Below are 56,745 nucleotides of genomic sequence, written 5' to 3'. Positions count from 1 at the left end.
GAGTCACCACTTCCTGCAAATACGGGGGGTACGAGCCTACATCGGCAGGCCGTACTCGACAGCCTTCTCGATGGCGAGATTGTGGCAGCGATGCTCGGTGGTAGGGAAGCGCCTCTTGACTTCCTCCACGGTGAACACCGCCCGGTCGCCATCCCGGAACTGCACGCTTCGCTGGAAATCGAGCATCAGCTTGCGGCACTGCTGGTCCAGCTCGGCGCCCGTCTGCATGAGCGCATGGCGGACGTCCTGGTACAGCTCCGGCTTCTCGTCCAGCGCCTCCAGGGTGAGCCACGCCGAACGGTAGGCCTTCCAGGCCTTGAAGAGGTTGTCCGAGCCCACATCCCTCAGCTCCCGGAAGCGCCGCCCCTGGCCCTCCTCTTTACGGGCCTTGGCCAGGAGCTGCTCGGGGGGCAGCTCGGGCACGGGGATGACCTCCACATACACGTTCCAGATGCGCCAGCCCTCGCGGCCCGGGGGGTTGAGCACGTTGTCGAAGACGATCTGGTTGCGCTCGCTGCGCTTGAGCAGCGGAATGGCGAGGAGCTGCTCGATCTCCCGCTCGGCGGCGGTGGCGGTATCGGGGGGCACCCAGCCCTGCTGAACACCGTTGAGGCTGATGCTCACCTCCTCCTCGGAGATGAAGTTGGCCTGGTAGTGCAGCACCACCACCGCCCGGGTGGGCGAGACGAACTCGAACTCGAACGCCTTGAGGTCCGGGCGTGTCCACACCACCCCTTCGCCCAGCCCGAAGGACTCGGTCAGGGGCCGGAGGCTCAGCACCGAGGGCTCTGGCCCCAGCGGCCGGGAGCCCCCCTCGGGCCGGAACACCGCCGCGAGCATGAAGGCAATCGTCCCCACGAGCAGCGCCGCGGCCCCGCCCGCGAGCACCTTGCCGCGGGGGGAGAGCTGGCCCCAGGCCAGCCGGAGCTGCCCGCCCAGCGTCTTGCCCAGCTGCCGGCGGAGGCGGGCCCGCTCCGCGGCGGACATCGCCCCAGGCACCGGCTTCGCGGCCGGGCGCGCGGGCACCGGCACGGGGGGCCGCGCGGTGCGCAGCGGCAGGGGCATCTCGATGAGCGTGGGGGCATTGCCCGGGAGCCGGCGGGCGGGCTCGGGCTCCTCCGGAACCAGCACCTCCTCGGTGACGGTGCGGTGCGGCCCCGTGTCCTCCGCCTCGATGACGCGCATCTCCTGCTCGGTCTGGGCGCGGGTCAGCCGGGCCGTGGGGCGCGCCGGCGGGGCCTTTGGGGCCTCGGGCGGGGGCACCACCACGGGCCGCTCGGGGGCCAGCGGGGTGAAGACGAACTCCACCGGCCCCACGACGAGCCGGTCCCCGCCCCGCAGCTCCTGCTCCTTCTGCTGGGGCAGCGGCTTGCCGTTGAGCAGGGTGCCGTTGGCGCTGCCCAGCTCCACCACGAAGTACTTGCCGCCCCGCGCGAGGATGCGCAGGTGGCGGCGGGACACACCGTGCTCGTGCAGGACGATCTCGTTCTCGGCGGCGCGGCCGATCCGCACCTCGTCCTCGTCGAAGGAGATCTCCTGCCCTTCCTGGGGCCCTCTCGCGATGAGCAGCCGGACCCCCAGGGCCTATCCTCCGACGTTGCCGAACATGAACTGGAAGACGATGGGCCCGAAGAGCACCATGAACACCGTGGGGAAGATGCAGGCGATGAGCGGGAAGAGCATCTTCACCGGCGCCTCGCCCGCCAGCTTCTCGGCGCGCTGCGTGCGGTCGATGCGCATCTGCGTGGACTGGATGCGCAGCACCTTGCCCAGGCTGGTGCCCATCTTGTCCGCCTGGATGAGCGCGGTGACGAAGGTGGTGAGCGGCGGCAGGTCCACCCGGAGGATCATCGCCTTGAGGGCCTCCTCGCGCGTCTTGCCCATCTTCAGCTGCTTGAGGACGATCGCCATCTCCTCCTTGAGCGGGCCCGCCTTGCCCTTCTCCACCACCTTGGAGAGTGCCGCGGTGAAGTCCAACCCCGCCTCCACCGACAGCGTCAGCAGGTCCAGGTTGTAGGGCAGCGCCCGGGAGATGGCCAGATGGCGCTTCTTCACCTGATCGTTCACCCAGATCATCGGGTAGTACAGGCCGAACAGGGCGGCCGTGAGCGACCACGTCAGGTTCTGGGACAGGGCGCTGGCGGCGAACAGGCCGATGAGCAGCCCGATGACGAGGCCAATCTCCTGCAGGGCCATGATGTCCTCGGGCTTGTAGCCCTGAGGGTCGCCGGCCTTGATGAGGTTGCGGCGCATCTTGGACTCGTAGCCCGGCCACATGATGCGCCGGTTCATCGCGCCCATCTTGCGGATGGCCACCGAGCCCGCGCCGCGCATGCCGCCCGCGGACTCCTCGGCGACCTCGGAGACGAAGCCCTGGAAGAAGTTGTTGTAGATGCCGATACCGAGAAAGCCCGCTGCCGCGGCGGCGAACATCGCCGCGCCGGCCAGCAGGATGGAAGTGAAGATGTCCTGCACGGCCGCCTCCTTAGATGTCGATGTTGACGATGCGGCGGATGATCAAGATGCCGAGGATTTCCATGATGGCGATGACGGTCACCAGCACGTAGCCGAACATGTGGTCCATCATCGGCTCCATCAGGTCGGGCCGCATCGAGTTGAGCACCAGGCCCAGGATCGCGGGCATGGACGCGACGATCCACCCCTGCAGCTTGCCCTGGGAGGTGAGCGCGTCGATCTTCCCCTCCAGGCGGAAGCGCTCGCGGATCACCATGGAGATGGTCTCGAACATCTCCGCCATGTTGCCGCCCAGCTGGCGCGAGATGTTGGTGGACACCACGACCAGCTCCAGGTCGTCACTGCCCACGCGCTTGCCCATGTTGATGAGCCCCTCTTCCAGGGGCACGCCCAGCTTCACTTCCTTCACGAACAGGCCGAACTCCTGCGACAGCGGCGGCAGCGCCTCGCGCGCCACGTGCTCGATGGCCTGCGGGAACGTGAGGCCCGCCTTGAAGGCGTTGGCCATGGCCTGCAGCGCGTCCACCAACTGCACGTTGAACTTCTTGATGCGGCGCTTGCGGTAGTACTTCACCAGCAGCATCGGCAGGAAGAAGCCGAAGATGGTGGCCCCCACGCACAGGATGGGGTTGAAGACGATGTAGGCCAGAATGCCCAGAAGGCACATCGACGCGACGTTGAGGATCAACATCTGCCGCGGATCGATGAACAGGAACATGTCGCTCAAGTCGTTCATCGACTTGGCGACGTAGCGCTCCTGGTATTGCTCGTAGGCCTTCGCGAGCACGGTGAAGATCACCAGGCTGAAGAAGAAGACCGAGCCGGTGACGAGGAGGAGGACGATTCCTGGCAGCATGCGCGAACGTTCCCTCTAGCGGGCTGGACGCAAGGTGGTGGACCTGGTCATCACGGCTGGGCGGTCGCGCTCTTCTCGCCCGCGCCCTTGATGATCTGGATGATTTCCCGGCGCTTCTGCTCCAGCACGCGGGTGCGCTCGCCGGACAGCAGCGTGCTGATGGTGGCGCGGCCGCGCTCCTCGATGAGGTCCACGTCGTCCTCGTTGCGCAAGGACAGCGTCAGGTTGCCCAGCTCCGAGGCCAGCACCAGGATTTCCGCCTCCTCCGGGATGACCAGCAGCGAGATGTTCGTGTAGTCGCGCTGGTTCTCCGGGATGAGGTTCACGTTGGTGGTACCGGTAATCTTCCCGGTGGCCAGCACGATGACGTTCTGCAGCAGCGTCACCGCCACGTTCTCGTCCGTCTGCGGATCGCGGAAGGTGCCGATGACGTCCACGTGATCGTTGGGCCGGATCCAGCCGCCCACGGAGGTGGTGGACTTGGCCTCGATGGTGACCGCGCGGCCCTTCTTCTGCACCTTGGTGGACAGGCGCTCGGCGGCCTTGGTCGTCTCGAACTGGCTCCAGAGCAGCGGATCTCCCGCCTGCAGCGGCACGAGCACCTTCTGGTTCACCACGTAGTTGGCCGAGTCCGGCTTCACCACGGAGGAGGTGACGAACTGCTCGGGCACCGAGCGCTGGGAGATCATCTCGAAGGAGATGACCGTGCCTTCGGGAATGTCCTGGGCGGCCACCACCACGGGGACCAGGTTCCAGCCGCGGCGCACGTCGGATTCCTTCTTCTTGATGGCCGAGTAGGCAACGATACCGGCCAGCAGGCCCAGCACGAGTGCGACAACAAGCGGGGTCTTTCCCTTCAGCATTGCTCGGAACCTCTGACTGGCGAGGGAGTCGGATGACGGGGACGCGGAGAGCGTCCAAACCGGGTGGGATGCTACCCGCCTGCTCTACTGAGTGTCAAAACTGTCGCACTGGACGCCCGCGTAACTCCTCGACATTCGAGGCATCGACACCTCGTCTGCCCGCCTGGAGGGTCTGCTCCGTTGTCTGCTTGGCCGCCTACTCAGGGAGGAGGCTCCACGGGGGCTGCGGGCAGATCGGGATTGTAGAGGCCCCGTAAGACGAGGGCCGCCCCGGTGTCGTCCCGGAGCACGGTGGGCTGTCCCCGCTCGAGCCCCACGAGCCGCAGCTCGAAGGCGGCGCCATCCGGGGAGACGTAGACGAGCATCGACCCCGGAACGAGGGGCTCCGGCCGCGCCTCCGGCGAGGCGGTCCGCAGGGCCTGGGGGGGAACCTGCCGGAAGCCCTGGCTCCGCACCGGAATCCTTGCCGTCCCAGCGTGCTCGAGCGCGGCGTGCCACGGCGCCTCGGCGGTGGGGACCTCCCCCCGTGTCTGGAGCTCCCCCACCATGGCCCGCTGCACGCGCTGGCCCCACTGGATCAGCGCGATGTTGAAGGCCGGTTCGGACGGAGGCTCCGGCGGGGGGCTTCCCGCGGCGCCGAGCACGGCGCTGACGCCTCCCCCGAGGATGAGCCAGGAGGCCATCAGGGGCGCGGAGCGGCCCCGGACGAGGGCCCACGCCAGCCGCGCCCCCCCTGCCCCCGCCAGGACCGAGCCGAGCAGCAGCACCGGCCGGGGCGGCGTCCCCAGGTGGTAGGGCACCCGCAGCGCGGAGAAGAGGTGCCGCCAGTCCGGATGGGCGGCGGCCACGGCCCCCGCGGCGAACCCGAAGAAGACGAGGGCGTGGAGCCACCGCAGCGCGGCGGAGGAACGCCCGGAAGCCGCCGGAGGCCCGGTCACGGGAACGGCAGGTTCAGCACGAAGTAATAGGAGTCGTAATAGATCTGGTACGAGCGGAGGAACAGGTCGATGACGTTCATCTGCTGGTCCTCGCTCCACTTGATCTTGACCGAGGCGCCGATGACGAGCGCCACGAGCAGGACCCAGTTGAGCATGGAGTACTCGAGCATGGCCTGGCCCCGCGCGCGGTGGCGGCGCAAGGAACGGCGCGGCGGCGTGGGGGACTTCATGGGGCCTCCTCTTCCAGCCAGGGGAGCTGCGGGAACGCCTTGTCCACATACTCCAGACGCACCTGTGGTGTCTTCGCGTCCGGCAAGAGCATGCGCGGCTTGGCATCCACGCCGTACTCCACGGCCTCCAGGGCGTGGGCGATGCGGGGAATCTCGATCTTGACCAGCTGGAGGATGGGAATCTCCCGGCTCAGCCAGGTGCGCTTGACGACCGTGCTCCGGTAGACGACCTCGATGGGAACGGCCGTCACCGTCCCCGCGGGCGTCATCAGGCGCGTCTCCGCCCCCGAGCGCACCACCGTCGCGGAAGGCCCGCCCGGGGCCGGCGCGGCCGGGGGACGCGGCGGGCGCTTGGCGAGCACCTGCTCAAGCGCCTCGGGGGAATACTCCTGCGGCCGGTCGAAGCCCATCGCGGCGATGAGGCGGGTCACCCCTCCGGCATCGAAGGCCCCCCCCTGCCCGCGCGCCACCAGCATGCGGATCTGCGACAGGGGGGCGCGCATCGCCGGGTGGGTGCCCATCTCCATCTCGACCCAGAGCGCATCGCGCCCGAGCCGGTCCTTCTCCTCGCCCACCACCGCCAGGCGCCAGTAATGCACCCGGGCGCCCCCGCCATCGAGCCGGTACGTCACCCAGTCTCCCACCTGGGTGGTGCGCAGCCCCTTGGCCATGTGGTCCAGCAAGGACTTGCCGGGCATCGCGGCCGAGGCGGATGCCGCGCCGAGCAGAAACCCCATCAGCACCCAGGCCTTCATGGCGCACCCCCCGGGCGGGCCTGTGCCGCCTTCTGTTGCTGCTCCCAAGCCTGCCGGCTCTGGCGCACGGCCTCATCGTTGGGCACGGCATCCGGGCGGTCCGAGCCCAGCCACATCTGCAGCAGCGCGGTCGTCTCGCCCTCCACCCGGCTGAGGGTGGTGACCACCTGCTCCCCGTTCCGGGCATGCTCCAGGGTGAAGCGCTCCTCACCGCCCAGCTTGCTGCCCGTCTGGCGCACCAGCGCGAAGCCCTGCTGCGTCAACCCCTCGGACACCTGCCGGCGCACCTCGTCCAGCGCGCCCTTCACGAGCGAGGAGCGGCTGCGCGAGCCGCCTGGGTCATCCCGCGTGGTGATGTCCTGGCTGAACAGCGTGCCCTCCAGCTTCACCAGGCCGGGGGTCTCCTTGCGCGGGGCGCGGACCCACAGGTCTCTCAGCGCCGAGAAGCCCACCGTCTTGCCCAGGTGCCTGCGCAGCACCACGCCGCGCTGCAGCCCCTCGCGCGTGTAGAGCGCGGACACCACGGCCTCCTCGCGCAGATCCCCTTCCACCACCGTGGGGTAGCCCAGGCCGCGCCAGTGCTTCTCGAAGTAGGTGGCCACCTTCTCCATCGAGTCGTCCGTGGTGAAGTAGGCCAGCCGGTAGTACTCGCCGGCGATGACGAGATCCTTGCCGATGCGGGTGTGCACGGCCCCCGGGTAGACGGGCAGCTCCTGCTCGGCACCCGCGGTGAGCGCCACCAGCAACACCCCGAGGAGCCCCAGCCGGTGGAGCGCGCTACTCGCAGTTGACCACATTGAGGTTCTCATCCCCCCGGTGGGACACCCGGGGCGCGGAAGGGTCATCGGACTGCGCGTTCTTGCAGCCCATGAAGTAGTCCCCGCGGGCCTGGAAGATCTTGATGTACTGCGAGCGCTCGTAGGGCTGATCCCGGAAGGGCGCGGTGTCGAAGCACTTGGGCCGGGGCCAGTCGAGCTGGGAGAACTTGTCCAGGTTGTTGAGCCCGCCCTCGGCATTGGCCGGGTAGGCCTCCACGCCCGTCTGGGGACCGATGCAGTCACGGCTCCACTCCTCGTCCTCCCCGGAGGGGGTGGGGCCATAGTTGTGCGAGACGACGAAGGTGCCCAGGAACGCCGGGGCCACCTGGCGGATGAACTTCTCGACCTGGGCGAGGATCCCCACATGCTCGGTGAGCTTGTCGTGGACGCCCAGGAACACCATGCGGCTGACCTGCTGGTAGAGGCCATGGGGCATGTCCTCGCTGCCGCCCCGGTGCGCGCCCGCGCGCCGTCCCCGGATGACCGCGTCGCCGCCGTCCTCCATCGTCCAGGCATCCGCATACAGGGAGTAGCGGCTCCGGAGCGCCAGGCTGTCGAGCTGCTGGCCTCCGAACATGTCCGCCTGGAAGAAGCCGTTCGGCGTGCCCTCGTCCAGGTAGTTCTTGGGCAGGAGCACGTTGTTGAAGCGCATGCTCACGTCCGAGGTCACCCAGCCCTTGGTGTTGAAGTCCCACTCCCCCAGCATCCCATTGCCGGCGCGGTTCAGCGCGCCCACCACGTCGCTCGCCAACCCCTCGTCCGAGTTACCGAGCACCAGCCCCTTCTCGAAGAAGCCAATCTCCTCGTTGGCGAGCGTCCCCTGCACGTCGGCGTACCGGGCGACGAAGTTGCCTGGCAGGGCGTTGGGCTCCACGGAGTCCATGTCCTTGTAGCGCTCGAGCGCCTCGGCCATGGCCTCGCGCTGGGCCACCTCGAAGGCCTCGGCGTGCTTGGCCTTGGCGAAGTCGCTCAGGGTGTAGCTCGTCATCTCCCAGGCCGCGTAGCGCGCCAGTTCCTGGAGCTTGAGCTTCGCCCGCACCAGCTCGGTAAGGTACATGCTGAACATCAGGATCGCCACCAGCACCGGGACGATGAGGGCGAACTCGACCGTGGCCGCGCCGCGGCGGGCGGATGGGCGCAGGGGGCTCAATGGGTGATGACCTTCTGCGGCATGTCCCTCAAGACACCGGGCAGCCTGTCCACCATCTGCCCCACGAACGGCAGGGTGTGCCGCCCCTGGTAGACAGACGCGAGACGCGGGCGCCAGTACGGGTTGAAGAAGTTGGGATGCTCGGCCCAGTTGCCGGGGCGGTGGTAGTACGTCTGCCCGCGGGCGACGACATTGAGCCCCTCGATGACGGACAGGAACTTCATCCGCTTGTTCTGCATCTCCAGTGTGGGCGTGGTGGCGCTGAAGCGCCACTGCACCTTGCCCTCGTCATTCAGGAGCGCGGGCGCATTGGAGCCCGTGCCCGCGTAATCGGCGCCGCCCGCGTTCGTCACCTGCTCGGGCGTCTTGTGGAGCAGCACCCAGGTGGAGGGCTGGTTGAAGTCGTGCTTGTAGCGCTCGGCGGCATTCTCGGAGTCGGGCGCCCCGCCGCACGTGTCCCCGTACTGGCCGGGCTCGAAGTGCATGAACGGCACGAGCCCCTTCCAGGGGTGGTTGCCATCCTCGGCGGGCATCACGTTGGCGGTGAAGACGTCCATTTTCGGGGCGAGCGGCGGGCAGATTCCCGCCACCTCAATCGCGCACACCTCCTCCCGGTGCACGCCCACCTCGGACTCGGGGCCACTCGGCCGGTACACCCGCTTCCAGGAATCCCCCGTGGGCTGCATGGTGTGGTGGACACGCCAGTGCACGCCACCGTTCTCGTGGGAGCCCTCGGACTCGTTCATCGCCCAGATGCTGGTCTTCGTCGGGTGCTTGAACGGCAGGTAGTCGCTCTTGCCCTCCTTGTAGCCCTCGCGCGGATCGCCCCAGCACTCGCGGGGGTTGTCGCTGTCCCGGCAGGCCAGGGGGTTGCGCAGCCCCGGGAAGTTCGCCGGACCGAATTTGATCCAGTAGAGGTCATCGGAACCCAGGTTGTCGCCCTGGGCCAGCGCGCCGAGCGTGGGATCGATGCCGTCGTTCCAATCCCGGATCGTGTTGCGCGGATCGTAGGGCTTGGAGGTCTTGCGGATCTTCGCGGCGTTGGGGTTGTTGTAGGTGAGGAACCGGGTCTGCCCGTACTTGCCGAAGCTGAAGATGGGGGTGTCGATGTCCGAGTTGAGCAGGTCGCGGATGACGCCCAGGCCATCGGGCAGGGGGATGAGGTCCCCGAGCTTGCGGGAGGTGATGAAGCCCTCGGGGCAGGCGCCGCCGTTCGCGTCACAGCCGTAGCGCGTGCCATTGGTGATGGTGGCCATGGCGCGCTTGGCCCGCGCCTCTTTCTCCGAGTGCCGCCACTTGGTGGGATCGATGGGGGTGAAGGGATTGCGCCCCACCCCGCCCTTGTCCACGTCGAGGGGGCGGGTGCCCGCCTCGCGGAAGTGGGCCTGGTCGAACAGGCACAGGCTCATCGCGCCCGCGGCGAGCTGGCCCAGCTTGGGGTCCACGTTCTTGTCGTTGGCGTAGATGACCGTGTCGGTGGTCTGCGCCACGTGCGTGAGGGTGGAGGCCATCACGGACTGGGAGGCGAAGAACATCACCCCGTTGAGCACCCGGTGGGTCGGTATCACGATGCGCCCGATGAGCTTGTCAGGGTTCAACGTGCGCAGCACCGTCTGGAAGCCCTGGATGAGCGTCTTGAAGACGCCCATGAACTTGTCGATCACCTCGAGGACCATGCCCACGTAGGGCAGCTTCTTGAGGATAGGACAGGCCACCTTCCAGAAGAGCCCATCGGCATCCCCTGAGCAGGGGTTGAGGGTCCGCATGAACCCGTAGATGTCGGTGATGAAGGCCTCGGCGAAGTAGATGAGGGACAGCAGCGACTGCCACATCATGGCCGAGACGTAGTGGGAGACCTGGGTGCGGTTGGCGTAGGCGTAGAAGTTGAACGCGCGCGCCTCCATGGCCGCCATGGAGTAGGCGGCCGCGTCGGCCGTGTTCTGCAGCCGGACGCGCTCGTGCACGGTGTGGCCGATGTTCACGGTGGTGGCCACCGCGATGGCCAGCACCAGCACCATCAACGCGGCCATCACGAGGGCCTGGCCCTCCTGGCGCTGCATGCTCTGACGAAGAACCCGGGTGAACATGGTCTACAGGCCCCAATCCGGGTTGAGGTGGAGGATCCACTTGCGGTGGAAGTTGGATTGCATGCGCAGGGTGTACGTGGCCGTGAGCGGCAGGAAGTAGCGCTTGCCCACCACGTTGGAGACGAGGGGAATGCTGCCGTTGGCCAGCCCCCAGAGGACCCACATCTCCGGGGGGTAGACGCTGTTGTAGCCCCGCTCGTGGGAGATCCCCCGGGCCATGCCCTTGAGGGCCTCGATGTCCGCGTTGGGGTTGAGCATGTTGGTCTTGGCCAGCGTGGGCCGGTCGATGGCGCCCGACAGGGCCACCCGGGCGTTGGAGGCGTACCAGGCGGTGAAGATGACCCAGTTGGCGAACGGCACGCGCAGCTCGTACCAGTAGCGCAGGCGGATCGTCAGCCGGGTGGCCTTGCGGTAGACCGTCTCGGCGTCATCCGGCTCGGGCAGGTTGAAGAACTTGCGGAGGTTGTCCTCCAGCGCCGGGACTTCCGGGTAGCTGGCGGCCCCGTCGAAGTCCAGCTCCTTCCAGTTGTACCCCTCGCGCAGCTTCCAGATGGTGTCGATGGGGGTGAAGTACGCCGGGTTGATGGTGTCCACCCGGATCATCCCGAAGAGGTTCGAGCCGTTGAAGGACGCGGGCGGCTGCACCCCCGAGGCCCCCCACGCGAGCCTGCGCAGGGCCTCGTCGTAGAGCTGGTGCATGCCCCAGGTGGTGGCCAGCGTGGCCAGCGAGTCCGTGCGCCCCATCGTCGGCAGCAGGGCGACAATGGCCGCGTCGTGCATCCGCTCGTTGTTGCCGTTCCACACGCTGCCCGCGCGCGCCGCCTGATACGCGGCGTACTCCGTCATCAGCTTCGCATGCTGGATCATCGTGAGCTGCACGATGCCCAAGGTCATGAAGACCATGAGCGGCATGATCAGCGCAGCTTCCACCGCGGCCTGCCCCGACTCCCGACGCGACACCCCTGAAGACATAAGCCCCATTATCCCGGGACCGGAACGGGAGTTGCATCGGTCATTTGGCCTGGACTCATGGAGCGGGGACAGGGGGCGAGGCCTTGTCCGTGCCCGGCTGGGCGGGAGCCTCTTGAAGCAGGCGGCGGCGGGCCTGCAAACCGGCCGGGGAGCCAGGCGCCTCCTTCACGACGAGGGAGCACGCCTCGATGGCGGCCTCGCGGCGGCCCAGGGCGAACTCCGCGTCACAGAGGCGGGCCAGCAAGTTCCAGCGCTCCTCCCCCGTGGCCCCATCGGCCAGGGCCTCGCGCAGCAAGGAAGCATCGAGGACGCGCTTACCGTCCTGGCGGGCCACGATGGCCTGCTGGGACATCTCGGTCTCGGCGGGGGCCCGCTTGGCGGGCGAGGGAGCCCCCGCGGAAGCCGGGGCCTTGGACGCGGAGGGCTTGGACTTGGACTGACGGGCCCGCCCCTCGCTCAAGCGCAGCGACGAGGACGCAGGGGCACCATACGCCCCGTCATCATACGCCCCGTCCTTGTCGTAGGGAGCAGGCTCGGGCGCAGCGGCGGCGACAGGGGCAGGAGGCGGAGGAAGGGGCCCATTGTCATCCGCGGCCATCCCGAACGATTCACTCTCGGCGTTTTCCTCGGCCACGAGTTGCTTGGCCTTGGAGGCCGTGCCTCCCTTGCCCCCCCGCGCCCAGTCGGCCTTCTCCATCTTCTTCTTCAGCTCGGGGACGTCCTGGGCCATCTCCCGCCGGGCGCCGCGGGAGATCTGTGGCATCTGCGGCTCCGCGGGGGCCCCGGGCGCGGGCGCGGGCGCGGCACTGGGCATGAGCAGGTCCGCGGGCGGCGGAGCGTCCTCGGCCATGGGGGCGGCCACCGTCTTCTGAGCCTGGGCGAACTCGGGCTGGAGGTTCACCTGCTCGCTCACCCGGAGCGTGATGACGCCAAAGACGCACACCGAGGCAATGCCCATGACCGGGACCGTCAACCGCCGCCACAGGCTCTGCTTGGGCGAAGGGCCCTGGGCCATGCCGCGGGCGGACTGCTGGGCGTAGGCCAGCAGCGAGTCCAGGCCCGCCTCGGGCGCGGGCTCCATGCCGAGCTGTGAGAAGGCCGAGCGGACGCCCCGGATGCTGGCCAGGGCCTCGCTGCACCGGGGACACCCGTCCAGGTGGGACTGCACCGCGCGGGTCTCCTGGGGGGAGAGCTCGCCATAGGCGAAGTCGAGGAGCCGGTCCTCGTGGGCATGGGGGTTCTGGGGCTTCATCCCGCCACCGTCTTTCCATCGTCGGCCAGGTCCCCGTCCACCCCCAGCTCCGTCAGCCGCCGGCGCAACCCCTCCAGGGCGTAGCGCATCCGGCTCTTCACCGTGTTCTCGGAGACGCCCGTCACCTCCGCGATGTCCTTGAAGGCAATGCCGCTGTACTCACGCAAGACGAAGACCTCGCGCTGCTCTTCCGGGAGGCTGGCCAAGGCCTGGGACAGCAAGGGCCGGACGCGCGCGTTGTAGGCGCCCCGCTCCGGGCCCATGCCCGTGTCCGGCAGGGCCTCGCCCAGGGTGCGGCCCTCCTCGGCGCCCGCCCCACTGCCCGCGGGAGCCTCCAGCGAGGCGGCTTGCCGGTAACTCTCTTTGCGAGCGCTGTCCACGCAGAGGTTCCTCGCGATCGTGTAGAGCCAGGTCGTGAACTTGGCCCGCGGCTTGTAGTCCCGGGCGTTGCGAACCACCTTCAACCACGTCTCTTGCAACACATCCTCGGCCCGGGCGGGATGCCCGGTGAACCGGAGGATGAAGTTGAAAACCGGCATCCGGTGCCTGCGCACCAGTGCCTCGAACGCACGGGCGTCTCCCGCCTGGAACGCGAGCATCAGCCCCTCGTCTGAGGTTTCCGGTCCCAAGACTCCCTCGCAAGCCACCGGCTCCTTCCCTTCCCTGCCACCGCTGTCTTCAACGGTTCAGGGGAGCGTTGGGTCTAGCCGGGCCGTGGCCTTCGGTAAGTAGCGAGAATGACAGGCAGCGCGACCGCTGTCACCAGCGCTGCTTGCGCCCATAACACGGTGGGCAGCGGGCGCTGCACATGAACGTAGAGAGACCGGCCGAGCGCCACGCCCAGGAGCACCCCCGTCAGGGTGCGCACCGCGTTGTGGCCCCCGGCGGGCCGGAAGCGCCCCACGGCCCAGTCCACCAGGGCCGGCAGCGTGAGGCCGAGCACCACCGGCACGTCCCACCGCCAGTCCAGGGGCGCCCGGAGCCCGAAGAGCCCCACCAGGACGGCGAGCAGGACGGGATAGGTGCCCAGACAGCGGGCGCACAGGCGGACCCCTCCCACCACGTAGGTGCGGTTGTACTCGTCTTCGCGGTGGTGGCTGAGCCAGAACACCTCAAGGACCTCCTTCGGGGCGGGCTTCGGGCTCGGCCAGGAAACACGCCGCCGTGTGTCCCCCTTCCAACCGGTAGAGCGGAGGCGTCTCGCGGCGGCAGCGCTCGAAGGCATGGGGGCAGCGCGGGTGGAACGCACACCCGGGGGGCGGCGCCAACGGTGAGGGCACATCGCCCTGGAGCAAGATGCGCTTTCGCGGGCGCTCGGGGTCAGGCACCGGCACGGCGGACAGCAAGGCCTGGGTGTACGGGTGGCGGGGGCGGCGGTACAGGTCCTCGGCGCGGGCCAGCTCGACGATCTTGCCCAGGTACATCACCGCCACGCGCGTGGAGATGTACTCCACGATCTTCAAGTCATGCGCGATGAAGACGTAGGTGAGCTTCAGCTCGCGCTGCAGGTCCACCAGCAGGTTGATGATCTGCGCCTGGATGGACACGTCGAGCGCGCTGATGGGCTCGTCGGCGATGACCAGGTCCGGCCGCAGGGCGATGGAGCGCGCGATGCCAATGCGCTGACGCTGGCCGCCGGAGAACGCGTGGGGGTAGCGGTCCATCGCATCGCGCGGCAGCCCCATCAGATCCACCAGCGCGAGCACCTTCTCCTCGCGCTCCCGGCCCTGGGCCAGCCCGTGGATGGCGAACGGCTCGCCGATGAGCTCCCGCACCGTCAGGCGCGGGTTCAGCGAGGCATACGGGTCCTGGAAGATGAGCTGCATGCGCCGGCGCAAGGCGCGCATCCGCCCCGGCGGCAGGCCCGTCAGCTCCTCGCCCTCGAAGCGGATGGAGCCCGAGGTGGGCTCGATGAGCCGCAGCAGGCTCCGGCCCAGGGTGCTCTTGCCACAGCCGCTCTCCCCCACCAGCCCGAGCGTCTCGCCGCGCTCCACGTCGAAGCTCACGCCGTCCACGGCCTTCACCGTGCCCTGCACGCGGCCCAGCAACCCTCCGCGCACCGGGAAGTGCGTCTTCACCTCGCGCACCTGAAGCAGGGGGCCGCTCATGGCGCGGGCACCGGGTTGTGGCAGGCGGCCGACTGGTCCTCCCGCTTGGGTTCCAGGGGCGGGTCCACCTGGGCGCAGAGGGGGAGCGCCCGGTCACAGCGCTCCCGGAAGCGGCAGCCCCCCGGCAGGCGGCGCAGGCTGGGTACCATTCCGGGAATGGCCCTCAGGCGCCTGCGCTCCCCTCCCCCCTCCACGTCCTGAAAGGACGGGATGGAGCGCAGCAGGCCCGCCGTGTACGGGTGGGCGGGCCGGGCAAAGAGCGCCTTCACCGGGGCCTGCTCCACCACGCGGCCGGCGTACATCACCACCACCGCGTCACAGCTCTCCGCCACCACGCCGAGATCATGGGTGATGAGCATCACCGCCATCCCGCGCTCGGCCTGCAGGCGCTTGAGCAGCTCGAGAATCTGCGCCTGGATCGTCACATCCAGCGCCGTGGTGGGCTCGTCCGCGATGAGCAGCTCCGGGCCGCACGCCAGGGCCATGGCGATCATCACCCGCTGGCGCATGCCCCCCGAGAGCTGGTGAGGGTAGGCCTCCACGCGCTGCTCCGGCGCGGGGATGCCCACCTGGCGCAGCAGCTCCACGGCGCGCGCCCGCGCCTGCTTCCGGTCCAGCCCCTGGTGCAGCCGCAGGGGCTCGGCGATCTGCTCGCCCACCCGGTACACGGGGTTGAGCGACGTCATCGGCTCCTGGAAGACCATGGCCAGGCGGTTGCCCCGGACGCGGCGCATCTCCTCCTCGGAGAGGGCCAGCAGGTTCTGTCCCCGGAAGCGGATCTCCCCGCCCACCACCTGGCCCGGCGGGTCCGGCACCAGCCGCATCACGGACAGGGCGGTGACGCTCTTGCCGCAGCCGCTCTCCCCCACCACCCCCAGGGTGCCCCCGGCGGGAATGGAGAAGGACACCGTGTCCACGGCCATCACCGGGCCCCCCTCCACGGAGAACCGGGTCTGCAGGCCTCGGACGTCGAGAAGGGGCTCGGGCATGGGCAGGGCTCGGAGCGGAAGAACAGCCCGGCGGCCCGCTTACTTCCGGACCAGCTCGTCCAGGAACTCCTGCTCCTGGATGACGCCCTTTTGGATGAGCAGGCGGATGAGGGCCGCCACCATCTGGGCCGGCATCACCTTCTGGGTGACGGTAAGCGGCTCCTCGCCCTTGGACAGGCGCTCGAGGTTGTCGAGCACCTGCAAGTCCTCCTCGGAGAAGTTCGGCGGGCGGTTGGGCTCCGGGGGTTTGACGTTCTTGGCGGCCCCTCCAAACACCACCACCGGCACCCGGGGCAGGCCCGGATCCTCCGGGGGGGGCGGGGGCGGCCGGTCCTTCGCGCGGGGCCCGGTGCCGAGCAGATCATCGATGAAGTCCGCGCTGGTCTCCTTGGGAGGATGCGGCGGCCTGGCGGGAGCGGGCGACAGGACGGGCGGCGCGGCCCGGGGCGCGGGAGGACGGCCCTCGCCGGCCCACGCGCCCTGAACCGCGTCGGCGCCCCGCTCGATGCGCATGGGCCCGTCGCCATCCTCTTCCAGGGAGGTGGCCTGGATGATGTCCAGCCGCTCCCCCCGGGCCAGCACGAGCGCGTTGTCGATGTCGTCCGAGGCGGCGACGTACACGCGCAGCGGCTTGCGGACCTGGAAGCGCAGCTCATCCACCAGCGCCACGTCCCGGGGGTCCTCCACGGCCACGTGCAGCCGCTCGGTCTTGCCTTCCCCCTCCAGGCGGAACGGGACGATGCGGTGCTCGGACTGGAAGTCCACCGACAGCAGCGCCGTCACCTGCGGGGAAATCTCCGGCAGCTCCACGAAGGGCATGTCGAACTGGGTGGCCAAGCACCGCGCGAGCTGCGCGGGCGTGATGAGGCCCATCGACACCATCACCGAGCCCAACCGCTGGCCCTTGCCGTAGTTCCGCTTCTGGGCCATGGCGGTGCGCACCTGCGCCTCCGTCACAGCCCCGGACTCGACGAGCAGTTCGCCGATCTTCTTGCGCATGGGCAGAGCCTACCGCTTGACCTTGGCGATGTACTCCTCACGCGTGAAGATGCCCTTCTCGATGAGCAGCTCCACCATGGCCTTGAGCGCGGCGACCTCCTTGCGCTGCACCTCTTCCACCGTCTTCAGCAGCTCGACGGGGCTGCCCGAGCTGGGGCGGACCGCCGGGGTCTCCGTCGAGGGCCGGGAGGGGGGCGCGGGCCGGGCCGCGGGCGCCGCCTGAGCCGCCGCGGCCGCGCCGTCCACGTCCTTCATGTTCTTCACCAGGGTGCGGCCCTGGGCGTCCATGACCTTGAAGTTGGTGTCCGCCTCCCCCAGCTCCCCGCCATCCTCGTACAGCCGGGCGAAGGCGCGCGCGATGGACGTGCGGCCCGCCACGTTGGGCACGATGCGGCAACGGGCGATGGCGCGCAGCTCGTCCAGGTGGCGCACGTTGAGCGGATCGGCCACCGCCACCACCAGCGTCTTGCCGTCATCCCGGAGCTGCAACGGCAGCACCGCGAAGTCGCGCGCCGTCTGCGCCGGAATCTTGGCGCGCACGTGCGGAGGAATCATCTGCACCGCGTCCAGGTTCACCGCGGGGATGTTCAGCTGCTTGGACAGGGCCCGGACCAGGATGTCCTCGGACACCAGGCTCATGCGCACCAGGATCTCTCCCAGCTTGCCGCCCCACTTCGCCTGCTCCGCCAGCGCGGCCTTGAGCTGGCTCTCCTGGAGCACGTTCGCTTTGATCAGCAGTTCGCCAAGCTTGATCTGTGCCATGTCACATCCGGGGGGGAAGTCCTGGGTCCCCGTCAAGTCTCCATGTTAAACCCAGTTCGGGCTTTGCCGCGCATTTCCGGCCGCGGCGGGCGTCACGCGCCGGGCGGTCCCCCCTCCGGGGAGGGAGACGCGGGAGCCACCTCCCGGCCCCGCGCGTCCACCTCTACCACGCGCGCTCCCTCGGGCGGAGCCAGTTCGAAGAGGGTGAGATCCGGCGGCGCGTTGAGCGTCACATCGCTGTAGTTCAGCCGCAGCTCCGTGCGGGCCATCTCCGCCTTCAGCTCCACCTGGGTGGGGAAGACCTGATTTCCCTTCTGCTTGAAGTCCTCGAAGAACAAGTCGTAGCCCCGCCCGCCCCGCACCTCGCTGCGCACCACGCGGCGGTGCTTCGGGTGGATGTAGAGCGTCTGCGTCACCTCGCCCCGGTAGAGCGTGAGCACGTAGAGGCGCTGGTCCGCATCCAGCGCCAGCGTCTTGCGCTCGGCGGGGATGAACGGCACCTGTCCAAGCATCAAGGCCACCAGTTCCTCGCTCGGCAGCACCACCGGGAGGAACCGCGAGACGTTCTCGGGGCTCGCGGGCCCCTGGTAGAACACGTTGCCCTCCGTCTGGTAGAGCCCGAAGCGTTGGCCATCCGACACGAGCGCCGCCACCGGCCGGTTGAAGAAATCAGCACTCTCCAGGTGAACCAGGCTCGGCCGGGAGATGGCCACGAACAGGGACAGGGTGCCGTTGCCCTGGGGAGAGGCCACCCGGATTTTCGCGTCCCCCTGGAGCGTCACCACGTTGGCCTGCGCCTGGGACGTCACCTGGAAGAGGGCCTCGGGATCCTCGATGCGCCCCTCGGGACCAAACTCGATGCGCTTGGGGCACCCCGAACAAACGGCCACCAGGAAGATTGCTGCGGCTGCGCGGTTCATGGCTTAAGTCTCGGTCCTGGCCGAGCCTCCTGGCCACTTTTCCATGAGCCTGACCGAACTTCTCCACTATCTGCGCCTTGGCGGCGTCACCATGGCCATCCTCCTGCTCGCCTCCGTCGTGGCGCTGGGGGTCGCCATCGAGCGCATCATCGCCCTCTGGGGGGTGAGCGAGAACTCCCGCGTTCTCGGAGAAACCGTTCACAAGCACCTGCTCCGGGGAGACCTGGCCGCGGCGCGCACCGCCGCCGAGCGCTCGAAGGCCGCCGTGGCGGACATCTTCCTGGCCGGGTTCGACCGGCTGGAGCGCGCCCGGCTCACCGGGGGCGGCGTGGAGTCGGCCGTGGAGCGGGAGCGGGCCCAGGTGGGCTTGAGGCTGCGGCGCAACCTGTGGCTGCTGGCCACCATCGGCTCGCTCGCCCCCTTCGTGGGCCTGTTCGGCACCGTGGCCGGCATCATGCGATCCTTCAAGGACCTGGGGCTGGACGTGGACGCCGGGGGCACCGGCGGCACCGCCACGGTGATGACGGGCATCTCCGAGGCGCTGATCGCCACCGCCGTGGGCATCCTCGTGGCCGTGATGGCGATGGTCTTCTACAACTACTTCCAGGCGCGCCTGGCCCGGGTGCTCGTGGAGCTGCGCCTGCTGGGCGACGAGTTCGTGGAGCTGCTGCACGAGCGTCCCACCCTGCCCGCCGCCCCAGTCCTGCCCGAGCCCACCGCCCGGGGCGATGCCACCCCCGTCTGAGCCGAGGAACCCCGCATGGCGATGGGAAAAATACCGGGAAACGATGACGAGGGCAGCGAGGGGGTCTTCGCGGAGATCAACATCACCCCGCTCACGGATCTCTTCCTGGTGCTGCTCATCATCTTCATGGTGACCAGCACCGTCATCGTGCAGCAGGGGCCCGGGGGCGGCGCCAAGGCGGGCCTCAAGGTGAACCTGCCCAAGGGCGGCGCCGCGGATGTCACCGCGCGCTCCACGGACCTGTCGGTGGCCGTGCTCGCCAACGGGCAGTACGTGCTGGGCGGCAACACCGTCACCGAGGACGAGCTGCGCGGGGCGTTCGACAAGGCCAAGGCCGACAACCCGGACACCGTCGTCATCGTCCAGGCGGACGAGGGCGTGTCCCACGGCACCGTCGTGCAGGTGATGGAGCTCGCCAAGCGGGCCGGCCTGGCCCAGCTCGCCATCGGCGTGCGCGAGGGCGAGTAAGCGCCTCGCACCGGGTACGCCACGACCCACGGGGCCAGGATTCCAGTGTTTACAGTGAAACACTGCAAATCCTTGGAATTCAGCCCGCTCTCTCGGCAAAGATGGGGGGGACCGCCTATGACCGCTCGCACAGAAAATTTGAATGTCGTTGGTTTCGACCACATGCCGTCCCCCGCCGAGATCAAGGAGCGGGTGCCGCTGACCGAGCGCGCCGCCGAGGCCGTACTGGCCGGGCGCCGCTCGCTGATGGACATCCTGAACCGCAAGGATCCGCGGGTGTTCGTCATCGTGGGCCCCTGCTCCATTCATGATCCGGAGGCAGGCCTCGACTACGCGCGCCGGCTGAAGCGGCTCGCCGACGATGTCCGGGAGTCGATCCAGGTGGTGATGCGCGTCTACTTCGAGAAGCCGCGCACCTCCACGGGCTGGAAGGGCTTCATCAATGATCCGCGGATGGATGACTCCTTCCACATCGAGGAGGGCATGGAGCGGGGCCGCCGCTTCCTGAGGGACGTGGCCGAGCTGGGCCTGCCCGCGGCGACCGAGGCGTTGGATCCCATCGCGCCGCAGTACTACGGCGATTTGATCTCCTGGACGGCGATCGGCGCGCGCACCGCGGAGTCGCAGACGCACCGCGAGATGGCCTCGGGGCTGTCGACGCCCGTGGGCTTCAAGAACGGGACGGACGGCGCGCTGGACGCGGCCATCAACGGCATCCTCTCCGCCTCGCACCCCCACAGCTTCCTGGGACTCAACGAGAAGGGCGAGGCGGCCATCATCCGCACGGGCGGCAACGCCTACAGCCACCTGGTGCTGCGCGGCGGCGGCGGGCGTCCCAACTACGACACGGTGTCCATCGCCCTGGCTGAGCAGGCCCTCACCAAGGCCAAGCTGCCCTGCAACGTCGTGGTGGACTGCTCCCACGCCAACTCCTGGAAGAAGCCGGAGCTGCAGCCGCTGGTGATGCGCGATGTGGTGCATCAGATCCGCGACGGCAACCGCTCCGTGGTGGGCCTGATGGTCGAGAGCTTCCTGGAGGCCGGCAACCAGCCCATCCCCGCGGACCTGTCGAAGCTGCGCTACGGCTGCTCGGTGACCGATGCGTGCGTGGACTGGGCCACCACCGAGGAGGCGCTGCGCGGCGCACACAAGGTGTTGCGCGAGGCCTTGTCCTCACGGCGCACGGACTGCCGGTAGCGAGGCGTTCTCACGGGGCCGCGGGGCCCTGGAACGCCCTGGCGCGGAAGGTCAGCACCAGCGTGTCCCGGTGGCCCCGCTCCGCCAGCGGCTGGATGGGGGTGCTCTCGTGGATGACCCGCTCGTCATCCAGCAGCAGCGCGGACCATGGCTCGGTCAGCGTGAAGCGGATACCACGCGGGCCCTCGGCCTCGAACACGCGCGTCTCGCCGCCCTTGATGCCCTCGCGCCCCACCAGCAGCACGGCGACGAAGTCCACGCCATCCCGGTGGGCGCCCTCCGGCGTCGGCCGGCCGATGCCGTCCGCCGTGTCGATGCGGAACTGGTGCGCCTCGACGTACCAGGGCTGCGCGCCCTTCAGCTCCGAGCAGCACGCGGCGAGCCCCCGCAGCAGTTGCCGCCAGGGCTCCTGGGTGACGACCGCGGAGAGCATCGGCTCGAACCAGCGCTCCAGGCCGCCGTGCAGCGCGTTGTATTCGACGGGCTGCCAGTGCGCCCGGGGCGGCACGGCGGTGACGGCCTCTCCCTCCACGATGAAGCACGCGTGGCGGCGCGAGCGGTAGCGGCCCCCATCGCGCAGGTAGGTGTCGGCGGGCAGCGCGTCCCACGTGGGCCTCAGCGCATCGAGCGCGGCGGCCGGGGTTCCCACCCGTTCACACAGGCCCTCGCGGCTGAGCACGGCGTAGCCGAGTTCCCGCAGGACCCGGATGAGCTGGGAGGGGGGCGTGACGGGCGGGGAGAGGTTCATGGGCGCGACGGGCACCTTAGCGCCCGGCTCCCCCCCTGGAAACGGCCGAGCCCCGCCTCCCTCAAGGGACGCGGGGCCCGTTCAGGAACACGCCCGGACTAGGCCGCCGAGAAGGCGGCGTCCGGGATGTCCATCGGCGAGGCATCCTCGAGCGCCATCAGCCGCGCGGACTGCTCCACGGTGGGAAGCACGTTGCGCGCGTACCACAGGGCGCTCCACTTCTTGCCCTCGTAGAAGGCCCGGTCCGGGTTGCTCTCGGAGAGGCCCGCCATGGACTTCTCCGCCAGCACCGCCGCGTCCAGCAGCAGCCAGCCCACGGCCACCTCGGACATCATCTGCAGGAAGCGGTTGGCCGACAGGGGGATGAGCTGCGTCTTGGCCGGGTCCTGCGACCAGCCCAGCAGCGCCATCGCGCTCGACATCAGCCCCTCCTGGGCCGCCGCCAGCGCCTTCACCTCGGTGCCGAACGTCTTGTGGTCGCGGTTGGCCTCGATGAAGCCGCCCACGTCCTCCATGAACTGCTGGAAGTACGAGCCGCCGGCCTGGCCCAGCTTGCGGCCCACCAGGTCCATGGCCTGGATGTGGTTGGTGCCCTCGTAGATGGAGAAGATCTTCGAGTCGCGGCAGTACTGCTCCACCGGGTAGTCCTTGCAGAAGCCCGCGCCGCCGTAGATCTGAATGGCCTGGGCACACAGGCGGAAGGCCTGGTCCGAGCCATACGACTTCACCAGCGGGGTGAGCACCTCCACCTGGCCGCGGTGGTAGGCCGCCTTGTCATCGTCCTTGCCCGCGAGCTGCCGCGCCTTGTCCGTGTGCATCGCCAGCTTGAAGATGAGCGCGCGGATGCCCTCCACGTGCGACTTCATCTCCAGCAGCATGCGGCGCACGTCCGGGTGCTCGATGATGGGCACGCGGGGCGAGGAGGGGTCCTTCCACTTGGTGAAGTTGCCGCCCTGCTTGCGCTCCTTCGCGTAGTCGAGCGCGTTGTAGTAGGCGGCCGAGGCCAGCGCCACGCCCTGGGTGCCCACGGCGATGCGCGCCCCGTTCATCAGCTTGAACATCTGGCTCATGCCGACGTGCTCGACACTGCCCACGAGCTCGCCCACGCACGCGTCGTTCTCGCCGAAGTTGAGCACACACGTGGCCGAGCCGTTGATGCCCATCTTGTGCTCGATGGAGCCCAGCGTCACGTCGTTGGGCTGACCCGCGGAGCCATCCGCGTTGAGGCGCAGCTTGGGGACGATGAACAGCGACAGGCCCTTGGTGCCCACCGAGGCCCCATCCACGCGCGCCAGCACCAAGTGGATGATGTTCTCGGTGAGATCATGGTCTCCCGCGGAGATGAAGATCTTGGTTCCGCGGATGTTGTAGGTGCCGTCCGCGTTGCGGCGGGCCGTCGACTTGGCCGCGCCCACGTCCGAGCCCGCCTGCGGCTCGGTGAGGCACATGGTGCCGCCCCAGGTGCCATTCTGCATCTTCTCCACGTACTTGTGCTTCTGCTCGGGGGTGCCGCACTCGGCCACCACCTCCGCCGCGCCGTAGGCCAGCCCCGGGTACATGTTGAAGGCGGTGTTGGCCCCGCAGAGCATCTCCTCCACGGCCATCTGCAGCATCATCGGCCCGCCCTGGCCGCCGTGCTCCGTGCTCACACCGACCGTCTTGAAGCCCTGCTCATAGAGCTGCTTCCAGGCGTCCTTGAAGCCCTTGGGCGTGACGACCGAGCCGTTCTCCACCCGGCAGCCTTCCCGGTCCGCCGAGGCGTTCAGAGGCCCCAGCACATCCTTGGCGAAGCGGTAGGTGGCCTCGAGCACCGCCTTCGCCTCATCCGGGCCCCAGGCCTCGAAGGGCGCCTGGCCCAGGAGCTGGCCAACGCCAAACTGCTCGAAAAGGGTGAAGAAGATCTCTCGAAGGTCGGTCTTGTAGTGGTTGATTCCGGCGGACATGGCTTCTCCCCGTCATGAAGGGGCTCGCTGCCTGGCCATGCACACACATGTGTCAGCGGCGCCCTGAGACACCGGAAACTTTACGTCGATTGATTCGAGAGTCAACCGGAAGTGACGCCTCGCGTTGAGGGGCGGTCAAACCGCCCCTGGCCGCCTGGCGAGGACTGTCACTTCTTGTGCTTCTTGGTCCCCTCGGCGTCCGGGTGGGAGGCCTCGGTGGCCGTCTTCGCGGACTTCTTGGAGCCGGGCGCCTTCTTGGCCCCCGTCTCCTCGGCCGGTGCCGCCGGAGCGCTGTCCGGGGTGGCGCCGGGGGCGAGGATGCTCTCGCGCGGCACCTCCACCACGATGGGGCTCTGGCCGGAGCGCTGCCGGTTCTCATCCTCCAGCGAGTAGAAGAGCTGGATGGCCGCCTGCCCCTTCATGAGCAGCTCGCCGCGCTGGTTCTCCGCCCACAGGTCGATCTCGACGAAGTAGCGGCCGCCCGAGCCGTGCCGGTCGCTCACCCGGCCCTTGCAGACGACGGTGTCGCCCGGCCACACCATCTTGATGAAGCGCACGCCGTAGCGGCGCAGCTGGCCGCCGCGGGCCCAGTCGCTGATGAGCTGGCCCAGCATGCCCATGATGAGCATGCCGGGCGCGTACACGGAGGGCATGCCCACGCTCTTGGCGTACACCTCGTCCACGTGCACGGGGTTGTAGTCGCCGCTGGCGCCCGCGTAGCGGGACAGCTGGACGCGGTCCACCGGCGCCTTGGCGAGCGCCGGCAGCTCGTCGCCGACGCGGATGGCTTCGAAGTAGAGCTTGCGCGCGGGCATCAGGCGTTCTCCTTGGCTGCGCGGACGATGAGGGTGCGGCGGGCGCGGAAGACGAGGTTTCCTTCCTCGTCCCGGCCCTCGTCCTCGATGACCGCGACGTCCATCTTGCCCGCGGGCCCCGAGCGCTCGAGCACGTCGGCCACCTTGGTGGCCACGTAGATGCGGTCCCCGGCGAAGATGGGCCGCTCGTACTCGAAGCCCTGCTCGGCATGCAGCAGGCTCTTGATGCCCACCCCGAGCAGCTCGCGCAGGTCCGCCGCGGAGTGGAACGACGCGGGGAACGTGGGTGGCGCCACGATGGTGGGATACCCCGATGCCCGGGCATACTCCTCGTCGTAGTAGATGGGGTTGTAATCGCCGAGCGCCTCGGCGAACCGCCGGATGGCACCCTTCTCGACCTCATTGAGCGTCGGCGGCGACAGACGGCCGATCGCATTCTTGTCCAACATTGCCCCTCCGTTGACTCTCAGCGGCCAGCTGGAAGTTCGAGCACGGTCAGCAGCCCGGCCTCCGCGGCCGTCAATCGTGGCGCGGCGTTCACCAGCGTATGCGCGGTGGCCCGGTCCCCCGCCACTCCCCCCGGGATCTCCACAACCAGCCGTGGCTCCGCGTCGATCTCGATGCGGTCCTTGGGCTCCTCGGCCCCCACGGCGATGGTCAGCTCCAACCTGACCCGCTCCTGTCCTTCCTCGAAGCCCACCACGGACTGGTACATGCCCGCCACGCGCCCCTGGCGCACGGCAAACGCCCCGCCGGAGATGTCCTCCTCGGCGAACACCGGGGCGACCTCCTCCTCGTAGTCGTCACAGTCCAGCCCCAGCCCCAGCGCGCAGAGCGCCGCCGACTCGAGCAGGCCCACGTGGCCAAGCTGCTCCTTGTCCACCAGCTCGAAGAACTCCTCCTCCGACAGCCCCGCGCCCACCTTGCGCTGCAGCGCCTCGCGGCGCGTGCGCGCATCCACCACCCGCGTCACGGTGACGCGCCGGACCGGGCCACACGCCTGCCCCACCGTCGCCACCAGCCGGTCCATCAGGAAGCCAGGGTTGACGCCCGTGCCCAGCACCGCCACGCCCGCCTCCTGCGCGGCCTGGTCGAGCTGCTCGGCCAGCTCCGGGTGCTTGAGGAAGGGAAACGCCAGCTCCTCGCAGGTGGACACCACCGGCAGGCCCAGCTTCAGCGCCTCCAGCAGCTGCGGCATGATGACCGGCAGCCGGGAGCCCGTCGCGTGCAACAGCACCGTGCCCTTGCGCCGCCCCACGGCCTTCTCCAGCGACTCGGAGATCTTCAGCTTGCCGGCCGGCTGGCCGAGCACCTCCGAGAGAGGCCGGCCCACGAGCTGGGGATGGGTATCCACCGCGCCAATGAGCTCGACCTCCGAGGAGGCAAGCGCCGCCCGGGCGATCTCCTGCCCGATGAAGCCAAGCCCCATGATCACCACCGGGACAGGCCCTGTGGGCACTTTCGCCATCGGAGAACTCTCCAGAATTCAAGGGGTTAGGCTCAAAAAACGCGCCTTGGCGCACCATAAACCACCCCACTGGGGCAGGCAAGCGCCAGTTGGTTGATACGGACCTCCGGACAAAGGAGCCCTCCAATGATTTCCACGGATTGAAGGCTGGGAGGACGCGGCAAATCCCACGGCCTGGGGGGTCTGTCTGAGGCTGAGTGAAGACGTGTATAAAGACGGCTCCAGGCACCCCCTCTCCCCTCGGAGCCCGTGAACAATGGACCGCATCCTCGTGGTGGATGACGACGTGCGCATCCTCGCCGCGCTCTCCCGCATCTTCGTGGCAGAGGGGTATCAGGTCGTCACCCACAGCGATCCCGTCCAAGCGGCACGGGAAGAGGGTTTTCAGGTCGTCCTCACGGACTTCATGATGCCCTACCTCAATGGCATCGAGCTGCTGAGCGCGCTCCGGGAGAAGAACCCGCGCGCGGTGCGGCTGATGCTCACGGCCGCCGCCGATTTCCGCACCGCCTCGGAGGCCGTCAACCGCGGGGAAGTCTACCGGCTGCTGGGCAAGCCGTGGACGTTGCCGGACCTGACGAGCAGCGTGCGCCAGGCGTTCGAGCACTACCGGCTGGTGGAGACCAACGCCCGGCTCACGCGCGAGGTGGCCGAGAAGAACGAGGAGCTGACCGTCATCAACCAGAGCCTGGAGCGCCACGTGGTGGAGCGCACCACGGGGCTGCTCGATGGGCTCATCAGCGCCCTGGACTACCGCGACACGGAGACCCAGTGGCACTCGCGGCGCGTCTCGCTCTATGCCCGGCGGCTGGCGCAGGAGAGCGGCCTCACCGGGGTGGCGCTGGACATCGTCGAGCAGGGCGCGCTGCTGCATGACATCGGCAAGATTGGCGTGCGCGACTCCATCCTCCTCAAGCCGGGGCCGCTGACGCCCGAGGAATGGGAGGAGATGCGCAAGCACCCGGAGTTCGGCTACCGGATGCTGGCGAAGATTCCCTACCTGCACGACGCCTCGCTCATCGTCCTGCAGCACCAGGAGCGCTGGGACGGCAAGGGCTATCCCGAGAAGCTCTCCGGCAAGTCCATCGTCATCGGCGCGCGCATCTTCGCCATCGTGGACACCCTGGATGCCATCACCTCGGACCGGCCCTACCGCAAGGGCCGGCCGCTGCAGGTGGCCAAGGACGAGATTCAGCGCTGCGCGGGCACGCAGTTCGATCCGGTGCTCGCCGAGGCGTTCCTCCGGGTTCCCGACGAGGAGTGGCTGCGCATCCGCTCCGAAGTGGAAGCCATGGAGGCCAGTGAGCAGCGGCGCTTTGGCACCCCGCTCCAGGTGCCCGCGCTCGCCACCGGCTCCTGAGCCCGCGCTCAGGGTTCCGCCCGCACCTCCAGGATGACGTCGCCTTCGAGCAAGGCATCCACCACCTCCATGCCCGCCGTCACCTCGCCGAAGGCGGTGTACCGGCCGTCCAGGTGCGGCTGCGGCGCGTGGGTGAAGAAGAATTGGCTGCCCCCGGTGTCCTTGCCCGCCAGCGCCATGCCGATGACGCCCCGCCGGTAGGCCCGGCGCGTCATCTCGCAGCGGATGGAATAGCCGGGCCCGCCCTCCCCGTCCCCTCGTGGATCGCCCCCCTGCGCGACGAAGTCGGGCACCACGCGGTGGAAGCTGATTCCCCGGAAGTACCCCTGTCGGGCCAGCGCATGGAGGTTGCCCGAGGTGAGGGGCGCCTGGGCAGCATCCAGCGCGACGGTGATGTCCCCCTTGCGCGTGCGGAAGATCAACGTGGCGCCCGGGGGTGCGGCGGGCGGCCTGCGGGTCCCCGGCGGCGACTCCACACGCGCGGAACGGACCGGCTGGCCCGTCAGCCCCGTGAGGGCCTCCGCCGCCACGCGGCGCACGTTGGCGTGGGGATGCACCAGCCACCCGCGCAGCACGGGCTCGGCGGCCTTGCCCTCCAGCGCCACGAGCGCTCCCGCCACGGGCTCCGCCAGGTCCGGCTCCTGGGGCACCCGCGCCGCCAGCGCATGGACCTCCGGCAGAGCGTCGAGGACCTTCATCTTCCCCACCGTGGCCGCCGCCATGCCCGCCACCACCGAGTCCTCTCCCTTCAAGAGGGCCCGCACGGGCGCCACGGCCTCGGGGACCGGGCGGGCGGCCACCGCGTCCAGGGCGGCCAGCCGCACCCTCGCGTCCGCATGGCTCAAGCCCGGCACCGCGCTCTGGGCGCCCTCGGGGACCTGAGTCTGGGCCAGCTCGCGCAGGCCCAGCGCCCACCGCCGCGCCTCGGGAATCCGTCCGCCCCCGCAGGACAGCACCTGCGCGAGGGTCCCGGTTTGCCGGTCCATCGCCGCGGCGAGCCGGCAGTCGAGCCACGCCACATCCTCGGCCGCGGTCTCCGAGGCGGGCGGTCCTGCCTCCGCCAGCGCGCGGCGCAAGGCCTCCAGCACGGGCCGCCCTGCCCGGGGTAGCCCCTGCTGGGCCACCGCCAGGATCGCATGTGCGGACGCGGAGGTGCCCGAGGCCACGCGCCGGGCCTCCTGGCGCAAGGCCCCCAGCGCCTCCAGGGGCGGACACGCGGTGCTGCACGCCGAGGCCCACCGGCTCAGCGTCCGCGCCGCTTCGGCCGCCACGCGGGGCGTGGGGTCCTCCAGCAGACGCGCCAGGGCCGTCACCTCCTCCGGCCCCGCCCCCTCCCCGAAGCCCTTCGCACACAGGGCCCGGACGTCGGGATCCGCGTCCGACAGGCAGTGCCGCAGCGGCGCCAGCGCCTCGGGCCGCTTCACGTAAACCAGCAGGTAGGCCGCCCCGTAGCGCGTCTCCACGGGCTGATCCGCCCCGAGCAACGCCTTCACGGGCTCCAGTGGCACCTCCGTGAGCGAAGCGCCCCGGCGCCCCGACACGCCCAGCGCGAGCGCGGCCCGCCCCGCACGGCCGTGCGCCTCCTTCAGCCGCTCGATGAGCCGGTGAATCGCTCCCGGCGTCCCCAGCTTGCTGAAGGCCTCCAGCAGGGCCCGCTGGACTCCCTCTTCCGGTTCCTTCGCCTCGGCCTCGCGCAGCGCCTCCGTCATCCGGGCCTTCTGCTCCTCTGGCAAAGGCTCCCAGGAGAGGGCCAGCTCGCCCGCGGCGAAGGCGGCCTCCTCCCGGACGGACGGCTCGGCGGTGGCAAGCCCCGCGAGGATGACCTCCAGCGTGGAGGCATCCTGAATGCGCGCCAGGGCCCGCAGCGCACGGATCCGCACGGCGGTGCCGCGCGCCCCCCCGGCCCAGGCCACGAGCTGCCCGTCCCCCAGCGAGCGGCGATCCTCCCAGTCCTCCACCTGGGCCAGCGCCTCGCGGTCCCCTGCCCCCGGCGGCGCCACCGCACGGACACACGCCACGGGAAGGAGCAGCGCCACGACGCAAGCGCACAGCCGCGAGAGCAAGGGGAGCATCCGCTGGACGTAGGCCAAAAGCCCGCTGAAATCCAGGGGTTAGGCCGCAAGCCGTTTGACTTGAGCGAGGCGTCCCCCGAAGATGGGCGACCGTCTTCCTGGCAAGGAGCGCTGGCCCTGAATTGCCCTGGTTGTGGCACCCAGGTCGCGGATGGCACGTCCATCTGCCCCAAGTGCGACTACATCATCGACGCATCCTTCCTGTCCTCGGAGCCCCCACCAGGAAGCAATGACGACGACGAAGTCACGGGAGCCGGAGAGGACCCGCGACAGTCCGCGCCCCCACCGCGCCCAGCCCGGCGTTCGACCGCTGCGGGCACCTCGAGCAAGGTCTCCACGAACGCGCGGGGCGGTGCAGGCACCGCCGCGGGAAGAACCGGCGCGCGGCCCGCGGCGAACCGGTCAGGTCCCCGTGCCGCGGTCCCGCCCCGGGAGGCCGCCCCACCGGAGGACGCGACCCAGATCAAGAGCGTGAAGGACATCGCCCCGAGCCGCGCCCCGTCCCGCCCCCCGCCGTCCCGGCCCGCTTCCCGCGCCGCGCCCACCGCCCGGCGGGCCCCTGAGCCGGAACCCGAAGCCGAGCTGGACGACGCGGATCCGCGCAAGCCGCTCCTGCCGCCCCCTTCCTCGAGCGCCGGCGCCTACCACCACACCGGGAAGATCGTCGCCCCCGAGGAGGTCATCAGCGATGCGCGCGCGTTCGTGGGCGGGCTGACGCGCTCGGACAAGATCACCTTCGCGGGCGCCGCGGCCATCATCATCTCCTGCTTCCTGCCCTGGAAGGAGACGGCCGAGGACGGAGAAATCCTGGGGCTGCTGAGCATCGGCGCGGTGGCGCTGGTGGGAGGCGCCGCCATCATCGCCGCCATCGCCGTGCGGGTGCGCCGGACCCTGCCGAGCCTCCACCCGCTGGCCCCGTGGGTGATTCAGCTCGGGGTGTCGGTCTTCTGCATCTTCTTCACCCTCATCTCCATCCGGCTCGCCAGCGACTCCACCGTGGTGGCCTCCCCCATCGGCAACCAGATGGTGGAGAACTCCTCGGCCAGCTTCGGCGTGTTCCTGGCCCTGCTGGGCGCCATCGGGGCGCTGACAGGCTCGCTGATGGGGCTCAAGGAGCGCTCGTAAGATGTCCAGCGGCACGCCCCTCTCCCGCCTCACCGCGGCGCTCGAAGCCACGGTGCTTGGCCAGCCCCACGTCATCGCGGACCTGGTGACCGCCTTCCTGGCGCGAGGCCACGTGCTGCTGGAGGGCGTGCCCGGCGTGGCCAAGACGCTCACCGCGCGCAGCATGGCCTCCGCGCTGGGCCTGGCCTTCACCCGCGTCCAGTTCACCCCGGACCTGATGCCGAGCGACATCCTCGGCACGAACGTCTTCCACCCCGCCGACAACGCCTTCCGGCTGATGCGCGGCCCCGTCTTCACCGAGGTGCTGGTCGCGGATGAAATCAACCGCACCCCGCCGAAGACCCAGGCCGCGCTCCTGGAGGCCATGGAGGAGCGCCAGGTCACCATCGACGGCGTCACCCACCCGCTTCCGCCGCCCTTCTTCGTGGTGGCCACCCAGAACCCGCTGGAGTTGGAGGGCACCTACCCGCTGCCGGAGGCCCAGCTCGACCGCTTCCTCATGCGCGTGCGCGTGGGCTACCCGGAGGCGGTCTCCGAGATGGCCATGCTGCGGGGCTTCCACCAGCGCGAGGGAAAGCCCGCCACGGTGGACCGCGTGCTGGAGGCTCCCACCCTCGCGGAGCTGCAGCTCCGGGCGGCCCGCGTCACCTGCGACGAGTCCATCCTCTCGTATGTGGTGACGCTCATCCGCCAGACGCGCGCCCACCCCCGCATCCGCCTGGGCGCCTCGCCCCGCTCGGCGCAGGCGGTGCTGGCGGCGGCCAAGGCGCGCGCGGCCCTGAGGGGCACGGACTTCGTCACCCCGGATGACGTGAAGGACGTGGTGCCCAGCGTCCTCAACCACCGCCTCCTGCTCAAGGCCGAGGCCGAAGTCGAGGGCGTCACCGCCGACGAGGTGCTGAAGCAGACGCTGGAGCAGGTACAGGTCCCCCGGTGAGCCCAGGCCGTCCCGTTCCCACCGGGCTTGCCGTGGCGCTGCTGGCGGTGGCCCTCGTGCCCGCGGCCCTCGCCGTCGCCAGCCCCGTGTTCGCCTGGCTGGCGCTCGCGCTCGATGTGGCGGTCCTCGTGCTGTGCGCGGTGGACTTCTTTCTCGCCCCCCAGGCCTCCGAGGTGGACGCCCGGCGCGTGCTGGAGCCCATCCTCCGCTCCGGCGTGGACAACCCTGTCCACCTGGAGCTCACGGGCCACCGCAAGGGCCCCCTCCAAGGCGAGGTGAGGGACGAAGCCCCGGCGGACGTGGAGGCGCGGGGACACCGGCTCCCCTTCGCCCTGTCCCCGGAGGCGGGCCCCCTCCGGCTCACCTATGCCGTGCACCCGCTCACCCGGGGAGACCTCCGCTTCGGAGACCTGCACCTGCGGCTCGCCGGGCCCCTGGGGTTGTGCGCCCGCCAGGTGCGCGTGCCCGCGGCCCAGACGGTGAAGGTGTACCCGGACCTCACCGCGCTCACCCAGGAGGCACTGGCGCTGGCGCTCGCCTCGGAGGCTTCCTCCGAGCGCTCCCAGCGCCGTCCCGGCGAGGGCCGCGAGTTCGAGAGCCTGCGCGAGTACCACCTGGGAGACGACTACCGCACCATCGACTGGAAGGCCTCCGCGCGGCGCTCCCGCACCATGGTGCGCGTGTACCAGCCCGAGCGGAACCAGCCCGTGCTGCTGCTGCTCGACTGCGGGCGCCACATGGCGGGCCAGGTGGACGGCCGCCGCAAGCTGGACCACGCGGTGGACGCGGCGCTGCGCGTGGCCAAGGTGGGGCTGGATGCGGGCGACCTGGTGGGCGTGCTGGCCTTCGCCAGCGAGGTGCGCACCTACCTGCCCCCGCGCAAAGGCCACGAGCACCTGCGCCTGCTCACCGAGGCGCTCTACCGCGCCGAGGCCTCCTTCGAGGAGAGCGACTACGGCCGGGCCTACGACTTCGCCTTCGCGCGCACCTCGCGCCGCACCCTGGTGGTGCTCTTCACGGACCTGTTGGACCCGGGCGCCTCGGGCACGCTCGTCACCCGCACCCTCATGCTGCGCCCGCGCCACCTGCCCGTGGTGGCCTCGCTGCGGGACGAAGACTTGCGGGCCGCCGCCACCCAGGTGCCCCACTCTCCCCAGGAGGCCTACACCCGGCAAGCCGCCGCGCGCCTGGAGGAAGACTCCCGGCGCACCACGCTCACACTGCGGGACGCAGGCGTGCTCGTGGTGCGTGCGCCGGCCCAGGGCTTCGGCGCCGCGGCCATCAACACCTACCTGCACGTCAAGGCGCGCGGCCTGCTCTGATCTCCATTGCCTTTCGAAGCGGAAGTCCTCCCGGATTCCGTTGTCCTTCCGGACACGCGAAGCGCCGCGAGACACCCGAATCTCCCCGTCAAGTCCGTTGTGCGGACGGCGCTGAAAAGATGTTCCGGCCGCGTTTCCGATGAAGAAACGTGCCAATCGCTCCGGAGCCGATTTTCCGGCCTCGGAGAAGACCCCCTTTACACACGATCGGCGTCCATAGAATGTGCGCCGCTTCAAACGCCCGCCACTGGAGGCGGTGCGTCCGCGAACGGATGGAGATCGCATCTTGGGTGCGGAGGTTGCACGGGGTTTGAAGGTCGAAGTCGAGGTCTCGGCGGCGGCGGCGGCGGTGGTGCAGGGCGCGGTGGAGCCAGAACGGTCCCTCACCCCCTTCCACGAGCAACTGCTCGCGGAGGAACTCACCGCGCGCAGCGGAGACTCGCACCAGCGGCTGGCGGGTGCGCTCTCCGAGGCCAAGGTGGACCTCAATCCACATCAGGTCGAGGCGGCCATGTTCGCCCTCGACTCGCTGTCGCGCGGCGGATGCATGCTCGCCGACGAGGTGGGCCTGGGGAAGACCATCGAGGCAGGGCTCGTCATCGGCCAGCTCATGGCCGAGGGCAAGACGCGCATCCTCATCCTGGCGCCGGCCACGCTGCGCGCACAGTGGAACAGCGAGCTGCGGGAGAAGTTCGACCTGGACTCCGTGATGGTGGACGGCCGCACCGTGCGCGCCACCGGCAACTGCTTTGATCAGCCCTTCCCCGTCATCTGCTCGCACCCGTTCGCCGCCAACCGGGCCGCCCTGGTGGCGGAGATTCCCTGGGACGTGGTCGTCATCGACGAGGCGCACCGGCTGCGCAACGTCTACAAGGCGGGCCACAAGACGGGGCAGGCCCTGCGCGCCGCGCTCGGCGGGCGCCCCAAGCTGCTGCTCACCGCCACCCCGCTCCAGAATGACCTGATGGAGCTGTTCGGGCTGATGTCCCTGCTGGACGAGCAGATCCTCGGGCCCGAGCACGCCTTCCGCAGCCGCTACCAGGTGGACCCGGAGGCAGGCGGGCTCAAGGAGGACGCCGTCACCGAGCTGAAGGAGCGGCTGGCCCCCATGGTGCAGCGCACGCTGCGGCGGCAGGTGCGCGAGTACGTGCGCTACACCAACCGGCGCAGCATCGTGGAGGACTTCGCCCCCTCGCCCGAGGAGCAGGACCTCTACGAGAAGGTGAGCGAGTACCTGCGCCGCTCGGAGGCGGCGGCCATCGAGCCGGGCAAGAAGACGCTGCTCACGCTGTGCTACCGCAAGCTCCTGGCCTCCTCCACCTACGCCATCGCGCCCACCCTGCGAAAGCTCGCGGAGAACCTGGAGAAGCGCCTGGAGTCCGCGAAGCTGGGCGCCCAGGCCCTGGCCCTGTTCGAGCCCGACGAGGTGAAGCAGTACGCCGAGGAGGGCGAGGAGTGGTCGGACGACCCGGCCCGGCCCGCCAACATCCGCACGCTCCAGAACGAGATGTGGGAGCTGAAGCAGTACGCGGACCTCGCGGACTCCATCAAGGTGAACGCCAAGGGCGAGGCGCTGCGGCGCGCGCTCGACCGGACCTTCACGGTGATGCGCGCCCACCAGTGGCCCGAGAAGGCGCTCATCTTCACCGAGTCCAAGCGCACGCAGCAGTACCTGTTCAACCTGCTGTCGGACAACGGCTACCGGGGAAAGATCTCCCTGCTGTCCGGAGACGTGGCCTCCACGCCCGAGGAGCGCCGCGCGCTGGTGGAGGACTTCCGCCACCGCATGCAGATCCTCATCTGCACCGAGGCGGGCGCCGAGGGGCTCAACCTCCAGTTCTGCAACCTGGTGGTGAACTACGACTTGCCGTGGAACCCGCAGCGCGTGGAGCAGCGCATCGGCCGGTGCCACCGCTATGGCCAGCAGCGGGACGTGCTCGTCATCAACTTCCTCAACCGGCAGAACGCGGCGGATGCGCGCCTGTTCGAGCTGCTGGAGAAGAAGCTCAACCTCTTCGACGGGGTGTTCGGCGCGTCGGATGAAATCCTCGGCGCGCTGGAGAGCGGCGTGGACTTCGAGCGGCGGGTGCTGGACATCTACCAGTCCTGCCGCCACCCGGACGACATCAACGCCGCCTTCGACAAGCTGCGCTCGGACATGGAGCAGCGCATCAGCACGCGCATGACGGAGATGCGCTCGGTGGTGCTGGAGCGCTTCGACGGGGATGTGCGGCGGCGGCTCCGGGTGGCCGGGGACCAGACCAAGGAAGTGCTCGCCAAAAGGCAGCAGGAGGCCCGCGCCCTCACCAACTCCGTGCTGGGCAGCCGCGCCTCGGGCCGGCTCCAGGTGGCCAAGGCCGCCTACGCCGTCCGCGACCGGACGCACGAGGCCATCAGCTACCTGCAGCTCGACGCGGCGGGGCTCCCCTCGCGGCTGGCGCGGCTCGCGGGCAGCGAGGGCTGGTGGTTCGCCTACAAGTTCGAGCTGTCGGGCCTCAAGCCCGAGGAGAAGCTCGTCCACCTGGTGCTGGTGAAGGACCGGGACGGCGGGTTCCGCGCGCTGCCGCTGGCCGACGGGGCCCACTTCGTGAAACTGGCCGCGAAGCAGGAGAAGCGCCGCCAGCCCGAGCCGGTCTCCGTCACCCTGGTGCAGGAGCAAGCCCTGCTGTCCGCCAAGGACGAGCTGCTCCGGGCCGCCGACCGCCGCAACGCGCTGGAGTTGGATCTCGCCAAGGAGCGCGCGGACCGCTACGCCGAGGACTGCCTCCTGGAGTCACGGGAGGCGCTGGAGCACACGCGCGAGCAGTGGGTGGAGGCGCGCAAGCGGGTGCTCATGGCGGAGGATCCCTCGGAGCGCGTGAAGGCGCGGGCGCATGCGGACCGGCTGGAGCGGGACTACCGCCGGCGCCTGGCCTCGGTGCGCAACGAGGAGGAGAAGCGCTACGCCGCCAAGGACCGCGCGCTGGCGGACCTGGGCCAGAAGGCCAAGGTGACGGAGAAACGCTCCCTCATCGCCTCGGCGTACTTCTGGCTGAGCTGAACCGAGGAGGGACGGTGCTGCGGGGACTCAGGGGCCGGACGGCGGCTCCGGGTCCTCCTCACCGGGAAGCAAGGGTTTGAGCCGCACCCAGGTGGCGCCCCAGCCCCCATCGCGCTCTTCCGCGGTCCTGAAGGATTCCACACTGGATAACTTGGGTAGCACACTGTGTACGGTTCTTCGCAGTGCCCCCGTCCCTTTGCCGTGGATGATGCGGACGTCCAGCAGGCCTTTCTGGCGGCACGCCCACAGGTACTCGGTGACCAGGTCCTTCACTTCCCGAGGCTGAAAAACATGCAAATCGAGATTCCCATCGATGGGAATTTCGACCACCTCCTCATCGAAGGGAGCTTCGGGGGGTGAGGCTTCCGACGGTGGTGGGCTGGACCTTCGGCTCATAAAAGCCCTCTAATTCCCGCTGCTTCTGCTCCGCCTCGCGGCGGCGGCGCTCCTTGGCCTCACGAAACTGCTGACTGAGGGAAGAGACTTCCGTTCTCAGGGCAGAAAAATGTTTGCCCACATCCTTTCCGGAGACCCTCTCCTGGGTCTGCGGACTCCCCTGCCCCCCCCTGGCGCCACCTGTCGCCGTCAGCTGCACAACGAGGGCTGCCATCATCAAAGGGTTCATGGCCCTGCCTCATAGCAAGAGCTGTGCTCAGGCTTCCCGGAAGAGTGATTCCGTCCAGAAAGAGACCTTTTAGCCACCCAGCACCGCATCAATGCTGGCGGCGAGCTTGAGGGCGGACCGGGGCGCGCTGCCCTCCGCCTTGTTGTTGATGATGACGTAGGAGGGCAGCCCCTTGCGCGTCGCGGCGGCGCAGACCCCGGCCAGGGCTTCCCGGGTCACCGTGTCCTCGTCCACCAGCGTGTGGAACGGGGCATAGCGGGCACGGGCCTCCTCGTAGCCCAGGTGCGGCGGCAGCATCCACCGGACCACCAGGGCCCGCGAGGTGAGCGCCCGCGTGCGCAGCACCTGCTGCACCACGGGCGGCATCTGCCGCCACACCGACAGCACGGGGCAGACCCCGAGCTCCTCCAGCGCCTGGGCGAACCCCTCCGTGAGCAGCTCCTCGTTGCGAACCTCCACCGCGTAGAGCGGCCCCCGGGGCAGCGCCGCGAAGAAGGCGTGGAGCCGCTCGACGAAGCGCGCCGGGCCGCCAAACCCCCGCGTGTCCTGCGGCGGGAACTGAAAGACGAGCGGCCCCGCCTTGTCCCCCAGCCCCTCCACGAAGGGCGCCACCACCATGTCCGCGGCGTAGCTGGCGTTCAGGAAGCGGTCATTGGGCTGGCCCCGGTGAACGCCGTAGCGCTCGTGGGCGGGGTAGCGCGCCAGGGTGCACACCTCGTGGGCCTTCACCAGGAAGCGGAAGGCCTCCGGCACCTGAGCGGCATACTCGGAGAAGGTGATGGAGGAGATGGGGCCATAGAAGGTCCGGTCCACCCCCACCGTGCGCAGGACCGGGTGGCGCCCGTAGGCCAGCAAGCCCTCACGGGCCAGCGTCGCCTGGGCCGCCTCCCGGTCGTAGACGATGCCCGTCCAGCCGGGAAAGGCCCAGGAGGAGGTGCCCAGGTGAATTCCCGGGGGCAGACGCTCCCCCAGGGCGCGCACGTCGTCCGCGACGGGCGCGGGCCCCACGGGCTCCGCCCGGCGCGAGCGGCGCGGGGGCGGTTCGGAGACGGCTCCGGTGAAGAGGTTCAGCTGCGAGGGTTCTCGAGAGGGCATGGCGGCTCCAACCGGGCGCAGGAAGACCCGTACCCGCAGGAATTAACGCGAGTACCGATACAATGCACCAGGTTGGGTCCGGGCGAGCCAACTCTCTGCGTTGCCTGCCCGCCCCTCAGACGGGCGGTGGGGCTACTGCAAGACACCGTCCTCGAAGGCCGCGAGCTGGCCCTCCAGCTTCCACTGGAGCGCGGCCTTCTTGTGGGCGCCGAGGTAGCGCTCGCATGCAGCCGAGACCTGCGCCGCCCCCAGCCCGTCCTGGGCACAGTCGCTCACCGGCTTCCCGTAGGCGGTGCGGTCCGTCCAGAGGCTCTCGCCCTCGACGAAGGCGTGTTGCAGGCTAACCCGCGCCATGTACTTCAGCGTCTTGTAGTCCAGGCGCTGGTCCGTGGCGGCGGCGACGTATTCCTCGGTGATGGAGCCGCGCAGGATGCCCTGATCATCCGTTGCCAGGGTGACGGGCACCTGCTGCTCCAGGTACTTGGAGAGCGGGTGCTGGGCGCCCGAGACCCCGAGCAGGACGCGGTTCGACGTGAGGCAGATCTCCACCATCACCCCGGCCTCGTGCATGTCCCGCAGGAGATCCTCCGCCCCGTCCCCCGCCGTCTCGCGCATGACGTCCACGCTGTGGCCGATGCGCTCCGCATGCGCCTTCTCCACGGCCTCGCGGATGTGGAAGGTCAGATGGCCCTGCGCCTCCGGCGGCAACACCTCGGGGATGAGTTCCCCCGCGTGCAGGGAGATGTGGACAGTCTTGCGGCCGGGCTGGCCGTCGTTGAAGTCGTCCAGCGTGCCCAGGGCGAACATCTCGTCGGAGTAGAAGGCGAGCGACTTCGGGTTCTCCTCCGGGGAGACCAGGTTGATGCCCACCATCTCAGGCACCACCTGCGCCAGCTCGTAGGCATACACCCACTGGCCGAACACGGAGGCCCGCTCCGCCGTGCGGTTGGCCGAGGCGATCAGCCGCACCTCCACGTCACAGCCAGGGTCCGCCGAGGCCGTCCCACAGCGCATCAGCTGGCGGGCGCCGCCCAGGAACGCCGCGATGTTGGCGGCCTGAGCCTGGATGGCGGGCTGGAAGGCCGGATCGGCGATGATCTGCTCGCGCTTGGCCAGCAGCGTCGCCGCGTCCCAGGGATCGGCCGGGCTGAAGAGGCGCATCGCGATGTTGCCCCCCGTCCCCGCGCCGAATCCCTGCATCAGCTCCACATAGATTTGCCGGTTGCGGCCCGCGGTGGACAGGACGTCGGCGAAGATGTCGTCGCCCCGCGCCTCGGTCTGCACGGCGCCATACTTGCCGAACGCATCGAAGAAGTGCTGGTGCGCCTCGAGCAGCGGGCCGGAAAAGCCTTCCATCGACCAGGCACCGAGCACCTGGGAATAGAACTCGCTGTCACTCATCGCGCTGGCAAGCGGGACCGTGTTGTTCGCGCAGGGATTGCTGGCCACGTACGTGGAGGTATCCACGCACGCACCATCCTCGGCCCCCCACTGGATGAGCTTCTCGGTGGTGATGGCGCCCGAGGTATGGGAGTGCAAGTCACCGCCCTTGGGCATCTCCCGGAGGAAGGCCTCCAGCGCCGCGCTGTCCGTGCGCAGCGACTCCATGTGGCCGTTCACCCGCGTTTCGCGGTCCACTTCCGGTGGGGATGACTCGTCACCGCAACTGGCAAGACAGAGGACACTCACCGCCACGGACAAAGAGAGCTTGGTCATGCCACGCATCTGACTGCCGCGTCTCCAAGCAGACCAAGCCACCGGCAGGGGGCACTGTCTCCCAAATGACTTTCTTCAGGACACCCCCTGCCCTGTCAACGGAAGACCTGTCCGGAAAGGCAGGCGCTTCCTCAGGGTGCGGGTTTCACGTCCGTGTTCTGCCCTGCGACAATCCTCCACTGCCCGGAGCCCTTCTTCATCACGTACCGCATCCGGGTTCGCAGCAGCCCGGCCTCGGTGTTCTGCACGCCCGGAGGAAGCCGGGTGTGCCCCGTCACCTCGTGGACCGCATCCACCACGGCGATGTTCGCCTCGGGAAACAGGACCTTCTGCACCGTCACCTGGGTTTTGCTTCCCTTGAAGACGGTGGCGAAGATGGCGGCGTGCCGTTCCTCGATCTGGGCGCGCCCCTCGAAGACGGTTCCCACGATGTTGATGAACGCCGCGTCCTCAGTGAAGTCCTTGGACCAGGCCGCCGCATCGCCTTGGTTCCAGGCCTCGGTCTGAGCCGCCACGAGCTCACGAAGCGCCACCTCGTCCTGTGGGGCGGTCCCCTGGGCCGCGCCATGGGCACATGCCGTGGAAAACAAGAACACCCAGGTCAGCCACGATGCCGTCAAGGCCGTACGAGTCATGCGTCCATCCATCCAAGAAAAAGGGAGGGGGCATGGTACATGGATGGCCCTAAGACGGAACTTTCCCGGTTGGAGACCGGGACCCTCCGAGCCTTCGCCGAGCCCAACCCTGGGGGCAGGCTGATGCGGGATGGCCGGCATCCCTCACTCCGCTGTGCGTGCCGCACCGGGCAGGATTATCGCCTCCCTTGGGAATGAGCCCGCAGCCCTCCCGGCCGCAGGCTCAAAGACAGACCGGGGGAGCGAGCATGTGCGGAATCGCGGGATGGATTGACTTTGACCGGAACCTGACGCGGGAGCGCGCCATCGCGGAAGGGTTGACGCGGACACTGCACAGCCGGGGGCCTGACGACTCCGGGTTGTGGTTGGACTCCCATGCAGCCCTTGGGCACCGGCGTCTGTCCATCATCGACCTCGAGGGCGGACGCCAGCCCATGACCGCCGAGGAGAATGGCCAGACCGTAGCGGTGCTCGTCTATACCGGCGAGGTCTACAACTTCCGGGAGTTGAAGACAGAACTCGTGTCGCTCGGCCACTCGTTCCGGACGCAGAGCGACACCGAGGTTGTCCTCGAAGCCTACCGGCAATGGGGGCCCACTTTCCCCGAGCGCCTCAATGGCATGTTCGCCTTCGCCCTGTGGGACGCGCGCAAGCAGACGCTGCTGCTCGTGCGCGACCGCCTGGGCATCAAGCCCCTGTATTACCTGCCCACGCCGCAGGGCGTGCTGTTCGGCTCGGAGCCCAAGGCCATTCTCGCGCACCCGGGCGTACGGGCCGAGGTGGATGAGGACGGCCTGCGCGAGCTGCTCGCGTTCACCAAGACGCCGGGCGAGGCCATCTTCCGGGGCATGCGCGAGGTGCGCCCGGGCCACGTGGTGACGGTGACGCGCGGCGGCCTCCGGGAGCGGGCCTACTGGAAGCTCGAGGCCCGGCCGCACACGGATGACCTGAAGACCACGGTGCGCACCATCCGCGAGCTGCTTGAGGACATCGTCTCGCGCCAGCTCATCGCCGATGTGCCGCTGTGCACGCTGCTGTCCGGGGGGCTGGACTCCAGCATCATCACCGCGCTGTCGCAGCGTGCCCTGGCCGCCCAGGGCGCCGGGCCTGTGCGCTCATTCGCCGTGGACTTCGTCAACAACGCGCGGGACTTCACCCCGGACGAGGTGCGCGCCACGCCCGACGCGCCCTTCGTGCAGGAGGTGGCCGCGCATGTCCAATCGCATCACACCGACATCGTTCTGTCCGCGGGCGACCTGGCGGCCCCCCACGTCCGTGCCGCCGTGCTGCACGCGAGGGATCTGCCCATCAGCATGGGAGACATGGACCCGTCGATGTACCTGCTCTTCCGCGCCATCCGTCAGCACTCCACCGTGGCGCTCTCCGGCGAGTCGGCGGACGAGGTGTTCGGCGGCTACTCCTGGTTCCATGACCCGCAGGCCATCGCGGCCCCCACCTTCCCGTGGCAGGCCGCGGCGTTGCACCTCTTTGGCTCGCTCCAGGACGCCCTGGCGCCGGGCCTGCGGCGGCGGCTCGGCGTGAAGGAGTACATCCGGGCGCGCTACGACGAGGCGCTCGCCGAGGTGCCCCGGCTGGAGGGAGAGACCGGGCTGGAGCGGCGCATGCGCGAGGTGTTCTACCTGCACCTCACGCGCTTCCTGCAGATTCTCCTCGACCGCAAGGATCGCACGAGCATGGCCACGGGCCTGGAAGTGCGCGTGCCGTTCTGCGACCACCGCCTGGTCGAGTACCTGTTCAACGTCCCCTGGGCGATGAAGACCTTCGACGGCAGGGAGAAGAGCCTCCTGCGGGCGGCGGCGGCGGACTTGCTGCCAAAGTCCGTGCTGGAGCGGCGCAAGAGCCCCTACCCCTCCACGAAGGACCCCGAGTACACGCGCCTCCTGCACCAGCAGTTCACCGGCCTGCTCGCGAAGACAGGAGCCCCGGTGAAGCCGCTGCTCGCGCAGGAACCCCAGGGGAATGCGTCACCGTCGGCGAGGCCTTACATGGAACAGGTGTTGATGTTCAATGCATGGCTCGAAGACTACGGCGTGAAGGTGGAGGCGAGGAGTTACCGGCCATCCGATGTATTGGGCCTTTCGGGCGCAATGACTGGCATGTAGCAAAAGCCTTTCCACTCATAGCCTTCGGCGCCACAGGGCGGAGAGACCGTTCCGACCTGGCTCCAACACGCCTTGTTGACTTCCACCTCCCATCGGGGACGGCACGGGGGCCGCTTCTGCCCTTTGAGCGGGCCTTTCGGCATATCGAGCGCCACAGCACTGCGGGATGCCTCCGCAGTGCCGTGCCCAATCATGAAGAGGGAAGAGGTCTCGGCTGCGGCGTCCGCCAGTCCTACCCTCCCCTCCTCCAGTCCCGCATCAGGCCGGGCCATCCAAGACTCATCCGGGATGTAAGGAGCGGACAAAGCAATCACGAGGTAGGCCACTGCGACGACTCCCGCCGGAACGGCCAGGGCCCCTCCCCGCCACCGAGGCACCTTCCGTGAGCGGGCTGCGGCGTGTACCGCTGGAGCGACGCGTTCCACCGCACCCTCCAGCTGAAGGTCCGCAGCCGCCCCTGCCCTGGCGGCAGCCCGCTCCAGCACCTCTGCCCACTCGCTCGCATCCCCTCGCTGGCTGGGCCCGTCCGCCAGCATCCGCTCAATGAGCGCGGACAGTTCGGGGCTCACCCAGCGATTGAGCACGTGCGCGGGGGGACGTCCTGCCCTGCCGCCCTGTCTTCTGGCTTGTTTCGCCTCCAGATCCGTCCCAGGGGGCGGATACGTCCCCGTCACCACCCGATAGGCCATGACCCCCAGCGCGTACACGTCGTCTTCAGCACTCGCCGCGTAGGCACCGCCTCGCTTCCGGTGGGTCCACAGGTGACGCAATGCCTGGGGGCTCCGGTAAAGCCGCGTCCCGGGTGCCAGCGGCCCCTCCGTCAACGGACGGGCGCCGGCGTACGTCCCGCATCCGAAGTCCATCAACCAGGCCTCCCCCTTCGGCCCCACCAGGACATTGTCGCCCTTGACGTCCCGGTGGAGCCCCTTCGCCCTGTGCGTGGCCTCCAGCGCTCGCGCCAGCTGGGCCAGAACCTGGAGAACCTGCCGGGAGGTGGGGCTCCGCAAGCGGGCCCAGTCATAGAGGGGCATTCCCTCCACCCACTCCATGACCAGATAGGGGTACGGCATGTTCCAGGGGCCCCCCACCCACTCTCCACGGCCCAGCAGCCGGGGCACCCGGGGGTAGTGAATCCGCGAAAGCAGATCCGCCTCCCGCTCGAATCGCTCATCCCTGGGATGCAGCGCCAGCTTCAGTGCCCCCACTGCCGCTGCCTCTACGCCCTCCTGCTCCACCCGGTACACGGCGCCGTACGTGCCCCGTCCCACACGCCCAGACAGGCGCCAAGGCCCCAGCACCGTGCCAGGCACGAGGGCATCTGGAGATGCAGCTTCCGGGCATGGCTGTCGAGGTGGGCCGCGCATGTCACATGCAACCCTACTCTTTGAGTCTCTCTGTGTCAGCCCCTTCCCTTAGGTAGTGTTAAGCTCCCGAGATTACTGGACGCAGGCATTCATCCGCGTTCACCGGGCGCCGTTCGGTTACGTACCAATTACGGTACGGTACTGGGCGGGGGCCCAAAGTGGGCACGCCCCCTCTGCCACGTCTATTCTTTCTTCTGACAGGCATCCAGAGTCAGGGACTTCTGAACTGGCCCATTGCCCTTCAGAGAACTGGAGCATCCAAGGCCTCATATGCGAATCCTTCCACTCACGAATCAGCCACCTTGGCCCTACGAGGCATCTGAGGTGTTGAAGCGCCCTAAACGAGCGCTCAGCTTCGAGGACATCGTCAAGCGCGTGCGCCGGTTCAGCAGCGACTCCGTGGTGCTCGTAGGCTCGCGCTTGCTCTGGCTCTTCTGGAACAATCCCTCCTTGGTGGACCCTAGCACTCTGGAAGGAATGGGAAACCGCATCACACAGACGTACGCCGAGCGAATCATCTCGCTCGCGTGCGCACACGGCAGCGCGTACAACAGGCCGACGGTGAGCAGGGTCGAGTTCCAGTTGCTCTGCTGGGAGTTTTCCTCGGGCATGGGTGAGGGGTTCCTCACTGAGAAGATGATCGACCGCCTTAGGGACCGCTTGGAGCGCGTTGCCAAGAACTCGCCCCTCAGGCGCATCTCTCCAGACATGGCTCAGTGGCTGCTGGCGGCTGCGTTCCGGGCGCACGTCATGGCTGAGCAGCACCTCGGCCGCACTTGGGACGGCCATAGCATTCCCCGAGCAATCCTGCTCGCTCGTGAGTATCGCAAACTCGCCCTTCGCCATGGCGGGTTTGACTTTGAGCGGCGGGAACGCGCCATCTTGCTAACCGGCCTCGACGAGTTCGCCCGGGCCCATTGGGTGCTGTTTGCGAAAGCCGCCGAAGGTCGGATTGTGTACTTCCATAGCCCCAAAGGCGTCGAGCGCATTCGCGAGCAGGGACTCATCATCCTGGGAGATGCGCAAGGAGAGGAGGTCAAAGTGCGTGAGAAACTCGGCCTCACGACGGATTCGTTGCGAGCGGTAGCCAAGCGCCTGAGCATGTCACAGCCTGGTTTCTCGCAGTTACGGCAGAAGCTTGACGCTACGCCCCCTGCATTGCGGCGCTACGCCCCGCAGACTGACTGGCTCAACATCTTCCCGTTGGTTGATATCGGCGCTGGTGAGCGCAGTGAGCAGTTCATTATCCCATCGCCGTGGCGCATGGCCCTCGCGTTTAGCGAGCGCGTCCTCCACGATTACGTCGCCCTCTTGGACCGCGAGCACTGGGTGGGCGACAAGTCCGCGTACTCACTGCGCGGCGAGGCGTTTGCCAATTACCTGCGCACTACACTTGCCAGCGCACCGGGAATGTTCGACTTAGACGCCTTCGAGAACGAGTTACCCACGGGCAAGCGCCCGGACTTCGCCTGGATAGGCAAGGAGTACGGCATCCTTGTCGAGGCCAAGTTCTCGCTCAAGCCAAACACGAGCCGCAACCTCGCGGATGTGTCCGCCATCGTGGAGACTTGGGAGCGAGCGTCGGAGCCGATAGTCCAAGCGGGCGAGTTCCTCGCAAGGGGCTTGACTTGCCTCAAGGGCAAGATGCCGCTCCCGAAGAGGTGGGTACTCATTGTGGCCGCGAACGAACCATTCATCGAAGAGGGCCTTGGCTTCAAGGTGGTTGCCAAGGCCGGGGGACTGCTATCGGGCACTGGGCTGGACGGCATCGCCATGTTCTCCCCAACCAGCCTTGAGAGCTGGGTCCTGGATGGCACACCGGACGAACTTGGCGAGCGCGTGCATCGCGTCTACGAGATGCTCGACCCGGCTACCCCCAAGCCACACCTCGACGTAGGCACGCCCTCAGGCAAGGGGCAAAGGATGCCGTTGCACCTTGCCCGCGTTCGGGAAGAGCTATTCCAAAATGGAGCGGGACCGGAATGAACAATTTCCTCTACTTAAAACTACGCCCCGCAGACACTACACCTTGAGCCGGATGGCCCCGGGCAGGATGGTCATCTTCGCGGGCAGACGGCCGGGCACTTCCCCATCCACCTCGATGAGCACCTCCTGGCCGTTCTCGCTCTCCGCCTCGAACGAGCGGCACTGGAGCTGCCGGGTGCCCTTCCACGTCACGTGCTGGCCGTTGTAGATGCCCTTGGACTTGAAGATGAAGTCATTCAGCCCGTAGCCGCTCCAGACGGTGACATCGAAGAGCCCATCGTGCGTCAGCGCGCTGGGCGCCACGCACATGCCGCTGCCGAAGTAACGCCCGTTGGCCACCGCCACCACGGTGACGGACACCGGATCCTGCGAGCCCGCGTCCGCGCGGATGCGCACCTTGGGCGCGGAGTACTTGACCAGCCCCTTCACCGTCCCCCACATGAAGCTCAGGTTCCCGCCCAGCGCTTTGCTGCTGGTATTCACCTCGTGCGCCACCACCGCGCTCACGCCGAACGAGGCGATGTTGGCGAAGTAGCGCTGCTCCGGCTTGCCCTCGTGGTTGACGTACTCCACGAACCCCACGTCGAAGGGCTCCGTGTGCTCGGAGCGAAGCCGCGCCAGCGCCGAGTCCAGCTCCAAGTCCCACCCGAAGGCGCGCCGGAAGTCGCCCCCCGTTCCCCGGGGGATGATGCCCAGGGCCGCGCGCGGGTTGATGGCACGCCCGTCGTGGAAGAAGCCGTTGAGCACCTCATTGATGGTGCCGTCCCCGCCCACCGCGACGACGCACTCGTAGCCGTCCTGCACGGCCTTCCGGGCAATCCGCGCCGCGTCCATGGCGCCCTCGGTGAACCCGTGCCCGAACTCGCCGATGGCCCGGTTCACCTGGGCGGAGAGCTCCGCCCAGCGTTTGCCCGTCTGACCCCCGGCGCTACGCGGGTTGACCACGAGGAACGTCTTCATTCAGCCGCTCTCCTCCTGCCTGATAGCGGGGCGTTACCATACCCTGACCCCTCGGAGATACGCCCAGCGCACTTCAAGGGCCCCCCGGGGCTCAGGCGCGCAGCTCCCCCTCCAGCACCGTCACCGCCACCCCGCCGATGCGCACCCGGCTTTCCCCGGTCGAGTCCCCCAGGACCTCCAGTTCTACCCGTCCGGGCTTGCCCATGGCATCCCCCTGCTCCACCCGCGCGCGCAGCCGCTGCCCGGGGTCCGGCGCCTTCAGAACGCCGTGCGTCACGAGGTAGCTGGCCAGGAGCCCGCTGGCGGAGCCCGTCACGGGGTCCTCGGGGATGCCCACCGCCGGTGCGAAGTAGCGCGACTGGGCCGCATGCCCAGCCTCCACCGTCTCCCGGGTGAAGAGAAACACCCCCTGGATGCCATGACGCACCGTGGCCTCGGCCAGCGGTCCCGTCCGAGGGAACAGCGACCAGAGCTCGTCGCGGCGCGCCATGGGCACGAAGAGGCTGTGGCCCGAGAACAGCACCGGCAGCGAGCCGTCCACCATCTGCGCCGTTCCCCCGAGCAGGGGCATCAACGTCTCAAGGGGCACGGGGCTGGGCGTCCAGGGGTACTGCGGCGTGGCGATCCAGGCCCGGCTGTGCCGCGCGTCCACGGGCTCCAGCTCGACGCGCAAAGTACCTGCGGCGCAGTCGAGCTGGCACTCCCCCTGGCGCGGCAACAGCCCCTGCTCGCTCAGCAGGTGGAGGGCCGCCACGGTTGCATGACCGCAGAAGGCGATCTCCTTCCCGGGGGAGAAGTAACGCAGCCGGACCCGGCCCTCGGCCGGCCCAGAGACGGCGAAGGCCGTCTCCGAGGCCGCCACACAGGCGGCGATCCGCTGCATCTCCGCGGCCTCCAGGTGCCCGGCCTCCAGCACCACGCCCGCGCGGTTGCCCGCCCCCGGCGTCCGGGTGAAGGCATCGACGATGGAAACCCGCATGGGGACCTACTTCTGCGGCGCGGGGGGCGGCGCGGAGCGGACGTGGACCTCCTTGAGCTGCCGGTCATCCACCTCGCCCGGAGCGCCCGTCATCAGGTCCGTGCCCGTCTTCGACTTGGGGAACGGAATCACGTCGCGCAGGGACTCCGCGCCGGTCAGCAGCATGACGAGCCGGTCCATGCCCAGGGCGATGCCACCGTGCGGCGGCGCGCCGTACTTGAGCGCATCCAGCAGGAAGCCGAACTTCGTCCGGGCCTCCTCCTCCTCGATGCCGAGCGCCTTGAAGACCTCCGCCTGGACCTTCGGATCATGGAGCCGGATGGAGCCACCGCCGATCTCGAAGCCGTTGAGCACCACGTCATAGCGGTGGCACTTCACGCGGCCCGGATCCGTCAGCAGGTACTGCACGTCCCCGTCGTGCGGCCGGGTGAAGGCGTGGTGCGCGGCCGCCCACGTCTTGCTGTCCTCGTCGTACTCGAACAGGGGCGGGTTGACGACCCACAGGAAGCGCCAGTTGCCGCCGCTGCCGTACTCGGGGATGAGCCCCAGCTTCTTGGCCACGTGCACGCGCAGGTTGGCCATCACCGTATGCACCAGCGACTCGCGGCCGAACTGGAACAGGAGGAGGTCGCCCGTCTTCGCGTTGCACGCCTGGTTGATGGCCTGCCGGAGCGCGGGGGAGATCGTCTTCGCCAGCGGCGACTGCGTCCACTCTCCGCCCTCGCCCACCTTGGCGCGCGCCAGGCCCCGGGCGCCGGCCTGCTTGGCGAACTCCTCCAGCTTGTCGGACTCGGCGCGGCTGAGCGGCTTGTCCGCGGGGATGACCATGGCCTTGACGATGCCCTTGTGCTGCACCGCCTCCCAGATGAGCGGCACCCCGCCGCCCTCGCCGTGCTCGCGGATGAGGTCCGTCAGGACGATGTGCTCCAGCCCGAAGCGCAGGTCCGGCTTGTCGTTGCCGTACTTCGCCATGGACTCGTCGAAGTTCATCCGCATGAACGGCGTGGGCACGTCCACGCCGAGCACTTCCTTCCACAGCTTCTGGATGAGCCCTTCGATCATCGTGAAGATGTCGTCCTGGTTGACGAAGCTCATCTCCACGTCGATCTGCGTGAACTCCGGCTGCCGGTCCAGGCGCAGGTCCTCGTCCCGGAAGCACTTGACGATCTGGAAGTACCGGTCGAAGCCCGCGACCATGAACAGCTGCTTGTAGAGCTGCGGGCTCTCCGCCAGCGCGTAGAACTTGCCCGCGTTGAGCCGGCTGGGCACCAGGAAGTTGCGCGCGCCGCCCGGGGTGTACTTGCCCATGAAGGGCGTCTCCAGCTCCAGGAAGCCGTTCTGCACCATGTAGGAGCGCGTCAGCGCGTTCATCTTCGAGCGCGTCATCAGCGACTGCTGCAGCGGCTTGCGGCGCAGGTCCAGGTAGCGGTGCGCCAGGCGCTTGTCCTCCGCCGTGTCGATGGCGTCCTCGATGAGGAACGGCGTGGGCTCGGAGCGGTTGAAGATGGTGAGGGCGTCCGCCTTCACCTCGATTTCACCCGTCTTCATCTTCGGGTTCACGTTCTTGCCGCGCGAGATGACCTTGCCGCGCACCCCGATGCAGAACTCCAGGCGCAGCTGGCCCGCCAGCTCGTGGGCCTCCTTCGCGTCCGGCTCGAAGACGACCTGGGTGAGCCCCTCCCGGTCCCGCAAGTCAATGAAGACCGCGCCGCCGTGATCCCTCCGGTTCTGCACCCAGCCGAAGAGAACGACCTCCTGACCCAACTGCTCCTTGGTGAGCTGGCCGCAGGTGTGGGTACGCTTGACCTCGGAGATGAACGGGACTGCCATGACACCGCCTCGAATGAAGGACGTTCGGGAAGGAAGGGGCGGCACCATACGGACCGTGGAAATGGTGCGTCAAGGCATCCGTTCCCGGGCAGAACACGGACTCTGGCTTCTGAACGCCCCGGCGGCCGTAGTAGAACAGGGCCCATGCTTCGAAAAGCCATTGTCGCCACGCTCGCGCTGTCGGCCGCGTGTGCTCCGGACTCCCAGGCGCCGGTGAAGGTCCAGGCCCTGGTGCTCAACAGCAACGGCGCCTACGCGCCGCGGGAAGTCGAGCTCACCACCATCTCGGACATCGTCAAAATGGAGGGCGTGGTCGCCAAGATGATTGGCGGGGCGCGCATCCGCTCCGACTCGAACGACCCGCAGGTCCAGAACGCTCAGACGGCCGAGGCCTACGCCAAGGCCATCATCAAGGGGGACGGGCGGGACGTGACGGCCAGCTACATCACCCAGGACGGCGTGCTGTGGCCGGCCGACTTCCACACCTGGAACCTCGTCACGGCGTACTACAACTTCGAGCGCGCCTACGACTACTTCAACAAGGTGGCCAACATCCCCGCCGCGGACCTGGGCGAGCCGGCCACCGTCTACTACTTCCCCGAGTTCACCCTGGTGGACAGCAGCCCGGAGGCCCTGAAGGACAACGCCCTGTACTTCTCTCCGATACAGGCCTTCATGGTGCTCCCGTTCGACACGCTCCAGAAGGCCCCGCTGGCGCTCAACGCCGGCGTCATGTCGCACGAGTACGCGCACCGCATCTTCAACCAGAAGGTGTACGGCGGAAACCCGCTGCCCTACCAGATCGCCGTCTGGGGCCAGTCTCCCTCCAGCCCCGGCGCCAACCTCGTCAAGGCGCTGGACGAGGGGCTCGCGGACTACCACGGCTTCGGCACCACCTGTGACAGCCCGGTGGGGTGTGACACGCGCTACTTCCGCACCTCCTTCGACGACAGGCTGAGCGAGTCGCGCGACCTGGCCAAGGCGGACCGGTGCATGGACACCGTGCTGCTGAACGATCTCAACACCCTCAACGTCAGCGCGTTCGACCCGTACAAGCTGGGCTCCATCATCGCCAGCGCGCTGTACCAGGCCGGCCAGTCCACCGGGCAGCACAAGGCGCTCCAGCGCGCCCTGGTCGCCGCCTACTCGGATGAGACTTCCGGTAACCCCGGCCTGGCCCAGCTCTCGCGCATCGCCCAGAACGACCAGCTCATCTTCAACCGCACCTCCGTCTCCGCGGTGCTCGTCAACCACATCACCGACACGCCGCTGAAGACCGCCGTCTGCAACGAGCTGATCGACCACCTGCAGATCCCCGCCGCCGAGCTGGTGGGCCCGGGCCTGCCCTGCCCGCCCGAAGCCCAGGGTGGCACCACCTGCGCCCGGATCAACCCATGAGAACCCCCACCGTGCACTCCCGGCTCCTGCTCGCCTTCCTCGGGGCGCTCGCCCTCTCCTCCCCGGCGCTCGCCCAGGATGAGGACGAGGACGCCCCGTACGCCTACCCGGATGAAGAGGAAGAGGATGCCCCCCGGAAGCTCCCCCGCCGCAGCGATCCCACCGCCGACTTCGAGCGGCTGAGCGACGAGGAGGAGGGAGACTTCGAGAAGATGTACCGCCTGGATGACCCGAACACGGGCCTCGCGGGCGAGATCATCCTCGGTGCCATGCTGCTGAGCAGCTCCAAGGGCGCCTTCGCCGAGACGGGCCTGGGCCTGGGCCTGCGCTTCACCTGGGAGTACGGCCGCATCCTCGACTCGGAACCCCTGCGCGAGGCGCTCTGGGCGGATGTGCGCTGGATGATGGCGGGCCTGAGCGACGGCACGGACCTCGTCGCCGGGCGCAACCGCATCCACTACTTCACCGTGGCCCCCGCGTACGAGTTCACCTTCGGCGCCGCCCAGGCCTTCGGGGTGTTCGGCCAGGTGGGAGGGGGCATGGCGCTCCAGTCCTCCACGCTGTCCATCGGCGCCAACGAGACGAGCGTCAAAGGCCTCAAGCCCCTGTTCCAGTACGGCGTGGGCTTCCGGGGCCGGCCCCGGCTCTCGGACCGGCTGGCGCTGACCTTCCGCGTGGAGCTGACGCGCTTCCGCCGCGGGTACATGAACGACACGTTCATCGGGGGCAGCCTCGGCACGGCCTTCTAAGGCCCCTGCTTTCTCAAAAGCCGGAAACCGGCCGGAAAGTTTTTCACCCCGGCAGGCCCCTTCAGGCCTGCTTGCCTGCCCAGCTTCGTGCGCAAGCCCTTGGAAACCCTCGCCCCGCCCCTCTGGCACGCCCCCTGCTAAAGGGTGCCAGGGGAGGGGGAACAACGGGCCCATTCACGGCCCCCAACCCCCAAGGCGGGGAGGCGAGCGTGATGATGAAGGGCGTGCAGAGCCGTCATCTGGATCCAGTCTGTGGCCGGCAGGTGGAGGGGCCCGACGGGCGTCCGTCGTCGGAGTACAAGAAGCGCCGGTACTTCTTCTGCTCGGAGCGGTGCCGCTCGACGTTCGAGAAGCAGGCGGAGCGCTTCCGGCTGAACGACCTGGCGCGCGCCGGGGCGCTGCTGACGCCCGGGCGGGTGCGCTGGGGCATCTCCTGAGTCAGGCGGCGATGCGCAGGTCCTTGAGCTTCAAGGACACGCGCCGCTGCCCGCGGAAGGTGTCCATGCCCACCTGGAAGGCCAGGTCCACCGGCCCTTCCACGAGGGCCAGCCGGTCCGCCATGCCGAAGCCGATGGCATCCACGCCGGGCGCATCCACGAGCGCCAGCTTGAGGTGAGCGTGGCCATGGCCCGTCTTGGGCGGCAGCACCCGGGGGCGCGCGAGCTGCTTGCGCAGCACCAGCACCGGCTCGGGGTTGCCCTGTCCGAAGGGGCCCAGCCGCTGAAGTGACTCCACCGCGCGCTCGTCCAGCTCGTGCGGCATCACCACCGCATCCACCCGGCACCGGGGAATCAGGTCCTCCGGCGTGAGGCGCTCGAAGGCCACGCGCTCGAAGGCCTCGCGAAAGGCCGGCAGCCGCCCCGCCTCGATGGTGAGCCCGGCCGCGTACTTGTGGCCGCCGAAGCGCGCCAGCATGTCCGAGCAGCCGTGGAGCGCATCATAGAGGTGGAAGCCCTCGATGCTGCGCGCCGAGCCCTTTCCAATCCCCTCGTTCACCCCGACCATGACGGTGGGCCGGTGGAAGCGCTCCACCACCCGCGAGGCGACGATGCCGATGACGCCCGGGTGCCACCCCTCCGCGTAGAGCACGAAGCCCCGCGCGTGCGAGAGGCTCTCGGCCTGCTTGAGCGCCTCGGACAGGATGGAGCTCTCGATGCCTTGGCGCTCGGCGTTGGCGCGGTCCAGCACCCCGGCCAGCCGCCGCGCCTCCTCCAGGGACTCGGAGGTGAGGAGCTGAAGCCCGAGCGACGCGTCGTGCAGGCGGCCCGCGGCGTTGATGCGGGGCCCCAGGCGGAAGCCCACCTGGCCGGCCGTCACGGGGGCCTCCGGCTCCACGCCCGCCACCTCCTTGAGGGCGCGGACCCCCGGGCGGCGCGCGGCGGTGAGTTCCTGGAGGCCATGGGCCACGAGGATGCGGTTGGCGCCGGTGAGCGGCACCACATCCGCCACGGTGGCCAGGGCCACCAGGTCCATCAACCCCTTGAGGAGGGGCTCCTTGCGGGTGGCGAAGAACCCCGCCTCGCGCAGGTGCTTGCGCAGCCCCATGCACAGGTTGAAGGCCACCCCGGCGGCGCACAGCGTCTTGGTGGGGTAGTCACAGCCGGGCTGGTGTGGGTTGAGCACGGCCACCGCGAGCGGCATCACCTCGGGCACCGTGTGGTGGTCCACGATGACCACGTCCATGCCCAGCTCCCGGGCCCGGGCCACCTCCGCCACGGAGGTGATGCCGCAGTCCAGGGTGACGAGCAGCCGCGTCCCATCCGCGGCGATGCGGTCCATGGCCTGGAGGTTGAGCCCGTACCCCTCCCCCATGCGGTGCGGAATGTAGGTGGAGGGCCGGGCGCCCAGCTCCCTCAGGAACAGCGTGAGCAGCGAGGTGGAGCACACCCCGTCCACGTCATAGTCCCCGTAGAGGGTGATTTTCTCACCGCCCCGCAGGGCCCGGGTAATCCGCTCGACGGCGGTGGTCATGCCCTTGAGCAGGAACGGGTCCGGCAAATCCGCCAGCTTGTCGGAGAGGAAGGCCGAGGCGGCCTCGGGCGTGCGGTACCCCCGGTGCAGCAGAATCCGCGCGGCCAGGGGGTGCAACCCCAGCTCTCGCGCCAGTGACGCCACCTGCTGATCGACTGCATCGGGTAACAGCCACCGCACGCGCCAGGTTCCTCCTCGCAGGGGCTCGAAGCCCGGGAACACACCTTCTGCGAATGGCCAGACAGTACCTCAATCGTCTGACCCGCCAAGTCCAGTGCCGTCGCAAGGCCTCCCACCTGAACAAACATACAGTCAATGGCCTGCCTTCTCCCCTGCAGGGGGGGATGCACAACAGCCGGCTGGTGCGCAGCTTGCGGCGCAAATCAGGTGAGACAGGAGAACGACATGTTTGCGAAGGGCCTCAAGGTGCTGGGACTCATGATGGTGCTGGGCACGGCGGGCACGGCCGCCGCTCAGGAAGGGCCCCAGGGCCGGGTGAAGGTGTTCCTCAAGGGCGGTCTGGGGGACTACACCGGCGACATCGGCGAGAGCGTGAAGATGGGCCCCACCTGGGGACTGACGTTGAACGTGCAGCCGCTGCGCTTCCTCGGCTTCGAGGTTGGCTACGAGGGCGGCCGCAACACCATCGGCACCGACGCGCTCGACGTGGCCCTCACGCGCCACGGCGGCAGCGCCCTGGTGAAGCTGGGCCTTCCGGTCCTGGAGGCAGTGAAGCCCTTCGTGGGCGTGGGCATCGGCATCTCGCGCATCTCCGTGGGCGGCGATCTGCTCCAGCGCGGGGACTACGTCTCGGACACGGTGAAGGAGCTGCCCCTGGTGGCCGGCATCGAGTTCAACACCGGCTCGCTCACCGCGGGCGCCCGCGCCACCTACCGGCCGTTCCTGGACCAGAACATCCGCGAGCAGGTGGAGGACCCGAGCGGCGGCTACTTCGACTTCGCCATCACTCTGGGAGCCCGCTTCTAGCGGTGCCGGGGGGCTCGAGCTCACGCTGCCGGGTGTTGCGGTAGATGCGCAGGAACAGCGTGAGCGAGAGCCACCCCACCACCGCCGCGATCGAGTAGGCCATCACGATGGGCCACAGGACGGCAACCGCCGCGATGGCCAGCAGGATGAGCGCCAGGCCCAGCATGATGCTGCTCTCCACGGCGCCGAGCGTCCGGGTGCTGGCCGCCGCGGCCACCCCGACGGCGTTGGCGAAGCGGACCGCGCCCAGGGACGAGCGAGACCCGGGAGGAGCGGCCGGCACCTGCCGCGGCCGCAAGGGCCTCACCCGCCTGCGGGCCGTGAGGGTGATCTCCGTGCTGTTCGCGAGGTCCTCCTCGTAGATGTCTTCCAGCTCCCGCGCCACCCGCTCATCGTCGATGGCCGCGTCCAGCTCGTAGTTGCCGACGAAGCTGGCGAGGTTCAGGTTCGAGGAGCCGATGCGCGCCCACCGGCCATCCGCGACGCCGGTCTTCGCGTGAATCATGGTGCCGTTCCACTCGAACACCCGGACGCCCGCCTCCAGCAACGGCCGGTACCCGGCCCGCGAGAAGGGGCTGATGAGGGGAATGTCCGAGGTGCTCGGCACCAGCAGCCGCACATCGACGCCATCCCGCGCCGCCGCGCGCAGCGCCTGGACGTACGGGGCGAAGCCCACGAAATAGGCATCCGTGAGCCAGAGCGTCCGCCGGGCCGCCGCGGCGATGATCTGGTCCAGCCGGAACAGGCCCGTCGAGTTGGGCTCGTCCGCCACGATGCGCAGGGAAACGTCCCCGGCCAGGGGAATGGTGCTGGGCTCCGTGAACAGCGCAGGGGGCAAGGGCGCCCCGGTCTCCCGCCAGACCTGCGCGAAGGCGCGCTCCAGACACCCGAGGGCGGGCCCCCGGAGCTCGAGCCCCGTGTCGCGCCACGCGGACAGCGGGCGCGAGGGCTCCCCCAGCCAGCGCCGGCTGACACACAGCCCCGTCACGAAGCCGATCCGCCCGTCGATGGAGATCATCTTGCGGTGGTCGCGGCTCAGCCACCCCAGCGGGCTGGAGAACCGCGGCGGGTTGAAGCACCGCACCTCTACCCCCGCGGCCTCGAGCTCTCTCCAGAACCGGTTCGAGGCCCCTCCCAGCGAGCCCAGCCAGTCGCGGATGAGCCGCACCTTCACGCCCGCCCGCGCGCGCTCCGCGAGCGCCTCCGCGAAGGACCTGCCCACCTCGTCGTCCTCGATGATGTAGTTCTCGAAGAAGATCGTCCGCTGGGCCTCCCGGATGGCCGCGAGCCAGGCCGGATAGTTCTCCTGGCCATCCAGCAGTACCCGGACGTCATTGCCCGCGACGAGCGGCGCCCCCGAAGCGCGGGAGAAGGCCTGCTCGGCGATGTCGTGGATGAGCCCCTGGGGCGAAGGCAGGCCCAGCTCCGGCGCGTTACGCAATGACGGCATGCCCCTGTCCCGGAGGGACCTTGAGCGGCCCCTCCAGGCAAGCTACCAGCCGGCCGCGCACTGGCGCCACACCGGGCTCACTCGATTGACAGACCCACCAACGCGGCGGCCCGCGCCAAGCCGTCCGGGGCCCGACAGGCATTCGCCAGCTCCTGCGTGGAGTAGGCCCATGCCTGGGTGGCGGACGCGCCCTGGAACCGGCCCTCCACCACGGGCCCCGAGAACGTCGCGACGGTGGTCATCCCCTGGACTTCCGTCCCCTCGTAGGTGAGCTCCAGCACCGACGTCTCCCCATTCTCCCACTTCAGCGTGAGCCGCACCGGAGCCAAGGACGGCGCCGCGTCGCAGAGCGCCGCCGGGAACGAATTCTCCGAGGAGGCCGTGGCCGAAGTCCGCGTCAAGCTGCGGCGGGCCCAGCAGACGCCATAGTTGATGGCGGTGGAGACACTCGCCTCCTGGGGCGTGTTCGTGAGCGCGGGGGAGAAGGTCATCTCGCCCAGCCCCAAGGGACACGCCATCAGGGCGCCCGCCGCCTGCGCCGAGGGAACGCCCCCCAGAAGACCGAAGGCCACCAGAACTCTTGCCATTTTGCTTCGCACGGACGGGGTGCGGCCCATGAGACATGTCTTCATTGTTTGGCCCTCCTCGCGGACGTCCAGCGCCTCGATGGAGAGGCGGCACGTCACGCCACGCATTGAATGCGTGTGGAGCGATGGGGCGGCAACACAGGCGCGAGTGTGCCCAGGATGTCTGGCGCGCGATACCCAGGCCCAGGGCCATTCAGTGCCCGGCGGTCCCCCCGGTCCGCCGGGCACTGAATGCGCCCTCCCCCGCTACGGAAACAACGGCGGCAGGGGAATGGGCAGAGGAATGGGCAGGGGAATCGGCAAAGGAATGGGCAGCGGCAGAGACTTCGCCAGGGCAGGCCCCCCCGCCAACACCGCGAGGAGGGCCCACGCGCCCATGCGGCTGCCCCGCGAAAACCGCGCGTTACGCCTGTCACACGTATGCATTGTGTACGCTCCTGGACGGGGACCGGATGCCCCGGTGAAGGGCCGGTGAGGAGCGAATTAAAAGACCAGACAAAGAAGTAAACCACGGGACCCCGGTGCAGCCTGAATGTTGTGTTTCCCGGCGCGAATCCCGCTCGGCTGGCCGTGCCTGAGCAGGCAGGCGGCGCGGAGCCCAAGGCTGTCTCGCTCCCAGAACGTGCTTGGCACACGCATATCTGATGCGAAGGCATCCTGAACCGCGGAGGACCGGATCATGCGAAAGCGTTTCTTGGCCGCAGGGGCCGCCGCGATGGCGTGTGGAATGGCCGGGACGGCGGCCGCACAACAGCGCGCCAACGCGCCTGGACAGCCCCTCGCGGGCAGCTATCAGCTCCCTGAGGCATCCCCTCATAAAAGTCCGAAGCACTCGCGGAAGACGGGGTGCTCGCAGACGAGCTGAGCGAAACGCTC

The 56,745-nt window shown here is 69.0% G+C and carries 50 protein-coding genes; 14 read left to right on the top strand and 36 right to left on the bottom strand.

The window, feature by feature from the left end; translation table 11 throughout:
- Positions 1-36: 36 nt before the first annotated feature.
- From KY661_RS33465 to KY661_RS33375, 19 genes are all read right to left on the bottom strand, one after another.
- Positions 37-1,563 carry an FHA domain-containing protein gene (locus KY661_RS33465; protein ID WP_225414063.1) on the bottom strand — a complete coding sequence of 509 codons (1,527 nt, stop codon included), beginning with the start codon at positions 1,561-1,563 and terminating at the stop codon, positions 37-39.
- Positions 1,564-1,584: 21 nt separating this feature from the next.
- The gene (locus KY661_RS33460) at positions 1,585-2,475 is read right to left on the bottom strand and encodes a type II secretion system F family protein (RefSeq protein ID WP_075008358.1); all 891 of its coding nucleotides are present in this window, start codon (positions 2,473-2,475) and stop codon (positions 1,585-1,587) included.
- Positions 2,476-2,485: 10 nt separating this feature from the next.
- Positions 2,486-3,331, bottom strand: coding sequence for a type II secretion system F family protein (locus tag KY661_RS33455; protein WP_225414052.1), 846 nt, complete (start codon positions 3,329-3,331; stop codon positions 2,486-2,488).
- A gap of 50 nt (positions 3,332-3,381) precedes the next feature.
- A complete protein-coding gene (gene cpaB / locus KY661_RS33450; RefSeq protein ID WP_075008360.1) occupies positions 3,382-4,194 on the bottom strand; it encodes a Flp pilus assembly protein CpaB in 813 nt (270 codons plus the stop codon).
- Between the two features lie 200 nt (positions 4,195-4,394).
- Complete coding sequence (locus KY661_RS33445) at positions 4,395-5,132, bottom strand: hypothetical protein (protein ID WP_225414051.1); 738 nt, start codon at positions 5,130-5,132, stop codon at positions 4,395-4,397.
- Positions 5,129-5,362, bottom strand: a complete 234-nt coding sequence (locus KY661_RS33440; RefSeq protein WP_075008362.1) for a hypothetical protein — start codon at positions 5,360-5,362, stop codon at positions 5,129-5,131. The genes KY661_RS33445 and KY661_RS33440 overlap by 4 nt, the downstream gene beginning before the upstream one ends.
- Entirely contained in the window at positions 5,359-6,117 is a 759-nt protein-coding gene (locus tag KY661_RS33435) for a hypothetical protein (protein WP_225414050.1), read from the bottom strand. Before KY661_RS33435 ends, KY661_RS33440 begins: the two co-directional genes overlap by 4 nt.
- A complete protein-coding gene (locus KY661_RS33430) occupies positions 6,114-6,914 on the bottom strand; it encodes a hypothetical protein (RefSeq protein ID WP_225414049.1) in 801 nt (266 codons plus the stop codon). Before KY661_RS33430 ends, KY661_RS33435 begins: the two co-directional genes overlap by 4 nt.
- Complete coding sequence (locus KY661_RS33425) at positions 6,895-8,085, bottom strand: TadE/TadG family type IV pilus assembly protein (RefSeq protein WP_225414048.1); 1,191 nt, start codon at positions 8,083-8,085, stop codon at positions 6,895-6,897. Before KY661_RS33425 ends, KY661_RS33430 begins: the two co-directional genes overlap by 20 nt.
- Positions 8,082-10,172, bottom strand: a complete 2,091-nt coding sequence (locus KY661_RS33420) for a TadE/TadG family type IV pilus assembly protein (RefSeq protein ID WP_225414047.1) — start codon at positions 10,170-10,172, stop codon at positions 8,082-8,084. The genes KY661_RS33425 and KY661_RS33420 overlap by 4 nt, the downstream gene beginning before the upstream one ends.
- A gap of 3 nt (positions 10,173-10,175) precedes the next feature.
- On the bottom strand, positions 10,176-11,144 hold the full coding sequence (locus tag KY661_RS33415; protein WP_083423315.1) for a TadE/TadG family type IV pilus assembly protein: 969 nt from the start codon (positions 11,142-11,144) through the stop codon (positions 10,176-10,178).
- Between the two features lie 55 nt (positions 11,145-11,199).
- Positions 11,200-12,396: an anti-sigma factor family protein gene (locus tag KY661_RS33410; protein ID WP_225414046.1), complete on the bottom strand. Its 1,197-nt coding sequence runs from the start codon at positions 12,394-12,396 to the stop codon at positions 11,200-11,202.
- Positions 12,393-13,043 (bottom strand): RNA polymerase sigma factor, encoded by a 651-nt coding sequence (locus KY661_RS33405; RefSeq protein ID WP_225414045.1) that lies wholly within the window; start codon positions 13,041-13,043, stop codon positions 12,393-12,395. Before KY661_RS33405 ends, KY661_RS33410 begins: the two co-directional genes overlap by 4 nt.
- A 56-nt stretch (positions 13,044-13,099) precedes the next feature.
- The gene (locus tag KY661_RS33400; protein WP_225414044.1) at positions 13,100-13,507 is read right to left on the bottom strand and encodes a DUF2085 domain-containing protein; all 408 of its coding nucleotides are present in this window, start codon (positions 13,505-13,507) and stop codon (positions 13,100-13,102) included.
- Position 13,508: 1 nt separating this feature from the next.
- Positions 13,509-14,504 carry an ABC transporter ATP-binding protein gene (locus tag KY661_RS33395; protein WP_225414043.1) on the bottom strand — a complete coding sequence of 332 codons (996 nt, stop codon included), beginning with the start codon at positions 14,502-14,504 and terminating at the stop codon, positions 13,509-13,511.
- Positions 14,501-15,493 (bottom strand): ABC transporter ATP-binding protein, encoded by a 993-nt coding sequence (locus KY661_RS33390; protein WP_225414042.1) that lies wholly within the window; start codon positions 15,491-15,493, stop codon positions 14,501-14,503. Before KY661_RS33390 ends, KY661_RS33395 begins: the two co-directional genes overlap by 4 nt.
- A gap of 39 nt (positions 15,494-15,532) precedes the next feature.
- The gene (locus KY661_RS33385; RefSeq protein ID WP_225414041.1) at positions 15,533-16,492 is read right to left on the bottom strand and encodes a GspE/PulE/PilB domain-containing protein; all 960 of its coding nucleotides are present in this window, start codon (positions 16,490-16,492) and stop codon (positions 15,533-15,535) included.
- Between the two features lie 9 nt (positions 16,493-16,501).
- On the bottom strand, positions 16,502-17,254 hold the full coding sequence (locus KY661_RS33380) for a GspE/PulE/PilB domain-containing protein (protein WP_225414040.1): 753 nt from the start codon (positions 17,252-17,254) through the stop codon (positions 16,502-16,504).
- A 92-nt stretch (positions 17,255-17,346) separates the two neighbouring features.
- On the bottom strand, positions 17,347-18,174 hold the full coding sequence (locus KY661_RS33375; RefSeq protein ID WP_225414039.1) for a DUF4292 domain-containing protein: 828 nt from the start codon (positions 18,172-18,174) through the stop codon (positions 17,347-17,349).
- A 43-nt stretch (positions 18,175-18,217) separates the two neighbouring features.
- Here KY661_RS33375 and KY661_RS33370 point away from each other — a divergent pair, with 43 nt between their 5' ends.
- The 3 genes from KY661_RS33370 (at position 18,218) to KY661_RS33360 (ending at position 20,584) form a co-directional block, all read left to right on the top strand.
- On the top strand, positions 18,218-18,919 hold the full coding sequence (locus KY661_RS33370; protein WP_225414038.1) for a MotA/TolQ/ExbB proton channel family protein: 702 nt from the start codon (positions 18,218-18,220) through the stop codon (positions 18,917-18,919).
- Positions 18,920-18,934: 15 nt separating this feature from the next.
- The gene (locus KY661_RS33365) at positions 18,935-19,387 is read left to right on the top strand and encodes an ExbD/TolR family protein (RefSeq protein WP_075008376.1); all 453 of its coding nucleotides are present in this window, start codon (positions 18,935-18,937) and stop codon (positions 19,385-19,387) included.
- Between the two features lie 117 nt (positions 19,388-19,504).
- Positions 19,505-20,584, top strand: coding sequence for a 3-deoxy-7-phosphoheptulonate synthase (locus KY661_RS33360; protein ID WP_075008377.1), 1,080 nt, complete (start codon positions 19,505-19,507; stop codon positions 20,582-20,584).
- 10 nt (positions 20,585-20,594) lie between these two features.
- Here KY661_RS33360 and KY661_RS33355 read toward each other — a convergent pair whose 3' ends face one another.
- From KY661_RS33355 to KY661_RS33335, 5 genes are all read right to left on the bottom strand, one after another.
- Positions 20,595-21,332 carry a 2OG-Fe dioxygenase family protein gene (locus KY661_RS33355; protein WP_225414037.1) on the bottom strand — a complete coding sequence of 246 codons (738 nt, stop codon included), beginning with the start codon at positions 21,330-21,332 and terminating at the stop codon, positions 20,595-20,597.
- A 98-nt stretch (positions 21,333-21,430) separates the two neighbouring features.
- On the bottom strand, positions 21,431-23,275 hold the full coding sequence (locus KY661_RS33350; RefSeq protein ID WP_225414036.1) for an acyl-CoA dehydrogenase: 1,845 nt from the start codon (positions 23,273-23,275) through the stop codon (positions 21,431-21,433).
- A gap of 167 nt (positions 23,276-23,442) precedes the next feature.
- Positions 23,443-24,090 (bottom strand): MaoC family dehydratase, encoded by a 648-nt coding sequence (locus KY661_RS33345; RefSeq protein ID WP_225414035.1) that lies wholly within the window; start codon positions 24,088-24,090, stop codon positions 23,443-23,445.
- A complete protein-coding gene (locus KY661_RS33340; RefSeq protein WP_075008381.1) occupies positions 24,090-24,539 on the bottom strand; it encodes a MaoC family dehydratase N-terminal domain-containing protein in 450 nt (149 codons plus the stop codon). The genes KY661_RS33345 and KY661_RS33340 overlap by 1 nt, the downstream gene beginning before the upstream one ends.
- A 17-nt stretch (positions 24,540-24,556) precedes the next feature.
- On the bottom strand, positions 24,557-25,558 hold the full coding sequence (locus KY661_RS33335) for an NAD(P)H-dependent amine dehydrogenase family protein (protein WP_225414034.1): 1,002 nt from the start codon (positions 25,556-25,558) through the stop codon (positions 24,557-24,559).
- A gap of 256 nt (positions 25,559-25,814) precedes the next feature.
- Here KY661_RS33335 and KY661_RS33330 point away from each other — a divergent pair, with 256 nt between their 5' ends.
- Positions 25,815-26,918, top strand: a complete 1,104-nt coding sequence (locus tag KY661_RS33330) for an HD domain-containing phosphohydrolase (RefSeq protein WP_225414033.1) — start codon at positions 25,815-25,817, stop codon at positions 26,916-26,918.
- A gap of 8 nt (positions 26,919-26,926) precedes the next feature.
- On the opposite strand, the gene KY661_RS33325 is transcribed toward KY661_RS33330, so the two are convergent.
- A complete protein-coding gene (locus KY661_RS33325) occupies positions 26,927-28,990 on the bottom strand; it encodes a peptidylprolyl isomerase (RefSeq protein ID WP_225414062.1) in 2,064 nt (687 codons plus the stop codon).
- Positions 28,991-29,050: 60 nt separating this feature from the next.
- Here KY661_RS33325 and KY661_RS33320 point away from each other — a divergent pair, with 60 nt between their 5' ends.
- From KY661_RS33320 to KY661_RS33305, 4 genes are all read left to right on the top strand, one after another.
- A complete protein-coding gene (locus KY661_RS33320) occupies positions 29,051-30,115 on the top strand; it encodes a zinc ribbon domain-containing protein (RefSeq protein WP_225414032.1) in 1,065 nt (354 codons plus the stop codon).
- Position 30,116: 1 nt separating this feature from the next.
- The gene (locus KY661_RS33315; protein WP_225414031.1) at positions 30,117-31,052 is read left to right on the top strand and encodes an AAA family ATPase; all 936 of its coding nucleotides are present in this window, start codon (positions 30,117-30,119) and stop codon (positions 31,050-31,052) included.
- Complete coding sequence (locus tag KY661_RS33310; RefSeq protein ID WP_225414030.1) at positions 31,049-32,374, top strand: DUF58 domain-containing protein; 1,326 nt, start codon at positions 31,049-31,051, stop codon at positions 32,372-32,374. The genes KY661_RS33315 and KY661_RS33310 overlap by 4 nt, the downstream gene beginning before the upstream one ends.
- Before the next feature lie 310 nt (positions 32,375-32,684).
- Positions 32,685-35,414, top strand: a complete 2,730-nt coding sequence (locus KY661_RS33305; RefSeq protein ID WP_263437571.1) for a DEAD/DEAH box helicase — start codon at positions 32,685-32,687, stop codon at positions 35,412-35,414.
- Positions 35,415-35,441: 27 nt separating this feature from the next.
- On the opposite strand, the gene KY661_RS33300 is transcribed toward KY661_RS33305, so the two are convergent.
- From KY661_RS33300 to KY661_RS33285, 4 genes are all read right to left on the bottom strand, one after another.
- Positions 35,442-35,810 (bottom strand): Smr/MutS family protein, encoded by a 369-nt coding sequence (locus tag KY661_RS33300; protein WP_263437570.1) that lies wholly within the window; start codon positions 35,808-35,810, stop codon positions 35,442-35,444.
- 298 nt (positions 35,811-36,108) lie between these two features.
- Positions 36,109-37,134 (bottom strand): DUF72 domain-containing protein, encoded by a 1,026-nt coding sequence (locus KY661_RS33295; RefSeq protein ID WP_225414027.1) that lies wholly within the window; start codon positions 37,132-37,134, stop codon positions 36,109-36,111.
- Positions 37,135-37,266: 132 nt separating this feature from the next.
- Positions 37,267-38,850: an amidohydrolase family protein gene (locus tag KY661_RS33290; protein WP_225414026.1), complete on the bottom strand. Its 1,584-nt coding sequence runs from the start codon at positions 38,848-38,850 to the stop codon at positions 37,267-37,269.
- A gap of 131 nt (positions 38,851-38,981) precedes the next feature.
- Positions 38,982-39,485: an SgcJ/EcaC family oxidoreductase gene (locus KY661_RS33285; RefSeq protein WP_225414025.1), complete on the bottom strand. Its 504-nt coding sequence runs from the start codon at positions 39,483-39,485 to the stop codon at positions 38,982-38,984.
- Positions 39,486-39,733: 248 nt separating this feature from the next.
- Here KY661_RS33285 and asnB point away from each other — a divergent pair, with 248 nt between their 5' ends.
- Positions 39,734-41,608 (top strand): asparagine synthase (glutamine-hydrolyzing), encoded by a 1,875-nt coding sequence (gene asnB, locus KY661_RS33280; RefSeq protein ID WP_225414024.1) that lies wholly within the window; start codon positions 39,734-39,736, stop codon positions 41,606-41,608.
- On the opposite strand, the gene KY661_RS33275 is transcribed toward asnB, so the two are convergent.
- The gene (locus tag KY661_RS33275; protein ID WP_225414023.1) at positions 41,557-42,972 is read right to left on the bottom strand and encodes a serine/threonine protein kinase; all 1,416 of its coding nucleotides are present in this window, start codon (positions 42,970-42,972) and stop codon (positions 41,557-41,559) included. The genes asnB and KY661_RS33275 overlap by 52 nt on opposite strands.
- A gap of 324 nt (positions 42,973-43,296) precedes the next feature.
- Here KY661_RS33275 and KY661_RS33270 point away from each other — a divergent pair, with 324 nt between their 5' ends.
- Entirely contained in the window at positions 43,297-44,958 is a 1,662-nt protein-coding gene (locus KY661_RS33270) for a hypothetical protein (protein ID WP_225414022.1), read from the top strand.
- A gap of 36 nt (positions 44,959-44,994) precedes the next feature.
- On the opposite strand, the gene KY661_RS33265 is transcribed toward KY661_RS33270, so the two are convergent.
- From KY661_RS33265 to aspS, 3 genes are all read right to left on the bottom strand, one after another.
- Positions 44,995-45,918 carry a diacylglycerol/lipid kinase family protein gene (locus KY661_RS33265; RefSeq protein ID WP_075008392.1) on the bottom strand — a complete coding sequence of 308 codons (924 nt, stop codon included), beginning with the start codon at positions 45,916-45,918 and terminating at the stop codon, positions 44,995-44,997.
- A gap of 91 nt (positions 45,919-46,009) precedes the next feature.
- Positions 46,010-46,897 carry a PhzF family phenazine biosynthesis protein gene (locus KY661_RS33260; protein WP_225414021.1) on the bottom strand — a complete coding sequence of 296 codons (888 nt, stop codon included), beginning with the start codon at positions 46,895-46,897 and terminating at the stop codon, positions 46,010-46,012.
- A 6-nt stretch (positions 46,898-46,903) separates the two neighbouring features.
- A complete protein-coding gene (aspS, locus tag KY661_RS33255) occupies positions 46,904-48,727 on the bottom strand; it encodes an aspartate--tRNA ligase (RefSeq protein ID WP_225414020.1) in 1,824 nt (607 codons plus the stop codon).
- 144 nt (positions 48,728-48,871) lie between these two features.
- Between aspS and KY661_RS33250 the strand changes: the two genes are divergently transcribed.
- The 3 genes from KY661_RS33250 to KY661_RS33240 all read left to right on the top strand — a co-directional run bounded on the left by KY661_RS33250 (position 48,872) and on the right by KY661_RS33240 (position 51,311).
- A complete protein-coding gene (locus KY661_RS33250) occupies positions 48,872-50,125 on the top strand; it encodes a hypothetical protein (RefSeq protein WP_225414019.1) in 1,254 nt (417 codons plus the stop codon).
- Entirely contained in the window at positions 50,122-50,874 is a 753-nt protein-coding gene (locus tag KY661_RS33245; protein ID WP_225414018.1) for a hypothetical protein, read from the top strand. Before KY661_RS33250 ends, KY661_RS33245 begins: the two co-directional genes overlap by 4 nt.
- 215 nt (positions 50,875-51,089) lie before the next feature.
- Positions 51,090-51,311 carry a YHS domain-containing protein gene (locus KY661_RS33240; protein ID WP_013376824.1) on the top strand — a complete coding sequence of 74 codons (222 nt, stop codon included), beginning with the start codon at positions 51,090-51,092 and terminating at the stop codon, positions 51,309-51,311.
- A gap of 1 nt (position 51,312) precedes the next feature.
- Here KY661_RS33240 and recJ read toward each other — a convergent pair whose 3' ends face one another.
- On the bottom strand, positions 51,313-53,025 hold the full coding sequence (gene recJ, locus KY661_RS33235) for a single-stranded-DNA-specific exonuclease RecJ (RefSeq protein WP_225414017.1): 1,713 nt from the start codon (positions 53,023-53,025) through the stop codon (positions 51,313-51,315).
- Positions 53,026-53,250: 225 nt separating this feature from the next.
- On the opposite strand from recJ, the gene KY661_RS33230 reads away from it, so the two are divergent.
- On the top strand, positions 53,251-53,832 hold the full coding sequence (locus KY661_RS33230) for a hypothetical protein (RefSeq protein WP_225414016.1): 582 nt from the start codon (positions 53,251-53,253) through the stop codon (positions 53,830-53,832).
- On the opposite strand, the gene KY661_RS33225 is transcribed toward KY661_RS33230, so the two are convergent.
- Together KY661_RS33225 and KY661_RS33220 are read right to left on the bottom strand one after the other, a co-directional pair.
- Complete coding sequence (locus tag KY661_RS33225; RefSeq protein WP_225414015.1) at positions 53,810-55,282, bottom strand: phospholipase D-like domain-containing protein; 1,473 nt, start codon at positions 55,280-55,282, stop codon at positions 53,810-53,812. The two genes, KY661_RS33230 and KY661_RS33225, sit on opposite strands and share 23 nt — an antisense overlap.
- A 77-nt stretch (positions 55,283-55,359) precedes the next feature.
- Entirely contained in the window at positions 55,360-55,854 is a 495-nt protein-coding gene (locus tag KY661_RS33220; protein WP_225414014.1) for a hypothetical protein, read from the bottom strand.
- Between the last annotated feature and the right edge of the window lie 891 nt (positions 55,855-56,745).

The sequence above is a fragment of the Allostigmatella hybrida genome (genome assembly GCF_020103775.1).
GTDB classification, from domain to species: domain Bacteria; phylum Myxococcota; class Myxococcia; order Myxococcales; family Myxococcaceae; genus Hyalangium; species Hyalangium aurantiaca.
The sequence above is the reverse complement of the archived record's forward strand: the minus strand, read 5'-3'. Positions and strand labels throughout refer to the sequence as shown.

What these genes read in the sequence shown, in the direction of transcription:
- KY661_RS33455 (WP_225414052.1), bottom strand. Translation starts at nt 3,331, where the DNA reads ATGCTGCCAGGAATCGTCCTCCTCCTCGTCACCGGCTCGGTCTTCTTC.
- cpaB (WP_075008360.1), bottom strand. Translation starts at nt 4,194, where the DNA reads ATGCTGAAGGGAAAGACCCCGCTTGTTGTCGCACTCGTGCTGGGCCTG.
- KY661_RS33440 (WP_075008362.1), bottom strand. Translation starts at nt 5,362, where the DNA reads ATGAAGTCCCCCACGCCGCCGCGCCGTTCCTTGCGCCGCCACCGCGCG.
- KY661_RS33435 (WP_225414050.1), bottom strand. Translation starts at nt 6,117, where the DNA reads ATGAAGGCCTGGGTGCTGATGGGGTTTCTGCTCGGCGCGGCATCCGCC.
- KY661_RS33430 (WP_225414049.1), bottom strand. Translation starts at nt 6,914, where the DNA reads ATGTGGTCAACTGCGAGTAGCGCGCTCCACCGGCTGGGGCTCCTCGGG.
- KY661_RS33420 (WP_225414047.1), bottom strand. Translation starts at nt 10,172, where the DNA reads ATGTTCACCCGGGTTCTTCGTCAGAGCATGCAGCGCCAGGAGGGCCAG.
- KY661_RS33415 (WP_083423315.1), bottom strand. Translation starts at nt 11,144, where the DNA reads ATGTCTTCAGGGGTGTCGCGTCGGGAGTCGGGGCAGGCCGCGGTGGAA.
- KY661_RS33410 (WP_225414046.1), bottom strand. Translation starts at nt 12,396, where the DNA reads ATGAAGCCCCAGAACCCCCATGCCCACGAGGACCGGCTCCTCGACTTC.
- KY661_RS33395 (WP_225414043.1), bottom strand. Translation starts at nt 14,504, where the DNA reads ATGAGCGGCCCCCTGCTTCAGGTGCGCGAGGTGAAGACGCACTTCCCG.
- KY661_RS33390 (WP_225414042.1), bottom strand. Translation starts at nt 15,493, where the DNA reads ATGCCCGAGCCCCTTCTCGACGTCCGAGGCCTGCAGACCCGGTTCTCC.
- KY661_RS33385 (WP_225414041.1), bottom strand. Translation starts at nt 16,492, where the DNA reads ATGCGCAAGAAGATCGGCGAACTGCTCGTCGAGTCCGGGGCTGTGACG.
- KY661_RS33380 (WP_225414040.1), bottom strand. Translation starts at nt 17,254, where the DNA reads ATGGCACAGATCAAGCTTGGCGAACTGCTGATCAAAGCGAACGTGCTC.
- KY661_RS33375 (WP_225414039.1), bottom strand. Translation starts at nt 18,174, where the DNA reads ATGAACCGCGCAGCCGCAGCAATCTTCCTGGTGGCCGTTTGTTCGGGG.
- KY661_RS33370 (WP_225414038.1), top strand. Translation starts at nt 18,218, where the DNA reads ATGAGCCTGACCGAACTTCTCCACTATCTGCGCCTTGGCGGCGTCACC.
- KY661_RS33365 (WP_075008376.1), top strand. Translation starts at nt 18,935, where the DNA reads ATGGCGATGGGAAAAATACCGGGAAACGATGACGAGGGCAGCGAGGGG.
- KY661_RS33360 (WP_075008377.1), top strand. Translation starts at nt 19,505, where the DNA reads ATGACCGCTCGCACAGAAAATTTGAATGTCGTTGGTTTCGACCACATG.
- KY661_RS33355 (WP_225414037.1), bottom strand. Translation starts at nt 21,332, where the DNA reads ATGAACCTCTCCCCGCCCGTCACGCCCCCCTCCCAGCTCATCCGGGTC.
- KY661_RS33350 (WP_225414036.1), bottom strand. Translation starts at nt 23,275, where the DNA reads ATGTCCGCCGGAATCAACCACTACAAGACCGACCTTCGAGAGATCTTC.
- KY661_RS33345 (WP_225414035.1), bottom strand. Translation starts at nt 24,090, where the DNA reads ATGCCCGCGCGCAAGCTCTACTTCGAAGCCATCCGCGTCGGCGACGAG.
- KY661_RS33340 (WP_075008381.1), bottom strand. Translation starts at nt 24,539, where the DNA reads ATGTTGGACAAGAATGCGATCGGCCGTCTGTCGCCGCCGACGCTCAAT.
- KY661_RS33335 (WP_225414034.1), bottom strand. Translation starts at nt 25,558, where the DNA reads ATGGCGAAAGTGCCCACAGGGCCTGTCCCGGTGGTGATCATGGGGCTT.
- KY661_RS33330 (WP_225414033.1), top strand. Translation starts at nt 25,815, where the DNA reads ATGGACCGCATCCTCGTGGTGGATGACGACGTGCGCATCCTCGCCGCG.
- KY661_RS33325 (WP_225414062.1), bottom strand. Translation starts at nt 28,990, where the DNA reads ATGCTCCCCTTGCTCTCGCGGCTGTGCGCTTGCGTCGTGGCGCTGCTC.
- KY661_RS33315 (WP_225414031.1), top strand. Translation starts at nt 30,117, where the DNA reads ATGTCCAGCGGCACGCCCCTCTCCCGCCTCACCGCGGCGCTCGAAGCC.
- KY661_RS33300 (WP_263437570.1), bottom strand. Translation starts at nt 35,810, where the DNA reads ATGAGCCGAAGGTCCAGCCCACCACCGTCGGAAGCCTCACCCCCCGAA.
- KY661_RS33295 (WP_225414027.1), bottom strand. Translation starts at nt 37,134, where the DNA reads ATGCCCTCTCGAGAACCCTCGCAGCTGAACCTCTTCACCGGAGCCGTC.
- KY661_RS33290 (WP_225414026.1), bottom strand. Translation starts at nt 38,850, where the DNA reads ATGACCAAGCTCTCTTTGTCCGTGGCGGTGAGTGTCCTCTGTCTTGCC.
- KY661_RS33285 (WP_225414025.1), bottom strand. Translation starts at nt 39,485, where the DNA reads ATGACTCGTACGGCCTTGACGGCATCGTGGCTGACCTGGGTGTTCTTG.
- asnB (WP_225414024.1), top strand. Translation starts at nt 39,734, where the DNA reads ATGTGCGGAATCGCGGGATGGATTGACTTTGACCGGAACCTGACGCGG.
- KY661_RS33275 (WP_225414023.1), bottom strand. Translation starts at nt 42,972, where the DNA reads ATGCGCGGCCCACCTCGACAGCCATGCCCGGAAGCTGCATCTCCAGAT.
- KY661_RS33265 (WP_075008392.1), bottom strand. Translation starts at nt 45,918, where the DNA reads ATGAAGACGTTCCTCGTGGTCAACCCGCGTAGCGCCGGGGGTCAGACG.
- KY661_RS33260 (WP_225414021.1), bottom strand. Translation starts at nt 46,897, where the DNA reads ATGCGGGTTTCCATCGTCGATGCCTTCACCCGGACGCCGGGGGCGGGC.
- aspS (WP_225414020.1), bottom strand. Translation starts at nt 48,727, where the DNA reads ATGGCAGTCCCGTTCATCTCCGAGGTCAAGCGTACCCACACCTGCGGC.
- KY661_RS33250 (WP_225414019.1), top strand. Translation starts at nt 48,872, where the DNA reads ATGCTTCGAAAAGCCATTGTCGCCACGCTCGCGCTGTCGGCCGCGTGT.
- KY661_RS33245 (WP_225414018.1), top strand. Translation starts at nt 50,122, where the DNA reads ATGAGAACCCCCACCGTGCACTCCCGGCTCCTGCTCGCCTTCCTCGGG.
- KY661_RS33240 (WP_013376824.1), top strand. Translation starts at nt 51,090, where the DNA reads ATGAAGGGCGTGCAGAGCCGTCATCTGGATCCAGTCTGTGGCCGGCAG.
- KY661_RS33230 (WP_225414016.1), top strand. Translation starts at nt 53,251, where the DNA reads ATGTTTGCGAAGGGCCTCAAGGTGCTGGGACTCATGATGGTGCTGGGC.
- KY661_RS33225 (WP_225414015.1), bottom strand. Translation starts at nt 55,282, where the DNA reads ATGCCGTCATTGCGTAACGCGCCGGAGCTGGGCCTGCCTTCGCCCCAG.